Below are 57,671 nucleotides of genomic sequence, written 5' to 3'. Positions count from 1 at the left end.
CGTAGAGGCTGGGGCTGGCCACCACGTGGTCGCCGGCCTCGGCGACGTTGAGGATGGCGTACGTCTCGGCGGCCTGGCCGGAGCTCAGGAGCAGCGCGGCAAGCCCGCCTTCCAGGCTGGCGACCCGCTGTTCGACGGCGTCCTGGGTCGGGTTGCCGATCCGCGTGTAGATGGGCGCGATCTCGGCCAGCGCGAAGCGGTCGGCCGCGCTTTCAGCGCTGGGGAAGACGAACGACGTCGTCTGGTAGATCGGCAGCGACCGCGCGCCGGTGGCGTTGTCAGGCACCTGGCCGGCGTGGATCTGGCGGGTTTCGAATGACCATGCGTTGGACATGCAGGCTCCTCTGCTTAGGGGCATGTGCTGGTCCCGGCACAGGCCCGCGCTTGCCGCGCGGCGGGCGCCGCGTAGCCAGGTCTTCACCCGGGGCACCCCGCCGCGGTGGAGGGTTGCCGGCCAGCGAGCCGGGGCTTTCATCGCTGGCACTCATGACCTGCGATCAGTGTAGGAATGGCCCTGTTACGCGCACAGCTTTGTGACGAACTTCGTCAAAGTATGGACTTTTCGCAAGGTTAGGCGACCCTAAGCTGAGAGGCCCGTCACAAAGTGCCAAGATGAGGGCATGCGCATGGATCACGTCTCTTACGCCTGTGAACACGATGGCCTCGCGGCCACCACCGAACGTATCTCCTCTGCCCTCGGCGTCGAAGCCGTAAAGGGCGGGGTGCACCCCCGGTTTGGAACCCGGAACATGATTATTCCGCTGGCCGGCCACAAGTACCTGGAAGTTGTTGAGGTCCTGGACCACCCGGCGTCGGACAAGGCACCGTTCGGCCAGGCCGTCCGCGCCCGGTCCGCGGCGGGCGGCGGCTGGATGGGGTGGTGCGTCGAAGTTGACGACCTCGCCCCCTTCGAGGAGCGCCTTGGCCGCTCCGCCGTCAACGGCAACCGCAAGTTCCCCGACGGCCGGGAGCTGGTCTGGAAGCAGATCGGCATCCTGGGCCTGATCGCGGATCCGCAGGTGCCGTACATGCTGAAGTGGGAGGGTGATCCGGGGCTGCACCCGTCCAACGCCTATGACAGCAACGTGAAGATGTCCAGCCTCACGATCGCGGGCTCTGCCGAGCGCGTGACCGAGTGGCTCGGCGAGCCCGTCGAACGGCCGCTTGAGGACGTCGCCGTGAACTGGGTGGCCCCGCACGGTACGCCGGGCATCCTCTCCGTCACGTTCGAAACCGCAGCGGGCGCCGTCACCATCTGACGCGCTTTCTGCCCTCCACTTCGGCCGCCATCAGCGGGTGCCAACGACGTCACCCGCCGATGGCGGCCGAATCATTTTTAACGGCCCAGGCACTAACCCGGCCGGCCCATCCGGGCCGCCCACCGCGGGCCCGGACTAGCCCAGGCCGACGGCTTTGCCGAACAGGCTGAACCCCACGAACGCGACGATGTCCAGCAGCGCGTGCGCGATCACCAGCGGCATCACCCGCCGGGTCCTGGTGTAGACCCAGGCGAAGACCACGCCCATGACTGCGTTTCCAATGAAGGGCCCGAACCCCTGGTACAGGTGGTAGCTGCCGCGGAGCATTGAGGACACAAAGATCGCCAGGGGCATGGACCAGCCGAACTTGCCGAACCGGTCCAGCAGGTAGCCCACCACAATGACCTCCTCCACGATCGCATGGCGCACCGCAGACAAAACCAGCACGGGCACCGTCCACCAGTAAGCGTCCAGTCCGCTGGGGATGATGGCGGTGGTAATGCCCAGGGCCCGCCCGGCAGCGTAGAGGCCCAGCGACGGAATGCCGATCAGGGCGGCCAGCCCGAGACCCTGCAGCAGGTCCTTGCCTGGCCGGGCGAAGTTGAACCCCAGCTTCCGGAACGCGGAGCCGGAGTCATGGCCGGACCCGGACTTCGCCTGGCGCTGGTCGGTCAGGAAGAAGATCACCAGCAGGACCGGCACCAGGGCGAAGACGATGTCCAGCAGCTGGTAGGTCAGGTCGAAATACTCGCGGGTGCTTTGCGACCTGTTCAGCGTGGACGTCCCCTGCGCCAGCGGTGCCCGGGTCATTTTGTCCAGCAGCTGCACCACCGAGTAGACGGCGGACTGCCCCAGCGACAAGCCAAGGACAATCCATACTTCAAACCGCAGCCGACGGCGGGAGGGAACCAACATGTTCCTATCTTGCCTGCACCTGCTGGTACTTTCCTGTCAGGCTTCCCGGTTCCTGCAACCGTCTGGCCAGTCGGTTCCTGTCCGGCTGCGGGCTCACCCTATGCTGGGGAACTATGAGCGCTCCCGGGAAAATCATCATGATCCGGCACGGCCAGTCGGCGGCCAACGCGGACACCTCCATCTACAACAGGGTGCCCGACTACCGGATTCCGCTGACGGAGCTGGGGCTGGAGCAGGCGAAGGCCGCCGGGGAACGCATCCGCCGCGAGCTGGACGGCCGGCAGGTGAGCGTCTACGTGTCACCGTACCTGCGCGCCTACCAGACCCTCGAGGCGCTGAATCTTGGCTCCCTGACGGAGCGGGTGATCGAGGAGCCGCGGCTGCGCGAGCAAGACTGGGCCAACTTCCAGATTTCCGGCGACATCGAGGATCAGAAAGAACTCCGCAACGCCTACGGCCACTTCTTCTACCGTTTCCGTGAAGGCGAGTCCGGCTCCGACGTCTACGACCGGATCTCCTCCTTCATGGAAACGCTGTACCGGCACTGGTCCAAGCCGGACTACTCCCCCAACGCACTGCTGGTGACGCACGGCCTGACCATGCGCCTGTTCTGCATGCGCTGGTTCCACTGGTCGGTGGAGTACTTCGAGTCGCTCAACAACCCGGAAAACGCCGAGATCCGGATGCTGGTGCAAAACGGCGCAGGCAAGTACGAACTCGACACCCCCTTCACCCAGTGGGTGGACCGCCGGGTGGACGAAACCGTGCTGGACGCCCCGCCCGTGATCTTCTAGGCACCGCCGCCTGTGCGCCTGGTGTTAGGCGCCGGCCACGATCACTTCGGTGCCGCGCGCCTCGAACGCGGCCTTGTCCGCCGCGGAAATACCGGAGTCGGTGATGAGCCGGGTGAAGTTGTAGCCGTCCATGGTGGCGAACGCCCGGCGGCCCACCTTGGAGGAATCCGCGATCACGTAGGAGACGCTGGCGCGGCTGGCCAGCAGGGCGTTGACCGTTGCCTCGGCCTCGCCGGTGTTGGTGGGCCCCACCTCGGCGTCGACGCCGTTAACCCCGATAAAGGCGATGTCCAGCACCACCTTCTGCATGATGATGTCCGTGTACGGGCCCACGAGCTCATAGGACCGGGTGTTGAGGATGCCACCGGTCACCATCACCTTGATGTTGGGCCGGACGGCAAGCTGCGAGGCAATGTTGATGGCGTTGGTGACCACCGTGAGGGTGGGCTGGTTCGACGGCGAGTTGAGGTCCTCGCGGGTGGCCAGGATCTGCGCCAGGGCCGTGCTGGTGGTGCCGCCGCACAGCCCGATCACCATGCCCGGGGCGATGAGCGCCGAGGCGGCGAGGGCGATCTCCTGCTTGGCCACGGCGTGGTCGTCCCGGTTGTACCTGCCGGGAAGATCGTAGGCCAGGGCGCCGGTGGTGGCGCCCCCGCGGGTGCGCGTCAGCAGCCGGCGCTTGGCCAGGCTGTCCAGGTCACGCCGGGCGGTTGCCGGTGATACGCCGAGCCGGGTGACGATCTCCTCGACTTCCACCTGGCCGGCCTCGGCAAGCAGATCAAGGATGGCCGTCAGTCGGTCGGTGCGGGTCATGCAGGGCCTTTCAAGATCCAAAAACGTCACGAAAAATGACGCTTTTTGATTGTATCAGACCCCTAATGATCATTTTGCGTCACTGTCCACCGCGGACTACACGGGTTATGGCCCCGCCCGACACTACCGTGCGCGCACCCCTGCACGCCAAACCGCGTGGGTGAGCGGCATGCCCGGCCGGTAGGCCAGGTGGGTGGCGGAGGGGGCATTGAGGACGTGCAGGTCTGCCCGGTGCCCGACGGCGATGGAGCCCACCGCCCGCTCGCCGTCGGCGTCGTTTCCGGACTCGCGCTGCAGCGCCAAAGCACCGCCGTACGTTGCCGCCCGGACGGCCTCATGGACACTCAGGCCCATCTGGAGCACGGCTGTGGTGACGCAGAACGCCATGGAACTCGTGTAGGACGTGCCGGGGTTGCAATTGGACGCGAGCGCCACGGGCACGCCGGCGTCCAGGAGCTGCCGGCCGGGGGCCAGCGGCTGGCGGGTGGAGAGGTCGCAGGCCGGCAGGCAGGTGGCCACTGTTCCCCGCCGGCCCGTTCCTGATGCGGCATCCCAGCCGGACCAGCCGGCGGCGAGGCCGGCGATGTCCTGCTCCGAAAGATAGTTGACGTGGTCGACGCTCGCCGCGCCGAACTCCACCGCGAGGCGGACGCCGGCGCCGTGCCCCAACTGGTTGCCGTGCACCCGCAGCCCCAGTCCGGCGTCGTGGCAGGCCTGCAGCACCGCGCGGGACTGCTCCTCCGAAAAGGCTCCCTTTTCGCAAAATACGTCGGCCCACCGGACATAGGGGCGGACCGCGTCCAGCATCGGACCGCAGGCAAGTTTGGTGTACTCATCGGGATCGACGCCGGCCGGCACCAGGTGCGCGCCCAGGTACGTGACCTCGTCCGCCACTGTTGAGGCGATCCGTGCGCTCCTCGCCTCCTGCTCAACGTCCAGGCCGTAGCCGGTCTTCGTCTCCAGGTACGTCGTGCCCTGCGATACGGCTTCGGCAACGCGGCCCTGGGCCAGCCGCGTGAGGTCGTAGTCGCTGGTGTTCCGGGTGGCCCCGGTAGTGACAGCAATGCCGCCTGCACTGTACTCCTCCCCCGCCATCCGCGCCTCGAACTCCGCCGTCCGGTCGCCGGCGAAAATGAGGTGTGTGTGGGAGTCCACCCAGCCGGGCAGCACGGCGCGGCCGCCCGCATCCACTGAGTCGTCGGCCGCCGGGGCGGCGGACGCCTGGCCGATCCACGAGATCCGCTCCCCCTCGACCACCACAGCCGCGTCCTTGAGGACACGGTGCTCCGCGTCCTGGGTCATCAGTTCGGCAATGTTGGTGATCAGGGTGCTCATGGATCCATTCTTCAGCGCCGGATGGACCAGCGCGTCGCAGCCAGCGCATCCGCTGTCCGGGATTCCGGACCGGCATCCCGCCCGGTGCTGGTTTCCCGCCCGGCACTGGCACCTGGACCTGCCAGGATCTGGGCCGCGGCCAGTTCCGCGATGCCGGACGACGTCTGGAAGCCATAGCCGCCCTGGCCGGCAAGCCAGTAGAACCCGCGGGCTTCGGCGTCAAACCCTACTACCGGGACGCCGTCGGCGGCCTCGGTACGCAGGCCGGTCCAGGCCGTCCGCACGGAACCGATCCCCAGCGTCGTCAGCGTATTGAGCCGCGAGATGAGCCGCTCGACGTCCCCGGGGCGGGGACGTGCGTCCTCCGCCGGGCTGGCAACATGTTCCGACGGCGAGATCAGCACGTCGCTGCCTTCCCGGCGGAAGTAGAAGGAATCGTCGGCGGCAGCCACCATCGGGCTGCCCTCCGGCAGAGAATGGTCGACGCCGACAATCGCCGCCGTGCGCCGGTACGGCTGCAGGCCAATCTTCTCGACGCCGCTCAGCACCGCCAGCTCATCGGCCCAGGCACCTGCCGCGTTGACCAGAACGCCGGCCGAGAAGCCCTCCTGCCCGGCGCCGATCTCCCAGCCTGATCCCAGCCGCTGGGCGGAATGGACGCGGGCGCCGGTGATGACGTCCACACCGGCGGACTCGGCGCGCGCCCGGTGCCTTTCGAGCAGCACCGGGGCGTCGCACCCGAAGGACCCCGTGTCCAGGCCCGCGGCGGAGAAGGACTCCGGTTTCAGGGCCGGGCAGAGGCCAAGCGCTTCGTCGTGGCCGATCCGGCGCATCTCGCCGCTGGACTCGGCCCGGACCGTCTCCTCGTCCCCGATCAGCATAAAGCTCCGCGGGGACAGCACGGGGTGGGGCCGCCCGGCATCGTCCGCCGCGATCAGCTCCAGGGTGCGGACGGTGAGTTCCTGCACCACCGGCGGGCCGTAACTGGGAATCAGCTGCCGGGCCGAGCGCGAGGACGTATGGTACGCCAGCTGCTGCTCCGCCTCCACGAGGGCAACCGTGCACTTGCCGGCCAGCGCAGAGGCAAGGGACAGTCCGGCGATCCCGCCGCCCACAATGACCACGTCATAGGTTGATGCCATGGGCTCAATCTTTACAGATGGCCCGAACCTGCGCAGCCACCGCGCCTACTCGGTCACTGCGCCTGCGCCGCCACCGCGTCCCGGCTCTTAACGAAAGCCTGGACGCAGGTTTCCACATCGTCGGCACTGTGCGCTGCGGACAGTTGGACGCGGATGCGGGCGGCACCGCGCGGCACCACGGGGAAGCTGAACGCGGTGACGTAAACCCCGTGCTGGAGCATCTGGTCGGCCACCTTCGCGGCCAGCACGGCATCGCCGAACATGACCGGCACAATGGCGTGCTCGCCGTCGAGCAGTTCGAAGCCTTCCTCCGTCATCCGGCGGCGGAACAGCTCCGCGTTCCGGAACAGGCCGGCCCGCAGCTCCCCGGAGGTCTGCACGAGCTCCAGGGCCTTGATGGTGGCCGCCACGATGGCCGGTGCGAGGGAGTTGGAGAACAGGTAGGGACGGGCCTTCTGCCGGAGCATCGCCACCACTTCGCCGCGGCCGGACACGTAGCCGCCCGAGGCGCCCCCCAGCGCCTTCCCGAAGGTTCCGGTGAAGATGTCCACACGGTGGGCGACGCCGGCGTGCTCAGGGGTCCCGGCTCCGGTGGCTCCCATGAACCCGACCGCGTGGGAGTCGTCCACCATCACCAGGGCGTCATGCTTCTCGGCGAGATCGCAGATGGCCTCCAGCGGAGCAAGGTACCCGTCCATGGAGAACACGCCGTCGGTGACGACGATCTTCCGCCGGGCATCCTTCGCCTCGACGAGCTTGGCCTCCAGGTCTGCCATATCCTGGTTGGCGTAACGGAACCGCTGTGCCTTGCAGAGCCGGATGCCGTCGATGATGGACGCGTGGTTCAGGGCGTCGGAGATGATGGCGTCCTCGGGGCCGAAGAGCGATTCGAAAACACCGCCGTTGGCGTCGAAGCAGCTGGAGAACAGGATGGTGTCCTCCGTGCCCAGGAACTTTGAAACCCTGGCTTCGAGTTCGAGGTGGAGGTCCTGGGTGCCGCAGATGAACCGGACGCTGGCCATGCCGAAGCCGCGCTCATCCATGGCGGACTTGGCCGCGGCGATGATCTCGGGGTGGTCGGCCAGGCCCAGGTAGTTGTTGGCGCAGAAGTTCAGGACGGGCGAGCCGTCCTCGCCGATCTGTCCGGCCGTGATGTGGCTGGCTTGGGCGGAGTCGATGTGCCGCTCCGTCTTGTAGAGGCCGGCGGTGCGGATGTCGTCCAGCTCGGCGCGAAGCTGGTCTTTGATTGCTGAGTACATGGCGGGTTCTCCTCGGCTGGGAAAGTTGTCAGAAACTGTGAATGGAGGGGCCGGATTTTCTGGCCGTAGTGCAGGTCAGACGTCCGACCAGTCGAGCACCACCTTGCCGCCGACACCGGCCTTCGCGATTTCGAAGCCCTTCTCCCACTGGGTGGCCGGCAGCACGTCGGTGACCACGGCGGAGATGCTGGCGTGCACCGCCGGGTTGGAGGACAGCATGGCGCTCATGGCGTACCAGGTCTCAAACATCTCGCGGCCGTAGATGCCCTTCAGCGTCAGCATGTGCGTGACCACCTTGCCCCAGTCGATGTCGATGGACTGGCTGGGAAGGCCCAGCATGGCGATGCGTCCGCCGTGGTTCATGTTGTCGATCATCTCCGGCAGCGCCGTGGGATGGCCGGACATTTCCAGCCCGATATCGAAGCCCTCGCGCATGCCAAGCTCCCGCTGCGCTTCGCGGACCCGCGTCTTGGAGACGTCGATGGCGAGGTCCACGCCGAGCTGCCGGGCAAGTTCCAGCCGCGGGGCCGAGACGTCGGTGATGGCGATCTTGCGGGCCCCTGCGTGGCGGGCAACGGCGATGGCCATGAGGCCGATCGGTCCGGCGCCGGTGATCAGCACGTCCTCACCCACCAGCGGGAAACTTAGTGCGGTGTGCACGGCGTTGCCGAAGGGGTCGAAGATGGCGCCGAGCTCAGGCGTGACGGAAGGGTCCTGGTGCACCCAGACGTTCGTCTCCGGGATGACCACGTATTCGGCGAACGCGCCGTCCCGCTGCACACCCACGCTCACCGTGTGGATGCACATCTGGCGACGGCCGGCCCGGCAGTTGCGGCAGATGCCGCAGACAATGTGCCCTTCGCCGGAAACGCGGTCTCCGACCTTGACGTCGCGCACGTCCTCACCTGTTTCCACCACCTCGCCGTAGAACTCGTGCCCGGCGATCAGCGGGGCTTCGATGATGCCCTGCGCCCAGGCGTCCCAGGACTGGATGTGCAGGTCCGTGCCGCAGATGCCCGTGGTCATCACACGGATCTTGACGTCCCCGGGGCCCGCCTCCGGCTCGGGACGGTCAACGAGTTCGAATCCGGCGTGGGCGCCGGCCTTGTAGAGGGCCTTCATTGGCTTCCTAACTTTTGGGCATGAGCGGCACTGTCATGCGGCGGAATCTCCCTTCATTAGAGCCACTTCAACGCATTAGCACAAGGGGAAATTTCTCAATCGACGATTAAGGAATCGCTAAGGAATAGGATGGACCCCATGGAGATCCACCAGCTCGAAATGCTGCGGGAGCTTGGCGCGCTGGGAAGTGTCAAGGCCGTCGCCGATACCCTGCTCGTCACACCTTCGGCCGTCTCCCAGCAGCTTGCCCAGCTGCAGAAAAGCGTGGAGGTGCCGCTGACGCGCAAGGAGGGCCGGAACCTGGTCCTCACGGAAGCCGGCCAGGTGCTCGCGGACGCGGGTGCCGCCGTCGTGAGCGCCATGGCCGACGCGCGGATGGCGATCGGCGCGTACCACAGTTCCACCGTGGCGCCGGTGACTGTGTGTGGCTTTCACAGCGCCGGCCAGGCGCTCTTTGCGCCGCTGGCGCGTCTTCTGGACGGGCCGGACAAGCCGAAGGTGCTGCTCTCCGACGAGGACGTGGCGCAGCAGGATTTCCCCGCGCTGACGGCGCGTTACGACCTGGTCCTGGCGCACCGGATGGACCACAGCCCCAAGTGGCCGGAGGAAAGGGTGGCGGTGATTCCGCTGGCGCATGAGCCGCTGGACGTTGCGCTGCCGGCCGGGCACCGGCTGGCCGGCCAGGCGGCACTGACGGCGTCCGACGTCGTCGGCGAACCCTGGGTGACCAGCCGCGCCGGCTACTCCCCCGCGGACGTGCTGTCCGCCGTCGCCGCCGTGTCCAGCCGGGAGCTGAACATCGTGCACCGGATCAACGACTACTCCACGGTGGCTGCGCTGGTGGCCTCGGGCAGTGTGATCGGCCTGCTGCCGCGGCACACGGCCCGGCCCGTGCTGAACCCGGACATTGTGCTGCGGCCGCTGCGCGGGATCAGCACGCGGCGGCGCATCGACATCCTGGCGCGCCCGGAAAACCTCAAGCGTGCGTCCGTCCGGGTGGTGTGCGAGGCGCTGCAGGACATCATGGCCCGCCTCAGCCACGGTTAAAACGCAACTGGGTCGCAGCACAGGGCGTTCTGAGCGCTCAGAAGCCCCGCAACTGCGACCCAGTTGGGTTAAAACCCGCTAGACGGTGACGCCGAGCTTCTCCAGGATCAGCTCCTTGACGCGGCCGGCGTCGGCCTGGCCGCGGGTGGCCTTCATGACGCCGCCGACGATCGCGCCGATGGCCTGCAGCTTGCCGGCGCGGATCTTCTCCGCGACGTCGGGCTGCGCGGCCAGGGCTGCGTCGATGGCTTCCAGGAGCGGGCCGTCGTCGGAGACGACGGCCAGGCCGCGCTTCTCAACGACCTCGGCCGGGGTGCCTTCGCCGGCGAGGACGCCGTCCAGCACCGCGGAGGCCATCTTGTTGTTGATCTTGCCCGCTTCCACCATCTTGCTCAGCTCAACGATGGTGGCCGGCTCGACGCCCAACTGGCCGGGATCGACGTCGGCGTTCTTGGCGCGGCCCACGATCTCACCCATCCACCACTTGCGGGCCACGGAAGCCGTGGCGCCGGCGGCGATGGTTTCCTCGATCTCGTCCAGCACGCCGGCGTTGACGACGTCGCGGAACTCTAGGTCCGAGTAGCCCCAGTCCTGCTTGAGCCGCTTGCGGCGTTCGGCCGGCGGCTCGGGCAGCGTCGCGCGGAGCTCTTCCACCCATTCCCGGGAAGGAACAACGGGAACCAGGTCCGGCTCCGGGAAGTAGCGGTAGTCGTCGGCGTCGGACTTGGCCCGGCCCGACGTCGTCGTGCGTGTGTCCTCGTGCCAGTGGCGGGTTTCCTGGATCACCGGCTCGCCGGAATCCAGGACGGCGGCGTGGCGCTGGATCTCGTAACGGACGGCATGCTCGACGGCGCGCAGCGAGTTCACGTTCTTCGTCTCGGAGCGGATGCCGAAACGTTCGCGGCCGTGGGGGCGCAGCGAGACGTTGGCGTCGCAGCGGACGTTGCCGCGCTCCATCTTGGCGTCCGAAACGCCGAGGTTCTTGACGATTTCACGCACGGCGGCGACGTACGCCTTGGCGAGCTCGGGGGCGCGGGAACCGGCTCCCTCGATCGGCTTGGTGACGATCTCCACGAGCGGAACGCCGGCACGGTTGTAGTCCACCAGCGAGTATTCCGCACCCTGGATGCGTCCGGCGGAGCCGCCCAGGTGGGTCAGCTTGCCGGCGTCCTCCTCCATATGCGCGCGCTCGATCTCGACCCGGAACACGGTGCCGTCCTCGAGTTCGATGTCCAGGTAGCCGTCATACGCGATCGGCTCGTCGTACTGGGACGTCTGGAAGTTCTTCGGGGTGTCCGGGTAGAAGTAGTTCTTCCGGGCGAAGCGGCAGGATTCGGCGATTTTGCAGTTCAGTGCCAGACCGATCTTGATGGAGGACTCCACCGCAGCCTTGTTCACCACGGGCAGGACGCCGGGCATGCCCAGATCCACCTCGTTGACGTTGGTGTTGGGCTCATCGCCGAACACGTTGGGCGCGGAGGAGAACATCTTGGTCTTCGTGTTGAGTTCAACGTGGACCTCGAACCCCAGGACGGGATCGTACTTCTCCATGGCTTCTTCGAAGCTCAGGGTCGCGTCAGCGGTCATTATTTTGCCTCCTGGGTTTCGACCAGCTCAACCAACTGCGGTGCCTTGTCCAGCAACGGGCCGCCCCATTTGGCTTCCAGCAGGGATTCCAGGACAGCGCCCACCCGGTAGAGGCGGGCGTCCTCGCGGGCCGGCGCCAGCAGCTGGATGCCGACGGGCAGCCCGTCCTCGTCGGCCAGGCCGCCGGGCAGGGACAGGCCGGGAACGCCGGCCATGTTGGCGGGAATGGTGGCGACGTCGTTCAGGTACATGGCCAGCGGGTCATCGAGCTTCTCGCCCAGCTTGAACGCCGTGGTGGGCGCCGTGGGGGAAATCAGGACGTCGGCCTTGGCGAAGGCGGCCTCGAAGTCACGCTGGATCAGGGTGCGCACCTTCTGGGCGGAGCCGTAGTAGGCGTCGTAGTAGCCGGCCGACAGGGCGTACGTGCCCAGGATGATGCGGCGCTTGACCTCGTCACCGAAGCCGGCGGCGCGGGTGGCGCCCATGACGCGCTCGATGGTCAGCGGCGGCTCCTCGGGGAGCACGCGCAGGCCGTACCGGACGCCGTCGAACTTGGCCAGGTTGGAGGAGGCCTCGGACGGCATGATCAGGTAGTAGGCGCCCAGCGCGTACTGGAAGTTGGGGCAGGACACCTCAACGATCTCCGCGCCCGCCTCCCTGAGCAGCTCCAGCGACTCGTTGAAGCGGTTCTCGACGCCGGCCTGGTAGCCCTCGCCGTGGAGCTCCTTGATGATGCCGATCTTCATGCCGTCCACGTTGCCGAGGCGCGCCGCAGCCACGAGGTCGCCCAGCGGGTCCGTCAGGGAGGTGGAGTCGTGCGGGTCGTGGCCGCCGATGACCTGCTGCAGCAGGGCCGAGTCCAGGACGGTGCGCGAAACCGGGCCGATCTGGTCCAGCGAGGACGCCATGGCGATGGCGCCGTAGCGGGAGACCCCGCCGTACGTGGGCTTGACGCCAACGGTGCCGGTGACGGCGCCGGGCTGGCGGATGGATCCGCCGGTGTCCGTGCCCAGCGCCAGCGGCGCCTCAAAGGCTGCGACGGCGGCTGCCGACCCGCCGCCCGAACCGCCGGGGATGCGGTCCAGGTCCCACGGGTTGCGGGTGGGGCCGAAGGCCGAGTGCTCGGTGGAGGAGCCCATGGCGAACTCGTCCAGGTTGGTCTTGCCCAGGATCGGCATCTTCGCGGCGCGCAGCTTCTTGACGACGGTGGCGTCGTACGGGCTGTGCCAGCCTTCGAGGATCTTGGAGCCTGCCGTGGTGGGCTGGCCGATGGTGACGATCAGGTCCTTGACGGCGATCGGAACGCCGGCGAGCTCGTGCAGCTCCTCGGCGGCCTGCCCGCCGGCGGCGCGGATGGCGTCCACCTCGGCGGCGACGGCGAGTGCTTCCTCGGTGTTGACGTGCAGGAACGCGTTGACGCCGCGTTCTCCCCCGTCGACGGCGGCGATGCGGTCCAGATGCGCCTGCGTGACCTCGACGGCAGTGACCTCGCCGGCTGCGAGCTTCGCGGCCAGCTGGGCCGCCGAAAGACGGATGAGTTCCGTGCTGTTAATTTCAGTCATGTTCTAGTCCTCGTCCAGGATTGCCGGGACCTTGAAACGGTCTGCGTCCGAGTCCGGAGCGCCGGAGAGTGCCTGCTCCGCGGTGAACGTGTGGCCCACCTCGTCCTCGCGGAACACGTTGCTCAGCGGAATCGGGTGCGAAGTAGCCGGAACGCCGTCACCTGCGGCCTCACTCACGGACTTAACCGCGTCCACGATGACGGCCAGTTCGCCGGCCATCCTGTCCAGCTCTTCAGCACTCATCTCAATGTGCGCGAGCCGCGCTAGGTGCGCGACGTCGTCGCGGTTGATCGCAGCCATGGATCTCCCTGCAAGTTCGGAATGGGTTTCCGAACTAGTCTACTGTCACGTTGCCCTGCCGACTTCCGCCCCGACAACGCCAAATGGCAGTTCGCGGCGGTGTTTTGCATAAACACTGCCGCGAACTGCCATCTCGCCGTCCGGGGGCCGGCTGGTTTGTTAGTGGATGCCGATGGCGCCGGTCAGGATTCCTACTCCCAGCATGACCAGGGCCACCACTGCGCTGCGCCACAGGACCTTCTTGTGGTGGTCGCCCAGGTCCACCTTGGCCAGGGAGACCAGCAGCAGGATGGCCGGAACCAGCGGGCTCTGCATGTGGAACGGCTGGCCGGTGATGGAGGCGCGGGCCATCTCGGCGCCGCTGATGCCGTAGTGGGCAGCGGTCTCGCTCAGGACGGGCAGCACACCGAAGTAGAAGGCGTCGTTGCTCATGAAGAACGTCATGGGAATGCTGAGCAGGCCGGTGATGACGGCCATGAACGGCCCCATGCTGGACGGGATGATCTGCACCAGCCAGGCGGACATGGCCTCAACCATGCCGGTTCCCTTCAGGACGCCGGTGAGCACCGCAGCGGCCATCACCATGCTCACGACGGCGACGATCGACGGCGCGTGGGCAATGAGCTGTGCGCCCTGGTCCTTGACGTGCGGGAAGTTCACCAGCAGGGCGATGGCGGAGCCCACCATGAAGACGTACGGCAGGGGCACGAGGTCGGCGACGAGCATGCCCATGACGGCGACGGTCAGGGCCAGGTTGAACCACTGCAGCTTGGGGCGCAGGGTCTTGCGGTTGGGGTCCAGGGCGGTGTCCGCCATGGCGGTGTCAGTGTCATCGACCAGGATCTCGGTGCGTTCCAGGACGGCTACGGACGAACCTTCAGGGGAACCGCCGACGGCGGGGCCTCCCGTTGCGGGGACAGGTGCGGAACCACGGCCCGAACCACCGCGGCCGGTGCGGCCGCCGACGGCGGGGGCGCCGCCGTCGAACCCTTCAGCCGTTTCCGGCGTTCCCCAGATCTCCGGCTGGGTGGCGCGGAGGCGGTTGCGTTCCTGCAGGCCGAGGATCCAGGCGAAGACCAGTACGACGGCGAGGCCGGCGATCAGCGAGGGGACCATCGGAACGAAGACGTCGTTGACGTCGATCTTCAGGGCGCTGGCGGCGCGGGCCGTGGGTCCGCCCCAGGGAACGATGTTCATGGTGCCGTTGGCGAGGCCGGCGACGCAGGTGAGGACCACCGGGCTCATCTTCAGGCGGAGGTAGATCGGCAGCATGGCGGCCGTGGTGAGGATGAAGGTGGTGGAGCCGTCGCCGTCGAGGGACACGGCAGCAGCCAGCAGCGCGGTGCCCAGGACCACCTTGGCGGGGTCATTGCCGAGCTTGCGCAGGATGAACCGGACCAGCGGATCGAACAGCCCGACGTCGATCATCAGGCCGAAGTAGATGATGGCGAACATCAGCAGCGCTGCGGTGGAGGTCATGGACTTCATTGAGTCCATGACCATGTCGCCGATGCCGAGGCCGGCGCCTGCGAAAAGACCGAAAACGGTGGGGACGATGATCAGCGCCAGCACCGGCGTCAACTTCTTCGTCATGATCAGCACCATGAAAACCGCGATCATGGCGAATCCAAGTAATACCAGCACAGCCGGCTCCTTCTAAGTGAACAGCACCACCCCGGTGTGATGCGTACTACAGAGGTTAGAGTGGCCCCGGTCACGGCAGTGCCTTTGGCTCAATTGATTGGCATACTGCTTATTGGGAGCATTTTGCGCATTTTGCTCAAACGCCCTGCTGCCAGCCTGAAACCCGTCCTGCAGCCCGTTCGACCTACGTCAGGAGCGCCATGATGAGCCCCGCCGGCAGGCTTCCGCTCAGGTTCTCCACCCAGACCTTGCTGCTGCAGCTGGGCGTGGTTCTGCTCGTTGTGCTCCTCAGCGGCGCGGTGCATGCGTGGCTGACATTCGAACGGCTGGGCCGCGAGGCGGAGAACCAGGCTCTGACCCTGGCCCGGACTGTGGCCTCGGACCCCTCGGTACGCGCCAACGTGCAGGCCATCAGCCGGCAGGCCGGCACTCCCCCGCCCGCGGAGCTGAAGGCCGGCCCGCTGATGGCGGTGGCAGAAGGTGCCCGCGCCCGTACCGGTGCCCTGTTCGTGGTGATCACCGACGAAACGGGGCTGCGGCTGGCCCATCCCGACGCCGACCGGCTGGGTGAGCGGGTCAGCACCGACCCGTCCGAGGCGCTTGCCGGCCGCGAGGTGACCACCCGCAACACCGGCACGCTGGGCCCGTCGGCCGGGGCTAAGGTCCCGGTTTTCGCGCCGGGCGCGGCCTCTGGTGCGGGTTCGGGCCCGGGTCCGGGTCCCCGCCCGGATTCCCGGACCGTCGTCGGCGAGGTGAGCGTGGGTTACTCCACGGAGTCAATCGGGCAGAGCCTGGCCCGGGACATCGTGCCGATCGTGCTGACCGCGGCCGGCTCGCTGGCCGCCGGCGTGCTGGCTTCGTTCCTGCTCCGGCGCCGGCTGCAGCGGCTCACGCTCGGGCTCGAACCCGAGGAGATCGGCGCGCTGGTGCATGACCAGGTGGCGGTCCTGGAAGGGGTGGACGAGGGGGTCGTGGGCCTCTCCGCCGACGGCCGGATCAGCGTGTTCAATGCCGCCGCCCAGCGCCTCCTCGGCCAGCCCGACCTCGCCGGCCAGGTGTGGCAGGACGCCCCGGTACCGGCCCGGCTCAAGGCCCTGACCCTGCCCGATGCCCGCGAGGGCGAGGCGGTGGAACTGGTGGCCGGCGAACAGGTCCTCGTGGCCAGCGCCCGGAAGGCGCTGCACCGCCGCGAGGACCTGGGCTGGGTGGTCATGCTGCGCGACCGCACCGAACTCCAGCACCTGACCCGTCAGCTCGACGCCGTGGGGACTATGTCCACCGCCCTGCGCGCGCAGCGGCATGAGTTCGCCAACCAGCTGCACACCATCGCCGGGTTCATGAGCATCGGCCAGCACCAGCAGGCGCGCGACTACCTTGAGCGGCTCGCCGCCACTGGCCCGCTGAAATTCCCGGTGGACCAGGCCGAACTGCTGCAGGACCCCTATCTGCAGGCGTTCATCGGTGCGAAGGGCGTGGAGGCCGACGAGCGCGGGGTATCGTTGCGGATCGGGCCGGAAACGCTGGTGCGCGGCCAGGTGACGGAGCCGCAGGACGTCACCACGGTACTCGGAAACCTCATCGACAACGCCGTCAACGCCGCAGTGGCCGGCGCCGCCGCCGACCGCTGGGTGGAGCTTGAGCTGCTGGATGAGCCGGGCGACGGCGGCGGTACCCTGCACGTCGTCGTCGCCGATTCCGGGGACGGGCTGCCGGACGGCGGCAATCCGGAGGCGGTATTCGCGGAGGGATTCACGACGGCGGCCGGCAATGGTCTCCGGGGGCCGGTCCGGGCCGGGGGCGGCCAGGGCCTGGGCCTGGCCCTGGCGCGCCAGCTGGCACGGCGGCGCGGAGGCGACGTCACGGTGCTGGAGCTGGGGAACGTCGGCGGCCCGGGCGCCGTCTTCATGGCCACACTGCCGGGCACCACGACGGCAACAACCCCGGCGCGGAAAGACTGATGGAGACCGGACAAGACTGATGCAGACCGGACGGAAGGACGAGGATGTCTGAGGATTTCAGGGTGCTGATCGTGGATGACGACTTCCACGTCGCCAAGCTCCACGCGGCCTATGTGGATTCCGTGGCAGGGTTCCTGGCGCTGCCGCCGGCGGGTTCGGCGTCGCTGGCGCTGCAGTCCATCCACAGCCTGCGCCCGGACCTGGTGCTGCTGGACGTGTACCTGCCGGACGCGTCGGGGCTGGATCTTCTGCATCAGCTGGACGTGGACACGATGATCCTCAGTGCGGCATCGGACGCCGCGTCGCTACGGACGGCTTTCCGGCGCGGCGCGCTCGGGTACCTGCTCAAGCCATTCACGGCCGAGTCGCTGTCCCAGCAGCTGCGCTCCTATGCCAGGTACCGGCGGATCCTCGGCCAGCCGGGCGCCGTGGACCAGGAAACCGTGGAGCGGGCGAAGCGGGCGCTCATTCCGGGCGACGTCTCTCCGTCGGCGAAGCCGAGGTCCGCGACGGAGGCGGCGGTGCTGGAGTCGCTGATTCCCGGCGAGCAGTATTCGGCGGCCGACGTCGCAGGACGGGTTGGCGTGTCCCGGGCCACCGCGCAGCGGTACCTGTCCTCGCTGGCCGACGACGGCGCCGTCGAGATCCAGCTCCGCTACGGCACTACCGGCCGGCCCGAGCACCGCTACGGCCTCCCGGCGTCGTAAGCGCGAACTGGCAGCTGATGCCCTCAAAATGCGGATTTGAGGGCATCTGCTGCCAGTTCGCGCGTGGTGGGGAGGCTAGCTGGCGCTCTTCTGGGCAACGAGCTCGATCTCCACGAGCATTTCCGGGTCCAGGAACGGCAGCACGTGGACCAGCGACAGCGTCGGGCGGATCTCGCCGAAGACTTCGCCGTGCGCACGGCCGGCGTCCTCCCACTTGCTGATGTCCGTCAGGTACAGCTTCGACTGCACGACGTCGGCGAGCGCAAATCCGGCGTCCGCCAGGACGGTCTCCAGCTTCTGCAGGATGAACTGGGTCTGCTCGTAGAAGTCGCTTCCGACAATGCCGTTCTCGCCGCTGGCAGAGGTGGCCGAGATGTAGAGCGTGTTGTCCACCTGGACAGCGCGGGAATAGCCGAGCTTCTGTTCCCAGACCGAGCCGGTGCCAAACGTCTTGCGCATGCTGCTGCGCCTTTCACTAGGGGTTTTAAGTCGGCTCCACTCTAGGCGGGCTGGACGTCCAGCCTGAAAACCAGCAGCTTTATGTCGGTGCCGGGCACATACCAGTCGCGCTCGGGCGCCCGCCGGAAACCTGTCTTCCGGTACAGCCCGTGGGCGCTCTCCCAGTCCCCGCCGGTGGTCAGTGCCACGGCACGGATCCCGTCCAGCGATCTGGCGTGCGCAATGATCGCTTCGACCATGGCACGGCCGGCGCCGCTGCGCTGCACGGCCGGATCCACCACCAGCATGCGGAACTCAAGTTCGTCGTCCAGCGCGATATCGGCATACTTCTCACCGGCCAGCGCCAGAGTCACCGAGCCGACGATCGTGCCGGCGCGCTCCGCCACCCAGATGGTGGCCCGGTCGGCACGGGTGGCCACGTCCTGGATCTGCTTCATGTACGGATGGTCCGCGGTCTGGAAGTAGCCGGCCGCCAGATAGGCGTCCCGGGTAATGCGGGCGATGGCCGCAAAGTCGGCGGGGACGGCGGGACGGACGGTGATCTGCGGCTGCACCCGTCAATGGTAGTGCCGGCTAACCGATGCGCCCTGCGAAACAGCTGTTTCCGTGACTGATCTATCACGTTCCCGACAGTGTTTCCGGCCGCGGTCCGGCGAAGTTCCAGCGACCTTGCCGAAGGGTCCTGGAGAGGCTTCCGGTGTTACGCAGCGAGGCTCCGGAAGGCTTCGAATAACCCGACATTGCGCCTTTCTTGCGGCGGATTTCCGGGAGTTTCGGCATGCGACCCGCACGCTGGCGGCACGCATCAGGGACGTGTTTAGTGGTGTCCACCCACCCGCACCGCCAACCGAGGAGGATCCCCATGCCGCCGCACTTAAACCATCCGAAACGTCCCACCCGCCGTCAACTGCTGGCCTGGGCCGTTGCGCTTCCCGCCATTGCCGCCCTGACAGCCTGCAGCGTCCAGGCCACTGCAGCCGGGGAAACAGACTCTGATGCGCTGAAGGCGCCGCTAGCTTCCGAAGTCCCGGCCGGCACAGAATTGGTGGTGGGCGATCCGACCACGCAGGTGGCGCTGGAGCTGTCCGGCGAGATCGACAACTTCACTTTCCCCATCAAGTTCGCCAATCTGTCCGGCGGCCCCCAGACCACGGAGGCGTTCCGGGCCAAGGCCCTCGACGTCGGCTCGGTGGCGGACATCCCGCCGATCCACGCAACATGGACTGGCCTGGACGTGAAGATCGTCGCCAGCCACTACCGGGCCGACGCGGTCCGGTTCCCCGTCTACGAACTTGGCATCGCGCCGAAGGCGGGAATCAGCAGCCTGGCCGACCTTCGGGGAAAGAAAATCGCCTACAGCCCGGGCCAGGCGCAGGGCGCCCTGGTCCTGCGGATTCTGGAAAAGGCGGGGCTCAAGCAAACCGACGTGAAGCTCGTGGAGCTGCCCAGCACCGGAGACGTCTATCCCACCGCGCTGGCGGCAAAACAGGTTGACGCCGCGCCTTTGGGCGGGGTCAACATCAAGCGTTACCTGGCCAAGTACGGCGGCGAAGGTGCCACCACCATCAGGCACGGCCTCCGCGACGATCCCGGCCACCTGTACGCTCCCGTCCAGGTGCTGCAGGACCCGGCTAAGGCGGCCGCCCTTCGCGAATACGTGCAGCGCTGGGGTGCCGCGCAGCGCTGGATCGAGGACCACCCCAAGGAGTGGCGCGACGGATACTACGTCCGCAACCAGAATCTGAGCGCCGAGGACGGCGACTACCTCATCAAGGCCGCCGGGCGGAAGGACATCCCCACCTCGTGGACGGAAGCCATCGCCCGGCACCAGCAGACCATCGATCTGCTGGCGCGGGAACAGCAAAAACCGCAGTTTGACGCCCACAAGCTCTACGACACACGGTTTGAATCCATCGGCGGCACCGCCTTCGCAGGTGCGGGCGCCTCGCCGGCAGCGTCGGCCGCCACTCCATCTACGGCGGCCACCGGAGCCAAGCCGTGACCGCTACCGTGCTGGTGCGGAAACTGGCCGCAGGCGCTGCACGAACCACCCACGCCTCCGGTCAGCCGGGCCGAGGACCCGGCGGCGGGGAGGAATTTGGCCCGTCCAGGGCTGCCGACCGCCGCCCGCTGACCAGGCGGCTGGGCCCTGGACCGCGGCGCCGGTTCGCCGCCCTCGCCGGCCCCGCACTGCTTCTGGCCGCCTGGTGCCTCGCCTCCGGCACGGGCCTGCTTGACCCGCGCATCCTCTCCGAACCCTGGACCGTCGTCGCCACCGCCGGCGAGCAGCTTGCCTCCGGGAAACTGCAGGAGCACCTGGGCATCTCGGCGCAGCGTGCGGCCCTGGGGCTGTTCTTCGGGATCGTCCTCGGCGTCGTCCTGGCCCTGGCTGCCGGGCTCAGCCGCGTCGGGGAGGCTCTGGTGGACGGGCCCGTGCAGATCAAGAGGGCCATCCCCTCCCTGGCGCTCCTGCCCCTGCTTGTCCTGTGGTTCGGGATCGACGAGACCATGAAGGTCCTCACCATCACCCTCGGTGTTTTCGTTCCGATCTACCTGCAGACCCATGCCGGACTCCGCAGCATCGAAACCAAATATGTAGAGCTGGCCCAGACAGTGCGGCTGAGCCGCCTGGCCTTCATCAGGAAAGTGGTGTTGCCGGGGGCCCTGCCCGGGTTCTTCCTGGGCCTGCGCTTCGCGGTCACCGGCGCCTGGGTCTCCCTCGTCGTCGTCGAACAGATCAACTCAACCAGCGGCATCGGCTACATGATGGAGCTCGCCCGCACGTACGGCCAAACCAACATCATTGTCCTCGGCCTCGCCGTCTACGGGATCCTCGGGCTCCTCTCGGACGGCGCCGTCCAACTCCTGCAACGAAAGGCACTGTCATGGCAACTAACGATGGCCGGCTGACCCCAAACGCCGAAACGGCAACGGTCAGCGTGCGCGGCCTCGTCCGCGGCTACGGACCGAAGGGCGTCCTGAACGGTGTGGACCTGGACATCGCCCCCGGCGAGTTTGTGGCGCTCCTGGGCCCGAGCGGCTGCGGCAAGAGCACCCTGCTCCGGGCCCTGGCAGGGCTGGACCATGAGGTGAGCGGAACCGGAACCGTCACCGTTCCCGCCAAGGTCTCCGTTGTCTTCCAGGACTCCAGGCTGCTCCCCTGGGACTCAGTGCTGGGAAACGTCACCCTCGGCCTGCAGGATCACGACGCCGAGGAACGCGGCCGCCGTGCGCTCGCCGAAGTGGGACTCGCCGGACGCGAACGGGCCTGGCCCCATCAGCTCTCCGGCGGGGAACAGCAGCGCGTTGCACTGGCCAGATCCCTGGTCCGCGACCCCGAACTGCTGCTGGCGGACGAGCCCTTCGGGGCGCTGGATGCACTGACCCGCCTCAAGATGCACAGCCTGCTCGCGGACCTGGTGGCTGCCCACCAGCCTGCCGTGCTGCTGGTCACCCACGACGTGGATGAGGCTATCGCGCTGGCGGACCGCATCGTGGTGCTGGACCACGGCAAGGTGGCGCTGGAACGCAAGGTTATCTCGGGAACCAACCGCGCTCCGGACGACGCCGGCTTTGCGGGCCTGCACGCCGACCTGCTGGGAGCCCTGGGCGTAAACCGCCACCGCGTAGAAGCCGCCGCCTAGAAACCGCTGCCTGGAAACCACAGCCCGGCAGCCCACGCCACGGCACCCCGACACCCCAGACACTTCGAAAAGGACCGCACCATGAGCACCCCAGACCGCACGCTGCACCTGAACGCCTTCCTCATGAGCACCGGACACCATGAGGCATCCTGGCGGCTGCCGGAAAGCAACCCCCTGGCAGGGACCGATGTCCGTCACTTCCAGCACCTCGCCGCCATCGCCGAACGCGGAAAGTTCGATTCCGTGTTCTTCGCCGACTCCCCCGTCATCTTCGGCGATGTGGGCCGGCGGCCCGCCGGACGGCTGGAGCCCACCGTGCTCCTGACGGCCCTGGCCGCCGTCACGGAGAAGATCGGCCTGATCGCCACGGCCTCCACAACGTACAACGATCCCTACAACCTGGCGCGGCGTTTCGCCTCGGTCGACGTGGTCAGCGGCGGCCGCGCCGGCTGGAATGTGGTGACGACGGCGGGCCCTGACGCCGCCCGCAACTTCGGCATCGATGACCAGCCGTCCCATGCAGCACGCTACGAGCGGGCGGCTGAGTTCCTCGATGTGGCCGGCAAGCTGTGGGACAGCTGGGACGATGACGCCGTGGTCGCGGACAAAGAGTCCGGGGTCTGGGCCGATCCCGGCCGGGTCAGGCCCATCAACCATGCCGGCAAGCACTTCAGTGTGCAGGGGCCGCTGAACGTACCGCGCTCCCCGCAGGGCTATCCGCTGCTGGTTCAGGCGGGCTCGTCCGAGGACGGCAAGGACCTCGCGGCCAGGTATGCCGAGGCGGTGTTCACCGCCCAGCAGACCCTTGAGGATGCGCAGGACTTCTACTCTGACCTGAAGAGCCGTGCCGCCGCAGCGGGGCGGGATCCGGAGGGGATCAAAATCCTCCCGGGCATCGTGCCGGTGATCGGATCCACTGAAGCCGAGGCCCGGAGCCTGGACCAGCAACTCGAGGACCTCATCAAGCCGGAATACGCGAGGGCCCAGCTGGCAAAGGCTCTGCGAGTGGATCCTGACGATCTTGCCCTGGACCGCCAGCTCCCGGCAGATCTTCCCAACGAGGATGAGATCGAGGGCTCGAAGAGCCGGTACACGCTCATTGTCCAACTTGCCCGCCGGGAGAACCTGACCGTCCGGCAGCTGATCGCCCGGCTCGGCGGCGGGCGCGGGCACCGGACCTTCACGGGGACGCCGGAACAGGTGGCGGATGCCATTGAGCTGTGGTTCCGGAACGGGGCCGCGGACGGCTTCAACATCATGCCGGCGGTGCTTCCGTCCGGGCTGGAGACGTTCGTCGACCACGTGGTCCCGGTGCTCCGGGCAAGGGGCCTGTTCCGCGCTGAGTACACGGGGAACACGCTGCGCGAGCACTACGGGCTGGAGCGGCCCCTGAACCGGTACTCCGGCGCGCTCGCCGTAGCGGGAGTGGCAGGCGCATAACCGCAGCGCTTTGTTTTCGGTATGGACCTGCAGGGTTGGCGGGACCATAATGCCTGCACCGCACCATCCGATGGAGTGCACAACCCATTGAAGTGCACCACCCGGAGGACTTCGCAGCGCATCGGAACGAAGGGAAATCCCATGAACGAGGAAGCTCCGCGACTCGCTGTCGTTCAGCCCGGTCAGGGACGGGAAGCACCGCTTGGCGGCATCGGCGTCGTGTTCAAGCTCTTTGGTGAGGACACAGATCAAAAACTCTCGATCGTGGAACACCCGTTTCCGGTCCGTGCGCTGGTGCCGCCGCATATCCACACCCGTGAGGATGAATACTCCATCGTGATTGAGGGGGAAATAGGATTCCGGTCCGGTGACCGCGAGGCGGTCCTGGGTGCGGGCGGGTACATCACCAAGCCACGGAATGAACTACACACCATGTGGAACGCGGGCAAGGTGCCTGCCCGGATGATAGAGGTGATAAGCCCGGCCGGGTTTGAGCACTTCTTCTGGGGGCTTGCCAACCACATCGAAGCCGGGCTCCCGGACCCCGAGACGATCGAGAAACTCGCGGCCCACTTCGGCCTGCGCTTCGCTGAGGCGCCCTGGCTGCCGGACATTATTGCGCGCTACAACCTGACTCCGCCGCGCATGTGAACCACAAGCCCGGGCCGTAACTGGCCCGGGCCCCGGCGGAGCACCCGGTTAGAGCGGGAACTTGCCGGACATCTCCAGCGTGCCCGCGCAGGTCCAGGCTGACAGCCGTTCCTCGGCGGAGGGCCCGCCGTCGAGCGGGCTGGTGAGCCGCGGCCGCCGCACCCAGCAGCCGGCTTCTTCGGCCACCAGCGCACCCGCGGCGAAGTCGTGCTCGTTCAGGCCCCGCTCACCGAAGGCATCGACAGTTCCGTCGGCGACCATGCACAGGTCCAGGGCAGCTGAGCCGAGCCGCCGCACGTCCGCAAAGCCGTCCACGAAGCCGCCCAGCGCCGCGAACTGTTCCGCGCGCACCTCCGGGTCATAACTGAAGCCGGTGGACAGGATCTGGCCGGTGCGGCCGGGAACCGGACCGGTGAGCTGCACCCGCTTCCCGTCCTGTTCCAGCCACGCGCCCTGGCCCTTGGAGGCGTAGTACACGCGGCCCAACGCGGGTGCGTGCACGACGCCGGCCAGCCATGCGCCGTCGGCATCGGCAACAGCCACGGAGGTGGCGTAGTAGACGATGTTGCGGATGAAGTTGGTGGTGCCGTCAAGCGGATCGATGGACCACCGCAGCCCGGTCGGCTTCTCGGGACGTGTGGTTCCGTGCTCCTCGCCGGTAATCGCGTCACCCGGGCGCGCGGTGCGGATGGCCGTGCGCACGGCTTCCTCCGCGGCTACATCGAAGGCCGTGACCCAGTCGCCGGCTTCGCCCTTGTTGCTGACCGTCCCTGTGTCCAGGGCGCCGTTGCTGCGCCCGGCAAGGACCCCGGCGCCGGCGGCCGCGGCGGCCCTGGCCACGTCGAGGAGCCCGGTCACGTCCACGGGGTCAGTTGAAACTTGCGTCATTCGGAATCCTCCTGGTCGCCGGGATCGGCGGTTGCCTCGGGGTCGTCAGGTTGGTCTTCCCCGGCAGGCGCCGGGCCGGTGGCCAGCAGTTCCCGGAAACCGTCCTCGTCCAGGACAGGCACGCCCAGCTGCTCGGCCTTGTCCCGCTTGGTGCCGGCGTTGTCACCGGCCACCAGATAGCTGGTCTTCTTCGACACCGACCCTGCCGCCTTGCCGCCGCGGACCAGGATGGCCTCCTTGGCCTCGTCGCGGCTGAAGCCTTCCAGGGTTCCGGTGACCACCACGGTCAGCCCCTCGAGGGTGCGCGGAGTGGACTCGTCCCGCTCATCCTTCATCCGGACCCCGGCGGCCGCCCAGCGGTCGACGATGTCGACATGCCAGTCCTCGGCAAACCATTCCTTGAGAGCTGCGGCAATGGTGGGGCCGACCCCGTCCACGCCCGCGAGCTCCTCCTCGGAGGCCTGCCGGATGGCGTCCATGGTGCCGAAGTGGTTGGCCAGGGCGCGCGAGGCCCGGGGACCGACGTGCCGGATGGACAGCGCCACCAGGACGCGCCACAGCGGCTGGGTCTTGGCCTTTTCCAGTTCGATGAAGAGCTTCCCGGTGGTGGCCGTCGGTTTTGAGGGCGTCTTGGCCGTGCCCTTGCTGTAGAAATACGGCACGAGCTCGAACTCGCCGGTGGCAACACCCTTGGACCGCTTCTCGCGCCGGATCCTGACAGGTTCCAGGTCCTCCGGCGTCAGGTCGAAAAGGGCCGCTTCGCTGACCAGCGGCGGGACCTCAGGTTCCGTCGGTTGGGTCAGCGCGATGGCGGCCTCCCAGCCGAGCGCCTCAATGTCGAACGCTCCCCGGCTGGCCACATGGAACACCCGCTCACGCAGCTGCGAGGGGCATGACCTGGCATTGGGGCAGCGGATGTCCACGTCCCCCTCCTTGCCGGGAGCAAGGGGCGTGCCGCAGGACGGGCATTCCGTGGGCATCACAAAATCCCGCACCGGCGGATCCTGCTGGTCCCGGAGTGCCAGCACCGGGCCGACGATCTCCGGAATCACGTCGCCGGCCTTGCGCAGGACCACGATGTCGCCGATCTTGACGCCCTTGGCCTTGACGACGTCCTGGTTGTGCAGGGTGGCCATTCCCACGGTGGAGCCCGCGACCTTGACCGGCTCCATGATCCCGAACGGCGTGACCCGGCCGGTGCGGCCGACGTTGACGGCGATGTCCAGCAGCTTGGTGTGCACTTCCTCGGGCGGGTACTTGTACGCGACGGCCCACCGCGGAACGCGCGTGGTGTAGCCCAGGGCGCGCTGGGTGGCGAAGTCGTCGATCTTCACCACGATGCCGTCGATCTCGTGGAGCAGGCTGTGCCGCTTGTCCCCGTATTTCCCGATGAATGCCAGCACCTCGGCCGGGCTGCCGAGGACCTCGAAGTACGGGCTGACCGGCAGTCCCCACTCCGCCAGGAGCCGGTAGGTCTCCGACTGGCTGGCAGCCTGAAGGCCCTCGCGGGCTCCGATCCCGTGCACGAACATCTGCAGCGGGCGCTTGGCGGTTTCGGCCGGGTCCTTCTGGCGGAGCGAGCCGGCCGCGGCATTACGCGGGTTGGCCAGCGGAGCCTTGCCCGCCTCAATCAGGGCCTCGTTGAATTCAGCGAACGCTTTGGACGGGATGAACACTTCGCCGCGGATTTCCACCTCGGCGGGAAAACCGGTGCCGCTAAGCTGCTGCGGGATCTCCTTGATGGTGAGCACATTGTGCGTGATGTCCTCGCCGGTAGTGCCATCGCCGCGGGTTGCGGCCCGGACCAGCCTGCCGTCCCGGTAGAGCAGGTTGACGGCGAGGCCGTCGATTTTCAGCTCGGTCAGCCAGGCGGCATCCGGATTACCGGACTTGGCAACCCCCGCCTCCGCCTTGGCGATCCAGGCCTGCAGTTCCTCGATGGAGAACACATCCTCCAGGCTGTACATCCGCTGGAGGTGTTCGACGGCGGCAAACGCCGCGGACGCTTCCCCGCCAACCTCCTGGGTGGGCGAATCATTGGAGACGAGTTCCGGATGCAGCGCCTCGAGTTCCTCCAGCCGGCGGAAGAGCGTGTCGAACTCGGCATCGGAGACGAGGGGCTCGTCCTCCTGGTAGTACGCGAAGCGGTACTTCCGGACGAGGTCCGCCAGGTTCTCGTACTCATCCCGTACCGACCCGGAGGGAATGGCTTCCGGCTCAAGCTGGTCAGTTCCGGTGGCTGCGCTGTCTGTGCTCGATATCTGCTCTGTGGGGCCTGATGGTGTGCTCACAGACCTATCTTGCCTTACGGCCCGGACATTTTGCCGAGCCGGCAGGCCTCCCGTGCCGGTAAAAGCCCTACCAGTGACCGGGGCGGTTGCGGCTCCACAGTGCGAAGGCCAGCCCGCCCAGACCCACCAGCAGGACGCCTCCCATGACGGCGAACAGGCCGAAGATGCCGATGCCGGAGCCCTTGTCCGCGACTACGACGGCGGCGGCCTGGCTGGCCTGGACAGGGGTGGGGATCGGTTTGGTCCAGCTGGACTCGGACGCCGGGGTGGAGGACGACGGACCGGGGGTGGCGGAGGCAGAGGTGACGGGAACCACCGCGGGTGTCGCCACCTGCACCGCAGCGGGTGCCATTCCGCTATCCGCCGTCGGCGTGGCCACAGGTGTAAGGCTCGGGGCCGGCCGCGCCGGTGCCGGGGCAACGCGCGGCGCCGCCGGCGCCACGGGCTGGACAGGGGCCGGAGCGGGGGCCGGCGCAGGTGCCTTCCGCGCCGGCGGTGCCGGAGCAGGCGTCGGCGCGGGAGCCGCCGTCGCTGTCGGAGCCGGTGAACCGGACGACGGCGGGGCGATGGGTGCCGGCGACTCGGTGCACTGTTGCCCGGGCAGGCAGGCCGCCTGCGCCGCTCCGGCGGCGCCGGCCGCAAGCGTGAAAGCCAGCACGGCAGCAGCAGTTCCGGGCAGCAGCGCGTCCCGCAGACGGGTGATTCGGATCATGGGAGTACCTTTGCAGCCGCGCAGGATGCTCCCGCGCCGAGTTTTGTCCCGGGTATCTTCCTACAGTCCCGCGCGGCGCGCCAAATTAGCTACTACTTGACTACTGCCGGTTTTCCGGCGGCAGCGCGATCTGGAGCTTGCGAACCTTGCCCCTGCCCACGATGTAGCCGCGTCCCGGAATGAAGTCGGTGCCGACCCGTCCGAGCGAGGTATTGAGGAGGCTGTCGCCGTCGATATCGCCCGGATTAATCAGCAGTCCCCGCCTGCCCGACTTGAACGGCTGCGCCAGCGACCAGGCCGATGACCAGGTGGAAGTCTCGGATTCCCCCACCACCCACTGGTCGGCCTTGATGGACGCCGCCACCAGCCTTTCGATGCCGGACTCGGCCAGGGTGTCGGTGAACTCTGTGAGTCCCTCGATGAAGATGGCCACCTTGCCCGGGTTGGCCGAAGCGTGGTCCGTGAGTGCTTCCACCGCCTCCTCGACGTCGTCGGCACCCACCAGCGATCGGTCCCAGACCGGCAGGGACGCCACGGCGGACTTCCTGGCGGCGAGGTAAACCAGTTCCGCGTCGGGGTTGGACCGGCGCAGCGCATAGGCCATGGTCACCAGTGCCACGGTCCGGCCGGCGCCCGGCGGGCCGGCGAGCAGCAGCGGGCCCTTGGCCATGAGCGTGGCGGGCTGCAGTGTTTCGTCGTCGACACCGATGACGGGAAGGTCCCGCAGCCCGGCCGGCAGGATGTCCAGGTCGATCTGCTCGGGCAGCCGCTCGATCCGGGGAGCCCGTTCCATGCCCTGGCGGAGCATGGCCTCGCTGAGTTTGTGGACTTCGCGGGCCTGCAGGGCCAGGTTGGAGTTGCCGCCCAGGACGGCGAGCTGCACCTCAAGGCCGCCCAGCAGCCCGCGCCCAGGAGGCGAGGCCTTGCCCAGGACGTCCTTGGGCACGTCCATGGTCAGGTAGTCGTCCTCGGCGGACAGCCGCAGCACCAGCCGCCGCTGGATGGAGGCAAGCAACGACGCCGGGACGGAGTTGGGACGGTCACCGGTGACAACCAGGTGGATGCCCAGGGGACGGCCGTCCGTGGCCAGTTGCAGGAAGAGGTCCCAGAGGCCGGAGAGCTTGCTGTACTCATAGGCCTCGCGGAAAGCCGACATGCCGTCGACCAGCACGAAGATGCGCTTTTCATCCGGCAGGCCGGCGAGCCTGCGGTATTCCCCGATGGTGGAGGCGCGGACCTCGGCGAAACGGCTCGCCCGGTCCTCGGCGAGGTCGCGGAGCCAGCGCAGGAGCCTGCCTACACGCTCCACGTCGTCGCCGTCGATGATTCCGCCCACGTGCGGAAGCTCCTCGAGCATTTTCAGCCCGGCGGAGCCGCAGTCGATCCCGTAGACGTGGACGGGGCCGCCGCGGGGTGTGACGGCAGCGGCGATGGCTATGCCCCGCAGTGCAGCGGACTTCCCCGACCCGCCGGTGCCGTAGATGGCCATGTTGCCGTCTTTGTCCGGTTCGTAGAAGACGGTGGGCTGGTCCTGGCGGGAGGGGTTGTCCGCTACGCCCAGCAGGAGCCGTTCGTCGGTGCGCGGGTTGGGCAGCAGGGAGAAATCGTAGGTTGTGGCCAGCTGGTTCAGCCACGGCTTCCGCGGCGGTCCGATGGCCAGCAGGTTCGCGGCGGCGATGACGTTGGCGGTCATCCTGGCGATGTCGTTGGGCCCGGCGGGTTCGTCCTGCACGGCGGTGTCGGCGGCCGGTGTTTCCCACGCGGGACCGGACCCGAAGGCCATCTCCACGATGTCGATCTGCGGGCGCTGCGGGCGTTCGGTGGTCCAGCCGCCGGCGTAACCGGTCTGGAAACCCTGGATGCGGCCCGGACCGGTTTTCGCCGCGCCGCGGCCCGGGATGGAGGGGTCGAAGTATGCGGCATCCGGCACGCCAAGGATGTCCGTGGCATCGTCCTCATCCGCCATGCGCAGGGCCACCCGAAGGTTGGTGTTGGCGCGCAGGCTTTCCTTGATGACTCCGGCGGGCCGCTGGGTGGCGAGGATCAGGTGCAGGCCCAGGGACCGGCCGCGGGCGGCGACGTCAACCACGCCGTCCACGAACTCAGGCACCTCGGTGGCCAGGGCAGCGAATTCATCCACCACGATCACCAGGTAGGGCGGGGCCTCGGGATCGGCCTCACGCTGGAGGGCGAGCAGGTCCTTGGCCTTTTTCCTGTTCAGCAGGTGTTCCCGGTAGTGGAGCTCGGCGCGAAGGGACGTCAGGGCGCGGCGCACCAGGTGCGGCGAGAGGTCGGTGACCAGGCCCACGGTGTGTGGCAGGTTTACGCAGTCGGCAAACGCGGCGCCGCCTTTGTAGTCCACGAACAGGAAGCTGACACGGTCCGGGCTGTAGGCGGTGGCCATGCCCATCACCCAGGACTGCAGGAACTCGGACTTGCCGGCGCCGGTGGTGCCGCCCACCAGTGCGTGCGGGCCCTCGTTCTTGAGGTCCAGGTGCAGGGGCTCCACGCCCTTGGACCCCACGAGGGCACGCAGCGAGCCGTTGTCCTTGCGGTTGGCGACGGCGCTGGAGCGGACGGAGTTGTTCTCCTGCCAGCGTTCGGCCACGGACTGCGGGTTGTCCAGGAAATCCTTGCCCACCAGCGCCGCATAGGACACGGCGCGCGGCAGGTTCGAGTCGTCCTCCACCGGCTTTCCGGCGTCGACCACGGGCGAGAGCATGCGGGCCAGCTGGCCTGCAAGTTCGGCGTCGAGGCTCTCGCAGCTCACGGGGTAGGTGTGGCGTCCCAGCCGGACCTGGCCGGTGGTGGTGCCGTGCTCGCCGTCCACCGCCATGAAGTCACGGCAGGCGGCCGGCAGGGATTCAACGCCGGCAGCCACCCACAGCACGTGGACGCCGGTATCGGGTCCGCGCTCCACGAGCCGGGTCAGCCGGCCGCGGTCCACCGGCGCGTCGTCTTCGACAATCACCAGCACCGACGGCAGCACCGGCGGTGGAACGTCCGAGGTGTCCTCCTGGACGCCGGGCCGGTGTCCGGGACCCTGTGAGCGCATCGCAGCCTCACGGAATTCCACAAGGTCCTCGATCCGGGCCAGCAGGCTGGTGCCGCCTGCCGAGCCGGCCGCAAGGTGGTCGCCGCCGAGCGGGCTGTGGCTCGAGCCGACGTGCGGCAGCCATTGCAACCAGTTCCAGCGTTCCCGCGACCGGGCCGAGGTGATGGCAGCCACGGCTACTTCCGCCGGGGAGTGCAGGCCCGCGAGCTGCAGCACCACGCCACGTGCCACGTCGTCGACAAGTCCGCGCGGTCCGGCGAGGCCGAAAGAGCCGGCTGACCGCAGCTGGGACACCACCGGCACACCCTCGATCAGCCGGAACTGGTCCAGGCAGTCCTCGATCTCGCGCCGGTACTCCGTCTCGGTCTCCGCGGTGTTCGGCTCCTCGAAAGGAATCCGGGACGGCACGGTGCCGAGCCCGAACCGGAGCGCCAGGAACCCGGAGTGTTCGGGCCGGTGGGTCCAGAGCAGGGGGCCAAGCTTGTAGATGGAGTCAACGGTGTCACTGACCGACGGCGCTTCCTGGAGCCGGACGGCCCGCTCCACGCGCTGGAGCTCGGTGGTGTCCTGCCGGAAGGCTGCCATGGCCTCCCTGAACTGCTTCAGCTGCTCCTTGCGCTCGCGCTTGTTTTGCAGCTTCTGGTCCACGTAGTGGCCAACGATGAACAGGGGCATCATCAGCATGAACAGCATGGACAGCAGGCTTTGCGTCACTGCAAACAGCACCGCGCCCATCATCAGCGGGGCGATCAGCATGATGTAGGGGAAGGGGTGGTGGTCCTGCCGTTTGGGCCCGGCCGGGGGCACCCGTTTGCCTGGAGCGAACCGGGGCACCACCCGCGGGGAGCGGTTGAAGTCCACCAGGGGCGACGTCGGGGCTGCCGCGCCGCTGCGCGCCAGCGGCACAACCGTCAGCCCGGTGTCGCCCAGCGTGACGGTGTCGGAGGAATTCAGCGTGGCGCGGGCGACGGGCAGCCCGTCCATCTGGAGGCCGTTGGCGGAGTTCGTGTCGACGATCTCGATGCTCTCCCCCACCGTGATGCGGGCGTGCCGCTTCGACGTCAGGGGGTCCGTGAGCCGGACGTCCACGTTCCGGTCCCGCCCGATGTAGCTGGTGCCGGAGGGCAGGGAAAACTCCCGTCCAACGTCGGGCCCGGAGACTATGCGGAGCGTTGCCGCGGCGGGGCCGGCGTCGTCCGGGTTGCCGAACTGGCTGCTGACCTGGGTGAGCGAAACAACGGACCCGGGCCGCAGGCCGGATTCAAGGAGGTTGTCCGCCCGGTCGAGGACGATGCCGCGCATGCCGCCGGCCACGAATGCCTCGTCGATGCGGAGGGACAGGTTCGGCGGAACGGGCTCCTGCCGCCGGGCGGGGTCGGCCGTCCACAGCTCGGTGGCGATGTCAGCGACGGTGGCGCGGCCGTCCACGGTGACGGCCAGGTCCTTGGCCTCGGCGGGGTCCCGGCGCAGGGTCAGCCGGATCCTCATGCTTCGCCGTCCCCGCGCATCTTATCCAGCAGGTGGAGGTCGCCGGCGGTGACCAGGTGGGAAGTGACCGCATGCTCCACGAGGCGTGCCCGGCGGTTGGTGGCAAGCTTGCCGCCGCCGCCCCGAAGTCCGGCGACTCCTGCCCGGTCCAGCTTGTCGCACACGTTGTCCAGCTTCCGGTTGAACCTGGTGATGGCCCAGCCCAGGGTCCGGGCAGCCTCAGCGGAGGACGGAATGGCGCTGAATCCCGTGCCTTCCCGCCGGAGCATGGGCTCGGCGAGCGCCACGATGAGGGCCTTCTGGGAGTCCGTGAAGACCACCGGGCCGATGGTGGTGTCGCCGCCGCTGGTTTCGCTGCTGGTCTCCTGCCGGAACTGCGGCGTTTTCAGGTGGACGGCGAATTCGTAGGTGGTGGGTCCGGCCGTGAAGATGACGCTGGTGTGGCTGAAGACGAGCGGCAGCCGGGCGCCGGGCGACAGCCAGGCCTGCATGCCGCCGGATCCGTCGGCCACCGTCGCGGAGAGCCGGCTGCCCACGTTGCTGAGCCACCAGATGCCGTCATACCTGGCAATCTGCAGGAAGCGCCGGTGCAGGTAAGGGTTGTCGTCCACCTCCAGGTCGCCCTCGCGGCCGATGCTGAAGATGTCCTCATCGGTCGGCTCGTACCACTCGCCGCAGAAATCTATGGCCAGGTCTCCCATGTTTTCCTGTCTTGTTGTCGGGTCTGTTGATGCCGGGCGGCTAGTTGGGCTGCCGGATGGTCACGGTGGCTGTGGCTAGGGCTGGAGGCACGCGATGGAATCCTCGCCCGCCGGTGAGGCGGATCCGTCGCTGCGGACCATGATCACCTGGACGCAGGTGGGCTCCGCCGGATTCGCCGTGACGTCCACCCGGGTTGCCGACGTCGACAGGTAGCTTCCGCCGCCTTTGACCGTTTTGATCCGCCACTTGTAGGTGTCCCCGGGCTTCGGCTGCGGGTTGGTCCAGGTGAAGCGGACCTTTCCCTGCGTGCCGGCGCTGCCGGCCAGCTTGGCGACGTCGGGCACGGACCCGTCGTCGACGGCGTCGGCTGGCGGCTTGCTGACCGTTTCGGTGGGCCGGGCCCCGGGCTGCGGCGCGGCCGATGCCACCACAATGCCCACGATGACCGCCAGCACCAGCAGTGTTCCGCCGGAGATGGCGAGCCACAGGTTGCGCTTTCCGTGCTCTGCCGGCGGGTCTCCAACCTGGTCCGCGGGCTCGGGCTGGTTGCTGCGCAGGACAGTAGCGTCGGCCCAGTCGTCCGTTGCAGGCTGCGGCGCAGGTGCGGCAGCGGCCGCCGGAAAGGCCGACGGCGGGACGTCCGGTGCCCGCTGTGGCGTAGGCGCAGGCGCAAAGCCCGGCCCTGCGCCTCCCCCGTCCAGGGGCTTGGTGCGGGCCGGGAACGTGGGGGCGCTTCCGGTCCGGTCCGGGTCGATGGAGGCGACGTTGCGGACGCGCGTCTCCTCCACGCCGTCGTCCAGGTGCACGTCCTCCGGCAGGCGTTCCTCGAGCACCTCGAACGGCGTGACGGACAGGTTGAGCTCAGCCTGGATCCGCTGCAGCGCCAGGGCGAAGGCGTGGGCCGACGAATAGCGTGAGGCGGGCGACTTGGCCATCGCGGTTGCCAGGGCCAGTTCAAGGGATTCCGGCACGTCGGCACGGCCCAGCCGGGGTGCGGGCATGCTGGTGATGCGTGAAATGAGCTCGCGCTGGGAGTTGTCGGCGCCCGGCAGCACGAACGGCGACCGTCCGGCAAGCAGTGTGTACAGCGTGGCGCCGAGGGCCCATACGTCCACCAGAACGCCGTCGACGGCGCCGTCCCTGAACTGTTCCGGCGGAGACCAGGGGATGGACATCCCGGCGTCCTCGTCGACGTCGCCGGCCAGCGTGCCGGAGATGCCGAAGTCGGTGAGCGCCGGGCGGTTGTAGTCGGTGACCAGGATGTTGGCGGGCTTGATGTCCCGGTGGGCGATGCCGGCCCGGTGCGCCGTTTCGACGGCGGAGGCCACCTGGATGCCGACGGCCAGGACCTCGTCCACGCTGAAGCGCTGCCGGCGGTACCGGACGTCCAGGCTGGGCCGGGAGCAGTACTCCATGGCGAGGTAGGAATGCCCGTCCCCGGTCACCTCGGCTTCAAAGATGGTGACGATGAAGGGGTGCGAGGACAGCTGGGCCATCAGGTTCGCCTCGGACTCAAACCGGCGGCGGGCGCCTTCGGTCTTAAGGCCGGACAGCAGCACCTTCACGGCCACCTTGCGGCGCGGCCGGTCCTGCTCGTAGAGGTAGACGTCGGAGAAGCCGCCCGATCCGAGCAGACTCACGTAGTTGAAACCGGGGATGCGGGGCGGAGGCGCCGCCGGCCGCCTGGAACTCACAGGATCTCCTCAAAGCGCAAGGAAACGTCATCGCCGAGTTCTGCGATGTCGCCGTCCAGGACAATGGCCATTTCATTCTGGGCCAGGCGCCGCGGCGGCTGCCCCTCGCGGACCAGCACGGTGCCGTTGGTTGCTTTCAGGTCGCACAGCATCACATGCCAGCCCTCCAGGCGGACCTCCACGTGCGACCGCGAAATGTCGCCGCCGGGGCTGGCCACCTGGACCAGCCGCGGCATGGTGCCGCCCTGGACCCGGGACACGGCCGGCTGCCGTCCTATCACGAGCGACTGTTCGAGGTCGATCAGCTCCCCCGTGGACACCCGAAGCCGGCCCAGCCGGGGGCGCGACACCTGGATGGCGACGTCCGGCAGCTGCGCCCCGCAGGTGAAGCACTGTCCGCTGGTGGGAGGGTTCGCGTGGCCGGCGGGGCACACGCGGGCGAGCACCCGGGGGCCGTTGCCTGCCACAGCTGCCCGGCCGGGTTCCTGTCCCGCCTGCTGGGCTCCGGGGGTGGGGAGATCGCTCTTGAGGATGGTCTGACCGTCGTGGTCCCCTTCCGCCGCCTCGCCGTGCCCGGGGACGGGGATGAACGACGGCGGGACCTGGGGACCGGGGAACGGTGGCAGGGCGTCGGGCGCCGGGAGCGACGGCGGCACCGCCGGCACTGAGAACGACGGCGGCACCTCCGCTGCTGGGAACACGGGCGGCACCTCCGGTGCCCGGGCACGGTCGCTGCCGGTCGCCCAAGGCACGGAGTCGATCAGGCCTGACAGTGCCGGGGCTGACAGTGTAGGGGCTGTCAGTGCAGGGGCTGACGGGGCCGCCGGAGCTGGTGTTTCACGGGCAATGGCTGGCCGGCTGGCCTCCCGGGATTCGACCTCCCGGGGTTCGACCGCCTGGCCTGCAGTTTCCTGGACCGGAGACTCCTGAGCAGCTGTTACCCCACTCGCCGGATCCGAAACTGCCATCTTCCCGGCCACCGGAGCACCGCCGTCGTCCTCCTGGCCGGTCCGCACGGCGGCATCCTCAATGCTGCGCACGACGGTCCTGTCCCAAAGGTGGTCGTACGAGCCGGTGAGTTCGGTGGCCGGGCTGTCTTCCGGCGGCAAGTCATCCTGACCCGGTGTTTTCGGGGGCAGTGATTCCGGGGGCAGTGATTCCAGCGGCAGCGCTTCCTCGGGCAGTGCTTCCTGAGGCTGTGTCCCGGCAGCAGCAGCCCCGGTGAATCCTGTGACGGTTTCCTGCAGCCCCGCAACAGTCTCCGCCGACACTTCCTCCGGCTCCGGCGCCAAGGAAATCTCGTCACCGGGCACCACCATGGTCTCGGCCGACGCCTCCCCAGACGCTGCGGCAGCAGACGTTGCGGCAGTTTCCAGACGGTCTGACGGGGTACCGCCGGGTCCGGTGACGCTGATGCGCAGCGACTGCAGGAGCACTGCCCCTTCCATCAGGGGCAATCCAGTGGCAGGCACGGCGGCGGCGGGCATTTCAGCGGCGCGCGTGTCGGCGAGGGAGCCCGGCTCCGACGACCCGGACCGCGGTGGCGCAGCTGCGGGCACGGCCACGCTGAACCACTCGGGTGCGTCCAGCCATCGCTCGGTCCAGGTAGTGACGTTCCGGCCGTCGAGGTTTACCGGACCCGACGGGAGTTGGACGGTCAGATCGATGTCCCCGCGCAGGAATACCCGCAGCGAGTCGCTGAACCCGATGATCCCGAACCACGGACTGGCGGACAGCGGCGCGCCGAACCCTCCCGTCATGGCATGGAGGACTTCGGCTGCGTCCGGGCCTTTCGCCAGCAAATCCCACACCGTGCTGACCAGCGGCGCCGGAGTGTCAGGGTCCAGGATCACCGCAGTCCCTGACCGGATGAGGCCTAGCCATCCGCCCGGGACATAGCTAGCTGCAGCCATTGACAGCGTCCTCGCTTCCGGCACGCGGCAGCGTGTCCTCCTCTTCCGCGTCGGCGGCTATCCGGGGCGCCGTCGTCGACACACCGGCATCGTTGAGCACGTTCCTGGCATCGACGACGATCACCGTGATGTTGTCCCGGCCGCCGCGCCTCAACGCAGCCTGGATCAGCGCATCCACTGCCTCCTGCGGGTCCTCGACTGTGCTGAGGAGTTCAAGCATCTGACCGTCCGTCAGTTCCCCGTTGAGGCCGTCCGAGCACACCATCACCCGGTCGCCTTCCTCAATCGGCAGGAGCCAGTAGTCGGCCTCGGTCTCGTCGCCCGCGCCCAGCGCCCGCGTCACAACGTGCCGGCGCGGATGAACCGCGGCCTCCTCGGCGGTGATCTCGCCGCTCTCGACGAGCTCCTGAACCTCGGAGTGGTCAACGCTGACTTGGGCGAGGCGGCCCTGGCTCAGCCGGTACGTCCGGGAATCCCCGATGTTCATGACGAGCCAGTAGGGAACTCCCATCTGCTCCACCACCACCACACCGCTGAGCGTGGTGCCGGCACGCGAGCCGGTGGCGTCGCGGATCGATGCATCGGCGCTGGCCAGGTACTGCTGCACCACCCCCGCGGTGGCTGTCCGCTCCCCGGTGGCAAGTTGCGGCAGCTGTGCCAGCGCCCGCACGCACATGCCACTAGCCACCTCGCCGGCTTCATGGCCGCCCATGCCGTCAGCGACAGCGAATACGGGGTCCGAGGCGATGTACGAGTCTTCATTGAGCTCGCGGCGAAGGCCCCGGTCCGTTCCGTAGCCGTAGCTCAGCTTGAGGCCGGGCTCGTCGCCAGCCTCTGGAGTTCCGGCCGCCTGCTGTGAATTCATGCGTGTCCTACGTTGAAGGTGCGGTCCCCGAAATGAACCGTGGTTCCGGGGCTGACAAATGCGGGCACACCCGGCTGCAGCGCCGTGCGCATGCCGTCGGGTGTGGTGACGGCGCTGCCGTTGGTCGAGTGGCGGTCGGTGACCCAGACGCCGGCGCCGTCCGTGAGCAGGTGGAGGTGCGTCTTGGAAATGGTCCTTCCCGGGTCCGGGACCGGCAGCAGCTGCGCCTGCGATTCCCCGGCGGCCGGGGCGGGGTTGCGCCCGATGAGGACTGTCCGCTCCAGGCGGAAGTCGCGGCCGTCGTCGAGCGTTATCCTCAACACCGCCTCAGGGGTGTCCTGGCGGACCCCGGCACGCACCTGGGTGCGGTCCATGGCATCGTCCGGGTGAACAGCCGCGTCCGGGTGAGCAGCGTCCGGGGCGGCAGACGGGCCCGCGGCTGCAGGCGGAACCGGCTCAACCTGGGCTTGGGCAGCAACCGGGGCCTGGACCACCGGGGTTCGGGAGGCAACCGGCGAGGCCACCTGCTGCACCGGTGGCAGGTCCAGGGGCGCGAAGCTGTACGGTCCTTCGATGCCGCCGGTGGCGACCGGGTTGCGGCCATTGGCGACATCGAACACGAGGGTTTTGGCCGCACGGTCGTGCCACCCGCGGAGCCTGCCGTTTGCGTCCCACGCGCTGGATACCACAACGACGACGGCCCACGCCGTTCCGAGGAGCAGCAACGGTCCGAGGATCAGCAGGGCGGCGTCGAACCACTTGAAGACCGCCACCAGGACTGCGGCAAGGACGGCCAGCACCATGCCGGCGCCGGTCACGATGCCCCGCAGGAACACAGCACCGGTGCCCGGCGCGTAGCCATCCTTGTCAGCGCTGCGGATGCCCATGAGCTGGTTGCCGATGGTGTTCCCTGTGCGGCCCTCGACGCTTGCGACGGCGAACGCGTACACAAGGGTAAGTCCGGCTCCGATGCCCCCGAGGAGTGCCAGCAGGCTTGTGTCGTAGATGATGAGCCCGGCGCTGCGCGTGCTGGTGATGCCGGCGAACCCGAAGGACAGCAGAACCGTCAGGATGGCCACCGGTGCAAGCCAGTCGAGGACGGCTGCGCCGAGACGCTTGCCCGGCGCCGCCGGAAGCAGCGCAAGAGTGCCTGACATGTCCGATCCTTCCCCCAGCCCTACCGGGATGCTACCGGGAATCGGAGCGGCTTGCCTCCCGCCGCGGCCGGGCGGAACTCCGCCACTAGGCGGATTTCCCCGGCCAGGCGGAACTGCGCGGCCGGGCGGAAGTCCCCGATCGAGCGGGGCTCCCCGGCTGACCATGGCTCCCCTGTTGGGCAGCGGGGTTCCGCACGCACCGCAGAAGCTCGCTCCGGCGCGGACCGGCTGCCCGCAGCGCAGGCACGGCCCTGGTCCCTCGCCAGCCACAGGCCCGCCGCCGGCTACAGGCCCGTCTCCGGTCACGGACGAACCCTTCACCGCCGGAACCCCCGTGCGGCCAGGGCGGCCCGGGCCTCGGCCAGCAGCGACCGCGGCGAGAACCGCGCCTGCTGGCGCCGCCAGAAGCCGACCGTTCCGGTCATCTCCTTGAGCGAGCCGTCCACGACGTCCCAGTACTCCCGCACCTCATCCTCGCTGGGCTGGCCCGCCCCGAAGATGGAGGCATCAGCCCGGTGCGCCAGCAGAGTTGTGGTGGCGCCGGTGGCGGGGAAGGCTTCAGCGACCACGGCCGCCGTTTCCCGCCTGGTTGCACGGGTGTCCACGGCGGCACCCATGTCCGTGGCCAGGCTGAGGACCTCGTTCCAGCCGCCGCCGACGCGCTGGGCAGGGTCGCCGCCGGCGAAACGGGCCTTCCGGCGCCGGGACTTGAGCAGGGCGATGAGCAGCAGCGGCAGGGCGAGGATGCCGACCGGAACCATCGCGATACCGATGGCCGTGAGAATGGGGCCCCAAAGCAGCCAGGGGTTGTTCTTCTTCTCGTCGGCGTCGAGCGCGTCGGGAGAGGAATCCGGCGGCAGATCGGCAGGTTCCTGCGGCGGTGGCGGCGGCTGCAGGACCTGGGGCTTCGGCTTGGACTTGTTTTCCGGGTCGGGCGGGATGGGAATGTTGTCCTTGGGCGGCGTGGGGTCGAAGGCCACCCAGCCCACCCGGTCGAACGCCACCTCCACCCAGGCGTGGACGTCCTTGCCCAGGATCTTGATTTCGCCGGCACCGTTCTCCGGGCTCTTCGGGTCCGGGTAGAAACCCATGACCACGCGCGAGGGGATGCCCAGATGGCGGAGCATCAGGGACATCGCCACGGCATACTGCTCATCGTCGCCCAGCATCTGCTTGGCGGTCAGGAGGTCGCGGATGCGCGCCGCTCCGTGGCCGGAGACACTGGGGAGCTGCCCGTCGGCGATGAGCCCGTTGCTGAAGGCGCCCTTCTTCTGGAAGTGGGCCTCGATCTGCCGGACCTGGTCCACGGCGGTCGGGGCGTCCTCGGCCAGGTCATTGGCCTGGGCACCCACCACCGGCGGCACGTCGGTGGCGTCCGGCAGGCTGACCTTCGCGAAGCCGTACTGCGTCAGCTGCCCGTGCTCGAGCTTCACCGGGTCCGAAACCTGGACGGTGTAGGAATCGCCCCGGGCCAGGCCCTGGGTGGTCACCGCAGTGTCGGTACCGGAGTTGAAGTACAGCCCCGAGGCAGCGGCGGATGACCCCGGGCCGAAGCTGAGTCCGGTGGTCCGCCGGCCGCCCGGGACGAAGTAGCCCTGGTAGCCATCAATGGTGATGTCCAGGCTGTAGTCGTCCGTCGGCACCGCGTCCGTGGAGTCGGCGAGCGTGTTGATCGATTTCGCATCGCCCACCTTGCTGAAGCTGCCGGAGCCGTTAGGATCCATCGTGTAGTTGGTGCCGTTGAAGGAATCGAGTGCCCCGAGCCGGACACGCGCGTCCTTGGGCAGCCCCTTAACGGTGAACAGGGCCTCGTCCTTCTTGTCCTTGACGAAGTTGCGGAAGCTCGCCAGCGGCGTGACGTATGCCTTGGGGTCAAAGGGCGGTACGACGACGTTGCGGAGGACGCGCCGCTCGTCACCGGCGTCGATGAGCGGCGCTACCGCCGCGGTGATTCCCACCGTCGCCGCCAGGACGGCGGCTCCGGCCGCCAGGCGGCGCATGCGCGCCTTCCCGGCCGTGCCGGCGTCGTGCTGGGGACGGTTCACCGAAACCTTGTGGGTGTCGCGCCGGCGCAGGGCGTCCCGCCGGAAGGTGGCCCAGGCGATGCCCGCCACCGTCAGCGCGATACCCCTTTCCACCGTCAGGAACCCGGCATTGGTGCTGAAGGCGATGCCCGTGACGAACAGTACAAGGACCGGCAGCAGCGGCCAGTAAGGGCTCCGGACCCGCCAGGTCAGGACACCTGCGGCAACCGCCGTGATGAGTGAGCTCAGGAAGGGGACGATCAGCACGCCACCCGCGGTGCCAACCGGAACTCCGACGGTCAGCATGTCCTTCCACGAGAAAACGACGCCCAGCAGCAGCGTCCGCAGCGATTCCAGGCCGGGCAGGAACCCGGCCACTGCGGCGTCGGGCACGGCCAGGGCCGTCCCAAATACCAGGTAACCGCCGAAGGCCAGGGCCGTGGTGATCAGCAGCCCCAGCCGGAAATGGGCGTTGCCGGCAGCGATGGCCAGGCCCAGGATGATCCCGCCAAAGCCGGCAACCAGGTAATGGGGGTCGCCGCCGAAGCTGAGGCCGAACCCCAGGACACCCAGCCCGAGCAGAATGGCGAGCGCACCGCCGTCGAGCACAAAATGCCACAGCGGCCGGCCGTCGGCGAAGGCGGACCCGGCAGCAGGCCGGGCTGGACGGCGAGGGGTGTCCGAACGGTCTTTCCGGTCCGGACGGCGGGCGCTGTCTGGACGGCGGGGGCGGAGACCGGTGGCCTCACTCATGCTGCGGCCTTTCGCAGGACGGAGGGAAGGTCGGAAAGGTCCCCGACCGTGAGCACGGTGAGGTCCCCGATGTTGGCGCGGGCAGGGGCAGCGCCAATATCGACGAGCACGGCGAGGCTCCGCACGCCGGGTGGCACCGAGGCGGCGGCCGAGCGCAGCTGCGTGGGTGTCACGTGGCTGCCCACGACGAAGAAAACCACCGAGGCGTTGGGCACCGTGTCGGCAAGCGTGCGGGCGAGGTCGACGGCGGTCTTCCGCAGCGGCGTGCCAACGATCCGGGTCATGTCGTCCAGCATGTTGCGGCCCGTCTCGCACCGCAGCGGACCGGACTGGGTCAGGACGTCCAGTTCGCGCTGTTCGCGGATGGCCTGCCGGCCGATGGATGCCGCTGCCGAGATGGCCAGCTCGAATTCGTCTTCCGACACGTATTCGTCCGTGTTGATGGACAGCGAAATGGCCAGGTGTGCGCGGCGGGTTTCCTCGAACTGGCGGACCATGAGCTTGTTGGTCCGGGCGGTGGTTTTCCAGTGGATATGCCGCCGGTCATCACCCGCGACGTAGTCGCGCAGCGCGTGGAAGGAAACATCCGCGCTGGACAGCTCCGTGGTGGGCATCCCCTCCAGGTCGCGGATGAACCCGGCGGCGGAACCGGCCAGCGCCACCGTCCGGGGGTGCACGTAGAGGTCCTCAGGTTCCGTCCAGAGCACCTGCCGGCGGAGCAGATGCAGCGGATCGGCCCGGACCGAGCGGACGGGACCGACGACGATAACGGCACGCCGCGCCGTCGGGATGGTGAAAAGGTCCTCATGCACCTGCTGCGGCTTCATCCGCGGGAGGTGGAAGACGGCGGTGGCTGCCCCGACGGGCAGTTCAAGGTCAGCGGGCAGGAGCGGCCGGGCCGACGTGTTGGACACGGCGATGCTTCCGACAGCGCTGTCCCCCACCGCCACCCTGGTGCGGGCGAGGTCGAGCACGACCCCATAGGAGGACCGGCCCAGGATGAAGCCGACGGCAATGACGAAGAGCACCAGCGCCGCAGTGGCTGCCGCCTTGGCTTCCTGCCAGCCGTAGGCGTTTCCGGCCGCCCACAGGAGAATCGCTGCGGCCAGCACGGACCAGCCCAGAACGCTGACCACGGACAGGACGGGGCGCACACGGCGCCCCCACACGCCGTCGGCTATCCGCCAGGCCGGGCCGAGCGCCAGGCGCGCGGTGCTGCCGGCATCCGACCACACCGTGGACTGACGGCTTCCGAACCGCACCTTGGACCATTGCACCCTCGGCAGCGGCACTTTGGGCAACCGCACGCTGGACGCCTGCACCCTGGGTAACCGAACCTTAAGTTGCCGCACTTTAGACAGCCGCACCTAGACGGTGGCGCGCTGCTGCGGCGCCGCGACATCGGCCAGGACGCGTCCCAGAACGGCTTCGGCCGTTGCCCCGGAGAACTCGGCTTCGGGGTCCATGACAAAGCGGTGGGTCCAGACGACGGCGGCGAGGTCCTTGATGTCGTCAGGCAGCACGAAGTTGCGCCCCTGGCTCGCGGCCCAGACCTTTGCCGCCCGGACCATGGCGAGGGCACCACGCACCGACACACCCAGGCGGGTCTCGGGCGCGTTGCGGGTTTCCTCGCAGAGCCGGGAAATGTACTCAAGCACCGCGGTGTCGACGTGCGTCGTGGCAGCGAGGTCCGCCATGTCAGCCACGGCCTGTGTGGTGATGACGGGCTGCAGGTCCCGGGACCGGTCCTTGAGGTTGGTTCCGCCCAGGAGCTGGACGGTGGAGGCGTGGTCCGGGTACCCGATGGAGGTCTTGATCAGGAAGCGGTCCAACTGGGCCTCGGGCAGCCGGTAGGTGCCGGCCTGCTCGATCGGGTTCTGGGTGGCCAGCACCATGAACGGGCGGCCGGCTTCGTAGCTGGTGCCGTCCACGGTGACGCGGGACTCCTCCATGACTTCCAGCAGTGCCGACTGCGTCTTGGGCGAGGCCCTGTTGATTTCGTCGGCGAGGACGATGTTGCTGAAGATCGGTCCCTTGTGGAATTCGAACCGCTGGGTCTTCTGGTCGTAGATGGTCACGCCCGTGACGTCGGAGGGCAGCAGGTCAGGGGTGAACTGGATGCGGCTGTTGGACCCCTGGACGGTGGCCGCGAGGGCCCGGGCCAGGGAGGTCTTGCCCGTGCCCGGGGCGTCTTCGAAGAGGACATGGCCCTCGGCCAGCATCGCGGTGAAGGTCAGGCGGATGACGTGGGCCTTGCCCAGGACAGCCTGGCCCACGTTGGCGACGAGCTTCTCGAACGTCCCTTCAAACCAGGCGGCCTGCTCGGTTGTCATCGTCATGGCTTGTTCCTCTTCTGTTTCATTCCGGGCATGTTCGTTGTCAGCGTAGGGTGTGTCGGATGGTTCAGCACTGGCCGACGCCCGGGCCGCGGATGTCCACCGTGACGCCCTTGACGTACCAGCCGGAGTGCGGGCCGCCGTTCATCTTGTACCAGCGGCTTCCGTTGTTGTAGATGTCGGACCAGCAGGGGGTGGCTATCCAGCCGTCCGACCAGGAGACCCAGTTGGCATCGCTGCCGCCGCAGCTGCGGGTCGCGGCGTTGTACCGGTCCGGGACACCGGGCTTGCCGGGGCAGCTGTTGTTGTCGCTGCGCTTGACCCTGACCTCTGTCAGCGGCGGGGCGGGATCGTTGCCGGAGGTGGCTGATGCCCTTCCGAAGTCTCCCGCGACAACGGTGACGGCCCTGACCCGAAGCGTGCGCGTGTTGTTCCAGCCGCCGCCCGAAGCGTCGAACCTGGTGACCTTGCCAACGTTGGTCCAGGCGCCGCCGTCGAGACTGACCTCGTAGTGGTTCAACGGACGGCCGTTGGTGCCGGTGGAGTTCCAGGTCCAGTGGACTTGGGGGTCGCCCACGGCGGACTTGCCGCCATTGACGTTGGGAGCGTTCGGCGGTGCGTACGGGTTGCCCGAGCCGATGGCCTTCCCGTCGCCGGACACGTTGTTCTTGGTGGAGGCGGCGATGATGTTGACCGTTACGTCCCGGCCGTTGGGCTGGCCGGTGATGGTTCCGCCGCCGGCGTTGATGGGCCCTGACCCGTAGGCGGTGGACCACCGGTAGGTGATCTCCGACGCCTGCGAGCCGTTGCGTTGCGTCTGGGTAAGCGGCGTGAACGTAACATCCAGTTGTCCGTCCTTCCCGGTCGCGCGCACGCTGCCGCCGCTCACGGTGCCCGGTTTGCCTGCTGCCCGGACCGGTGCGGACTGGGCGCTGGTTCCGGACGTGCCTGCCTTGTTGGTGGCGGAAACAGTGAAGGCATAGTCGGCCTCGGAGTTGTCCACCGTGACGTTCAGCGAGGTTCCGGAAGCCACCTTCTGGCTCTTCACCACCGCTCCGCCCCGCAGGGTGGTCAGCGTGTACGCGGAGACCGCATCGCCGTTGTTGTCCGGCGCCGTCCAGCTGACGTTCACCTGGGACTGGGAACCTACGGAACCGGCGCCGGCAGCGGTGGGGGCAGCCGGCGTCACCGGCACTCCGGCCGGGACCTCCGCAGCGGAGTACGGGCTCCACTCCGAGGGATCCTTCGCATCGTTCCGGGCGAGGACGCGCACCTTGTAGGCCACGCCGTTGGTGAGGCCCTTCCACACGTAGCTGGTCGCGGTCAGGTTTTGGATCTGCGGGTTTTGGCCTGCGGGTGCGGGCGAGATTTCAAGGTCGTAGGACTTGATCGGGGAACCCTTGCTGGCAGGTGCCTTCCAGGCAACAGAGAGCTGCTTGTCGCCGAACTTCAGCGACGGTGCCAGCGGGGTGTCCGGCTTGACATCGGGCCGGACCTCGGCCGAGGCCGGTGACCGGTCGGATTCGCCAAAGTCATTCGTTGCCGTCACCTGGAAGTGGTACCGCGTGTTGTTGACCAGGTTGTTCAGGGTGCACGAGTTGGCCGGGCAGTCCTGCTTGTAGCCGCCTTCGCCGTACACCGTGTACTTGGTGATGGGTGAACCCCGGTCCGCCGGCGCCGTCCAGTTCAGCAGCGCTGTCCGGTCGCCGACGCTCTGCGCCTGCGGCGTGGTGGGAGCCAGTGGCTTGTCCTTGACCGTGAGCCGGATCCGGGCCGTGGCGTACCTGGAGGCGTCATCGGTCTTGTCGCCCACCGTGTAGGACACGATGAGGGTTCCGGAGAATCCGGCCGCGGGTGTGACGGTGACCGAGTCCCCGCTGATGGCGGCGGTGCCCTGCCCGGTTTCCGTGGCGACGCCGATGATCTTCAGCGGCGCGTCCTGGAACGGGTTGGCGTCGTTCGCCAGCACCTTGACGGTCACGGGCTTGCCCGCCGCGGCGTTTTCCTCGATGTCGTCGTTGGCTACCGGCAGCGGGCGGTTTGTCGCCGTCACGGCCAGCCGGAACGTGGCAGTGGATTCAAGGCCGCGCGGGTCCTTCGCCTTCACCTGCACCGCTCCCCCGTCGCCGGGCCGCATGCTGCCCTTCGCCGAGACTTTGAGCGAAGCGCCGTCGATGGCCACGTTGAAGCCCTGGGGTACCGCGCCGGCGATCTCGTACTTCATGTTCGCGGCGTCGTCACCATCCGGGTCTGTGGTCAGCTTCGCGAGATCTGCCGAGGCGGAGTCACCCAGCGGAACATCCACCGAGCCGCCGAGCAGCACGGGCGGGTTGTTCCGGTTGGGGTCGGGAAGCACCTTGGTGCGGATGCTCAGCGTGGACTTGAGTCCGGCGGCGTCGTCAGGGCCTGAGCCGTCCGTCACCTCGAAGGTGATGGACCCGGGGCCCACGTAGTCCCTGTCCGCCGTGTACCTGAGGGCGGTGCCGTTGCCGGCCACCGGGTTGCTGCCATCCGCACCGATGAGTTTGATCCGGTCGGCCTGGGTCAGCCGGGGCGAACGGCCGTCCCGCACTTTGACCCACTCGGCGAGGTCGGCGGTCACGGACTGGCCCGCGACCACCTCGAGGACCTGGTCCTTGGCAAGGGTGGGAACCTGCTGGCCCAGGCCGGGCACCCAAATGATCGCCGTCGACTTTTGGCCGTCGACGTCCTCAACCGTGTAGGGCACCAGCTGGGGCTGCTCGGTCAGTTCCACGATCATGGTGCCGTCCGCCCCCGGCCGCGCGGTCCCGGCGCTGCTGCTGATTTTGAGGTTCTCGCCCACGCCGTCAGGGTCCTCGTCATTCTTGAGGACGGGGACGTCGACGGCGGTCTTGCCGAGCGTCTGCGCGGAGGTCACCCGGTCATCCCGGGCGATCGGTGCCTGCAGCGGGACGTTGCTGTCCACCACCATCCTGATGGCTGCCTGCGCGGAGGCTCCGCGTTCGTCGGCCACCGTGTAGCGGATGTTGACGGTGCCCTCGGTGGCCGGTGCCTGCAGCAGGATGCGGCCGCTTTGCTTGCTGACCGTGGCCTTCAGCGTGGCATCGGCTTCGATGCCGTCGGCGAGGATCCGGATCAGGTCCCCGTCCGGGTCGGTGTCGTTGCCTGCTGCGTCGACGGCGATCTGCCGCCCGGGCCGGACTTTTACCTGGTCGTCCACGGGAGTGGGCTTCTGGTTGGTGTCGCTGCGGGGTGCGATCCCCACAGTGACGGTGCCGGTGTTCACGGCGCCCTGGCGGTCCACCACCTTGTAGCGGAACGTGTCGGTTCCGGCGCCGTTTCCGGCCGCGACGAAGTCGATGAAGTTGCTGCCCGCCGTCGCGGTGCCCATGCCGGGCGTGCTGTCGATGCCGGTCAGCTGGACGGAGTCGCCGTCGGGGTCTATGCCGTCCAGCGGCACCGGGATGCGAACTGTGCCGGCGGCCACCACCCGGGCCGTCAGGTTCCTTGGCTGCGGCCGGGAGTTCTCGGCGCCTTCCAGCGGCAGGATGTGGATGGTCACGGCGGCGGCACTCTTCTGGCCTTGCGGGTCCACCGCGTTGTAGATGGCGCGCACGGTTTTGGGCTGGCTGCCGGCGATAAACCTGAGGGTGTTTTCCGAGACGAAGCTCTTTCCGTCCTCCGCCGGGACGGCCTGCGGCAGGACCGGGTCAACGGTCAGCTTTTCGCCCTGCGGGTGGGTGTCGTTGTCCAGGACGGGAATGGTCACGACGTCGTTGACGCGGACGTTGACTTCGTCGGGCCTGGGCTGCGGCGCCTCCACCACGGCCGGGGCGGGAACAGGCACCACCGAGACGCTTCCGGTGGCGGACGACTTGCCATTGGACATCGTGTACCGGAACAGGAAGGGGTCCTTGGTGCCGGCGATGTCGGTGATCCGCAGGACGCTGTGGTCGATCACGCTAACCGACGCCGTGGCGTTCTCCGGTACCGCGACCGACTGCAGGACCAGGACGCCCCCGGACGGGTCGGAGTCGTTCGCCAGCGGGTCCAGCAGGACGCTGCCGCCCACCGGCAGAAGCGCCACGTCGTGGACGGCGACGGGATTTCCGGTGTCCTTGCCGGATTCCACATCCACGCGGATGAGTCCCTGGCTGCTTTGCGGTCCGTTGCTGGCAAGGTACGTCAGGTACACCGGCCCCGGGGTGCGGCTGCGGAAGGTGAAGGTGCCGCCGTCGGTGACCGGGCCCAGTTCTGCGGCTCCGCTGGCTTCCACCTGGGCGAGGCGCAAAGCGCCGCCGTTGGGATCGACGTCGTTCTTCAAGGGTGCGATGACCAGGTCCTGGCCCACCACGGCCGTGACGTGGTCGGCGTTGACCACGGGAGCGAGCGCTCCCGGCGGCTGGACGTTGACCACCACCTTGCCCGTGGTGGTGGCGCGGCCGTCCCAGACGGTCACGGTGACGCTTTTCTTGCCGGCCGAGGCGCCTGAGTCCTGGTAGGTGAGCAGGCCGTCGCGGCGGACCTTGACCTGGTCCTGGTCGTTGTCGGCGGTCGCTGACATCAGGACGAGGTCGTCGCCGTCGGGATCGGCCCAGTCGGTGAGGATGTTCTGGCTGACGGTCTTGCCCTGTTCCACCAGCAGCGTGGTGGGGTCGCCGCGCTTGAAGGCCGGGGGCCGGTTCTCGTCCGGTCCGACGACGCTCAGGCTCACCTTGCCGCCGGCGGACAGGCCGCGGCCGTCCGCCGCGGTGTAGTCGAAGGTCTCGGTCCCCGGCGCGGCGTCGGCCGGCACCGTGACCTGGAAAGCGGACCCGCCGTAGATACTTTCGATGCTGCCGGCCTGGGGACCTTCCGCACCCAGCGAGGCGGTCAGCACGTCGCCGTCGGGGTCGGAATCGTTGTCGAGGACGCTCAGGACCGTGGTGCGCCCCGGCCGGACGCCGACGACGTCGGGCTTCGTTTCGGGGGGACGGTTCGGTTTGGTGCGGTCCGGCAGGACGTTGATGGTGTTGTCGTCGGCGGACTCCTCATTGGGGTCGTCAGCCTGGTTCTTGGGCGGGACAACGTCGTCCCAGTTGTTGACCAGCTGCATGTTCTGGTTGACCAGCCATACGTTCCCCGAGTTCACGTCGTTGAGGACCACGACGTCCCGGTTGACCCGGAACACGTAGCTGGGCGATGCGCTGGCCTTGGGCACGGCCACGTTCTTGTTGTCGGCGTCGTTCGCGCAGTCCCGGACGTACTTGTTCGCACCCGACCATGCCGCGTGGACGCAGCCGCCCAACTGCACGGGCGCTGCCGGCGCGCCCTGGCCGCCGAAGGTGACGGTCTTCGCGGCGGAGCCGTTCAGCGGCTGCTTGAGGAGTGCCTTGCTGGTAGCCACGGCCACGGAGTCCGACGCCGGACCCGACTGCTGCAGCTTCGCCTCCCGCGCGTCGGCCAGCGGCACTTCGCGCCCGCCGGGCAGGAACAGTTTTCCGGCGGCTGCGTCCAGGACCACGGGCTGGTCCCCCACGACGGAGAGCTGGAGGTCCCCTGCGCCCTTCAGTCCGTCCCACGTGCTGGATTCGGTGCCGGCGGTTGCTCCCGCGGCGTCCACGGTGGTCACCGTCACCTGCCCCGTCTTCGGGTCCGCGGAATAAATACGGTCGTCCGGGCCGACGGCGGACACGAGGCCCGGAGAGCCCTTCACCGCGGGCTCGCTGGACTCCTCGTCGAAGGCGTTCACGGTTGACGGGGACATCGCCCATGTCTTGCCGTCGGCGGGGTCGGTGACCGAGATGACGTCGGCGCCGAAACTCACCTGCGCCGTGCCGGGAAGCTTCTTGTCGCCGCCGAGCCTCATGTTGGCGGCGGACACCTGGTTCAGCGTGGAGCCGGATTCGTCGTCAACGAACACCTTGCCGGCGTTCTGCAGGACATCGAATGTGGTGCTGGCCGGGGTCACGGCACCGTCAAGGACCCGCGAGGGGTAGTTGAGCCGGCCGACGGCGTTGCGGGCCTTGCTGACCACCCAGACGCCGCCGTCGTTAAGGTCAACCTCGGTTGTCTTGAACCCCGGGTAGATCACGGCACCGGCCACCAGCGCTGCAGCGGCAGCGGAAAAGACGGTTCCGGTGACGATCTTGTTGCGGCGGTTCCTCAGCCCCAGCTTGCCGAACAAAGTTGACACAGCGTTATTATTCCCCCGAAATCACAGCCGCCTGAGCGCGGCTTACTGGCCCCTGATGTTCATCACGGGCCGGTGACATTCCGCCACTCCCCCATAGAGACGCCGGAACAATTCTGAGTCTCGACTATTACATGGGTGCTGGCGGCTTGTCCAAGAACAGCCCTGTGGCCGTCCGTTACCCCGCCAGCCTACCCGCGCCGTCCCGCCCGGGCGATGGGGAGGACTGCCCACGCTGCGGGTACGGGTTCAGGAGCGCTTAGTCCAGGACCAGGCCCTTGCCCCGTCCCCGGGCCAGGGTGACGGGCTGGATTTCCCCGAATCCGCGGACGTTCTCCACGTCCTGGGGAATGAGCACGAACCGCTCGTCCTGGTCCAGCGCCGCCGCCGTCATCGAGTCCACCAGCACGGTACCCGGATCGGCCAGCGTGGTGAGGCGCGCGGCAAGGTTGACGGTGGGCCCGTAGATGTCGCCCAGGCGGGAGAGGATCCGCCCCCAGACCACGGCAACGCGTGCCTCGGGCAGGATCTCGTCCCGGGTGAAGGCCTCGGCCAGGGCGAGTGAGATTTCGGCGCCCGCTGCCGGCGTCTCGGCGATGTAGAGAACTTCGTCGCCCACCGTCTTCACGAGGCGGCCACCGCCCACCGAGATGATCTCGGCGCATTTGTTCTCGAACCGCTGCACCAGCTTGGCGAGGGTTTTCTCGTTCATCCGGCGGGAAAGGCTTGTGTAGGACACCAGGTCGGCGAAGCCCACGGCCCGCGCCAGGGGAAGCGGCGCGTCGTCCTCATCGCCCTCGCGGCCTTCCTCGCTGGCCTGCAGGCCGGCTTCAGCCCGGACGGCCAGCCGCTGCACGCCGGCGTTGAGCTGCCGCCGCCAGGAGTAGACCAGCATCGCCTCGAGGGGGTCCACCAGCGCGGGCAACTCATGGACGAGGCGCTTGCGGGCCTGGGCGTCCGTGAGCCCCTGTTCGTGGACCATGTCCTCCACCAGGGCCTCGATCTGCCACACCACCATGCGGTCCGTCATCTGCCCAATGGCACGGGTCACCGAGATGGCGGCCTCCTCCGTGAGCATTCCGGCCCGGACCATGCCCACAGCCGTGGACAGGGCAGCCTGGTCACGCTCCGTGAAGGCGACGTCGTCGTCACCCCAGTTGGGGAAGCCCAGTGCACGCCACAGTTTGCGGGCCGAAAGCAGCGACAGGCCCACACCGCCCGCCACCTCGCGGCGGCGCAGCTTGCGTTCGCCGCCCAGAAGCCGTGATTCGAGGGTTTTTGCCGCGATTCGTTCCGCGGACAGGGTGCCGGTGGCAGGATTTTGGACGACGGCGTCCGTCACCTCCCGGTGGCCGGTCTCCTGCGTGCCGGAATGGTCTGTGCCAGTCCCGTGCGTGCCGGTCCCATGCGTGCCGGTCTCCTGTGTGCCAGTCTCCTGGCCGCCGCGCTGATCCTCATCGTTCATCTCTTCCACCTTCTCTCACATCCCGCGGAAACCGGGCGTCGGGCTCATCCGGCGCCAGACCAAATCCAAAGGATTCGTCGTCCGGAAGCTCATCAAGGGCATCCAGCAAGAACCTGTGGAAGGTGGCAACTTCTGGCACATCCTTCAGCACGGTGCCGAAATGGTGCCCGGCATCCAAGGATATATTCCCCGAACGCAACATCCGCTGGAGCATCGACTGGCTGATTGTGACATTACGCACTGAGGCCAGGAAAACCTGCCGGTCCCTGCGGCGGAGCATGCCGTGGCGTGCCAGGATCCGCTGGCTGGTCAGGAAGTACCGGGTGGACTGCCACCGCAGCAGCCGCGGCAGGCAGTAGCCCAAGAGGATCCACAGGCCGGCAAGCACGCAGCCGGCAACCGCCCAGAACGTCCATTCCCCGGTGATGGCCGGTGCCAGCGCGGACAGGCCGCCGCGGATGATCCACGCGCAGGCAAATGCAGCAAGGGCGGGCACCACAATGAAAACCACCGCCGGGAGGAACAGCACCCTGGGCTGCGGGCGGGTCACCACAATGACCTGCTCGCCCGGGAGGAGCTCTTTACGCATAACCGCTTTCGCCGGACCCCTGCTTGTCAGAGCTGCGCGCCTCAGAACCGTGCTTCTCAGACCCGCGCCTTCCAGCCCCGCGTTTGGCAGAGCCGTGCTGGTCAGAATCCTGCGGGGACCACGGCCGCAGGTGGATGACGTCGCCCGCGGTCACCACGTGCTCGTGGGCAGAGGCATCCACCACCAGCAGCGAGCCCGAGTCATCAAGCCGGGACGCGTGGCCGATGATCTCGTGGTCGCCGGGAAGCTGTGCGCGGACCTGCTGGCCGAGGGTGACCATCGCCGTTTCGACGCGCTTGTGCAGCGAATGGCCGCCGGCCAGGCCGGCGGTGGCATCGCCGTCGGCATTGCAGAAGCTGCGGTACAGCGTGCAAAAACGGGAGAGGTAGCTCTTCAGCAGCGCGGTGCGGTCCACTGTTCCGGCGCCCTGCAGCTGGACGGACGTGGCTGTGGGCACCGGCAGCTCGTCCTCGGTGAGGGTGACGTTCAGCCCCGTGCCGAGGATGACGGGCGGCACCGAGCCGTCACCCAGGGGGCCGAGCTGGGCGAGGATGCCGGCGATTTTTCCGCCGCGCACCAGGACATCGTTCGGCCACTTCAGCTCCGCAGGTATTCCTGCCGTCTCATCCAGCGCATCGCGCAGCGCGATGGCGGCCAGGAGGGACAGCCATGAGTAGGTCTGGGTGGGCAGGGGGCGGCCGTCAGCGTTGACGGGCCGCAGCACCAGCGAGACCAGGACCGAACTGCGGGCGGGCGCTTCCCAGGCCCGGTCGAGGCGGCCGCGGGCGGCCGTCTGGTGCTCCGCCGTCAGGACTGCCAGGTCGGGCCAGGCCTTGGGATCCTCGGTCACGGCCCGCAAGAGGTCGGCATTGGTGGATCCGGTGGAGTCCACGACCGTCAGCTGCGCGATGCCGGTGGCGGCGAGGAAGTTGGCGTCGGTCAGGGCTTCCCGGTCCAGGGCCGGCCGCTCGGGCAGGCCGTTCGCTCCGGTCAGGTTCTCCTGCTGTCCACGGCTATCGTCAGGGCGTGCGGCATCCATAGTTGAATCCTAGCGACTCGGCGGGCCGACCGGCCGGGAAAGCGGGCGGTCAGAGGCAGCTCACAGGAAGATGTCAGGGACGAGGTCCGCTTCGGCGGCCCCCAGGCTGTAGGGACGGAAATCCGTGACGCCGGCGGCGGCCAGGACCTGCTCGTCCGTGTAGAAGTTGCCGGTGTTGCAGGAGCCGGTGCCGGTGCCGCCCGCCGGGTTCGCAGCCCCGGTCAGGACGGCGTGGGCTGCGTCGGCCATGATCTCGGGACCGCGGGCAGCCCTGGCCATCGATTCGCCCCCGGCCATGTTCCGGATGGCCGCCGTATCGATCAGCGTCCGCGGCCATAGCGAGTTGACGCAGATGCGGTCGTCCCTGAGTTCCTCCGCCAGGCCCAGCGTGGTCAGGCTCATGCCGTACTTGGCCATGGTGTACGCCAGGTGCCGGCCCGCCCACTTCGGGTCAAGGTTGAGGGGCGGCGAGAGCGTGAGGATGTGGCCGCCGGATGATTTCCGCAGCGCGGGCAGTGCCAGCTTGGACAGCAGGAAGGTGCCGCGGACGTTGATGTCCTGCATGAGGTCGTAGCGTTTCATGTCCACGGCGTCCGTCGGCGAGAGGTCGATCGCCGAGGCGTTGTTGATGACGACGTCGATTCCCCCAAAGCGGCCGACGGCGGCATCCACGGCGCGCGCGACGTCGTCGTCGTTCCGGACGTCCCCCACCAGCGGCAGGGCACTGCCGCCCGCGGCCTCGAGTTCTTCGGCGGCGCTGTAGACCGTGCCCTCGAGCTTTGCGTGCGGCTCACCCGTTTTGGCGAGCAGCACCACGTTGGCGCCGTCGTGCGCTGCCCGCCGGGCGATCGCCAGGCCGATGCCGCGGCTGCCGCCGGACATCAGTATGGTCCGGCCCCGCAGGCTGCCGGTGGCCCGGTAGGGTGTGGCGGGAACAGGGTAAGCGTTGCTGCTCGATGTCATAGGGACACTCTAGCCGCGGTTTGTTACTCTCGAGTAACATCGGTGCTTCCGTCGGCGCCACGGACGAAAATTGTAGGAACCCTACAGCGGTCCCGGGAATTTGCGTCACTAGACTAGCCATCAGGGCTTTGGATTTGTACGGATGCTACTTAACCCGCGAACCGGGGCCCTGCATTTCGCTACTACAGCCCCTGCACGCTGCCGCAGCAGAACAGCTACAGCACAACAGCTACAGAGCCGGAGACACTTCATGAGCCACGATCTGACCACGACGGCGGGAAAGATTGCCGATTTCCGCGACCGCCAGGCCCGTGCTGAGCAGCCTTCCGGCCCTGAAGCCATCGAGAAGCAGCATGCGCGCGGCAAGAACACCGCCCGCGAGCGCATCGACCTGCTCGTGGACGAAGGCTCCTTCGTGGAGTTCGACGCGCTGGCAGTCCACCGCTCCACCGCCTTCGGCATGGAGAAGAAGAAGCCGCTCGGAGACGGCGTCGTGTCGGGTTACGGAACCGTGGACGGCCGGCTTGTGGCCCTCTACAGCCAGGACTTCAGCGTCTACGGCGGCTCCCTGAGCCAGGTCAACGGCGAAAAGATCGTGAAGGTCCAGGAATTCGCCCTCCGCAACGGCTGCCCGGTGGTGGGAATCAACGACGGCGGCGGAGCCCGGATCCAGGAAGGTGTTGCCTCCCTTGCCATGTTCGCGGACATCTTCCGCAACAACGTCCACGCCTCCGGTGTTGTACCCCAGATCTCCCTCATCATGGGCCCGTGCGCCGGCGGCGCTGCCTACTCCCCCGCGCTGACCGACTACGTGGTCATGGTGGACAAGACCTCCCACATGTTCATCACCGGACCGGACGTCATCAAGACCGTCACCGGCGAGGACGTGGACATGGAGACCCTCGGCGGCGCCCGGCAGCACAACGCCACCACCGGCACCTCCACCTACCTCGCCTCCGACGAGGCTGACGCCATCGAGTTCGTCCGGGAACTGCTGGACTTCCTGCCCTCCAACAACCTCTCCGAGGCGCCGGTGCAGGAGCACCAGCAGGAGCTGGAGCTCGACGAGGACGACCTCAGCCTCGACGCGCTGATCCCGGATTCCGCGAACCAGCCCTATGACATGCGCAAGGTCATCGAACAGATCGTCGATGACGCCCACTTCCTGGAAATGCAGGCGCTGTACGCTCCGAACGTGATCATCGGCTACGGCCGCGTTGAAGGCCACACGGTGGGGATCGTGGCCAACCAGCCGCTGCAGTTCGCCGGCACGCTGGACATTTCGGCCTCCGAGAAGGCGGCCCGCTTCGTCCGCCATTGCGACGCCTTCAACATTCCGATCATCACCCTCGTGGACGTTCCGGGATTCCTCCCGGGCAAGGACCAGGAGTTCCAGGGCATCATCCGCCGCGGCGCCAAGCTCCTCTACGCCTACGCCGAAGCCACTGTGCCCAAGCTGACCGTGATCACCCGGAAGGCCTACGGCGGTGCCTACATCGTGATGGGCTCCAAGAAGCTCGGGGCTGACCTGAACCTCGCGTGGCCCACCGCCCAGATCGGCGTGATGGGCGCCCAGGGCGCAGTCAACATCCTTTACCGTCGCGACCTTGCCGCCGTCGCCGAGGCCGGGGGCGACGTCGAGGCCAAGCGCGCCGACGTGATTCGGCAGTACGAGGAAGAGCTGCTCAACCCGTACCAGGCCGCAGAGCTGGGCTACGTTGACGCCGTCATCGCCCCGTCGGACACAAGGCTGCAGATCATCAAGGGGCTGCGGGCGCTGCGCGACAAGCGTGCGAGCCTGCCCACGAAGAAGCACGGGAACATCCCGCTGTGACCGCCCAGAATCCGGCGGCCGAGCCGGCCGAAACCCTGTTCTCCGTCACCAAGGGCGAACCGACGCCCGAGGAGCTGGCGGCGCTTACCGCCGTCGTACTTTCACTGGGTTCCGGCGCAGCGGCCCGCCCCGAGAAGCCGAGCATCCGGCAGTGGATGCGGCGGCAGCAGCTGCGGATGGAGCCGACGCCGGGTCCGGGCGCCTGGAAGCGGAGCCGGGGCTGAAAAATTCAGTAAGTCTTTCATAACTGGAACCGCCCCGTTAGTCTCGTGGGGTGACTACTGAATCTGCCGCCCCAGCGCGCCCCCGGACCGCCATCGACGCCGTCGCCGACGCCCATACCGACACGCTCCTCGCCCTGGATCCGAGCCTGGCCACCACGCTCGGCATCCCGGGGCACGACACCGAGTTCCAGGACTTCTCCCCCGCCGGACTCGGCAGGTTCGCCACGGCGGAACGAAAGACCTTGGCGGCCCTCGAGGGGCTGGAACCCGTTGACGACGTCGACGCCGTGACCCTCGATGCCCTGCGCGAACGCCTTGGCCTCCAGCTGGAGATCCACGACTCGGGCTGGAATCTCGCCGACCTGAACAACATCGATTCCCCGGCGCAGAACATCCGGTCGATCTTCGACCTCATGCCCACGGACACCGAGGAGCACTGGGCCAACATCGCCGGCCGGACGCACAGCGTGCCGGCGGCCATCAGCGGCTATATCGAGTCCTTGCGGACGGCCAGGGACGCCGGCAAGGTCTCGGCCCGGCGCCAGGTCTCGATCGTGATCGAGCAGACCACCAAGTACGCCGCGGCGGACGGCTTCTTCGCCAAGCTCGCGTCGGATGCCAAAACAGCGGATGGCCCGCTGCCTGCGGAACTTCAAGAGAGGCTCGACGCCGGAGCTGCCGCCGCCCGGGCGGCGTACACCGAACTGGCCGCGTTCCTGCAGGCGGAGCTGCTGCCCATTGCCCCGGAGAAGGACGCCGTGGGCCGGGAGCGCTACGCCCTCGCTTCGCGGGTGTTCCTTGGCGCCGCCGTCGACCTCGAGGAAACCTACGCCTGGGGTGTTGAGGAACTTGGGCGGATCATTGCCGCGCAGGAACAGGTAGCCGGGGAAATCAAGCCCGGCGCTTCCATCGCGGAGGCGAAGGAAATCCTCAACAGCGATCCCGCGCGCCGGCTCAAGGGAACGGATGCGCTGACGGCGTGGATGCAGGAGCTGTCCGACCGTGCGGTATCGGACCTGGCCGGCATCCACTTCGACATTCCCGACGTCATGAAGACGCTGGAATGCCGGATCGCGCCCACCGACGAGGGCGGCATCTACTACACGGGGCCGTCGGACGACTTCAGCAGGCCCGGGCGCATGTGGTGGTCCGTGCCCGCTGGCGAGGACGCCTTCACTACCTGGGCCGAGACCACCACCGTGTTCCACGAGGGCGTGCCCGGCCACCACCTGCAGGTGGCCACTGCCGTCTACCGGCGCGAACTGCTTAACAGCTGGCGCCGGAATGTCTGCTGGACCTCGGGACACGGCGAGGGCTGGGCCCTGTACGCCGAGAAGCTGATGGAGGAACTCGGCTACCTCAAGGATCCGGGCGACCACATGGGCATGCTGGACATGCAGCGCATGCGCGCGGCACGGGTGGTGTTCGACATCGGTGTCCACCTGGAACTGGATATTCCCGCGCGCTGGGGAACGGGCACCTGGACGCCGGAGAAGGGCTTCGATTTCCTCAAGGCCAACCTGGACATCAGCGAGGGCAACCTTCAGTTCGAGTTCGCACGCTACCTCGGCTGGCCGGGCCAGGCCCCCTCTTACAAAGTGGGCCAGCGGCTGTGGGAGCAGATCCGCGGGGAGCTCGAAGCCCGGCCGGATTTCGACCTCAAGGCCTTCCACACCAAGGCGCTCAACATCGGCTCCGTAGGGCTCGACACCCTCAAGCGCGCCATGCTCGACTAAGCGTTCCGAGTTTTTGTCCAGATATCGCGAGTTGGAGGGCGCCGAAGTCGTGATATCGCAGGTTGTCAAGCTGTGTGGAGTCACTGGGCTGGTTGTTTGGTTGTTTCGGGTAGGTTGATTCCGGCGTGGCTGGGTGGGGCTGGTGTGGTGG

43 protein-coding genes and 1 riboswitch (1 of these 44 running past the window's edge) are annotated in these 57,671 nt (G+C 68.1%); of the genes, 13 read left to right on the top strand and 30 right to left on the bottom strand.

Going from position 1 to position 57,671, the window contains the following annotated elements:
* A protein-coding gene (locus tag ACFRAU_RS21125) for a bifunctional o-acetylhomoserine/o-acetylserine sulfhydrylase (protein WP_377994135.1) crosses the window boundary here: on the bottom strand, nucleotides 1-334 show its start. The gene continues 983 nt to the left of window position 1, outside the view; only the first 334 of its 1,317 coding nucleotides appear in the window; its start codon is at nucleotides 332-334; the stop codon falls past the left edge of the window.
* Between the two features lie 41 nt (nucleotides 335-375).
* A riboswitch (SAM riboswitch) is annotated at nucleotides 376-492 on the bottom strand.
* 128 nt (nucleotides 493-620) lie between these two features.
* Here ACFRAU_RS21125 and ACFRAU_RS21120 point away from each other — a divergent pair.
* Complete coding sequence (locus ACFRAU_RS21120) at nucleotides 621-1,259, top strand: VOC family protein (protein WP_003802054.1); 639 nt, start codon at nucleotides 621-623, stop codon at nucleotides 1,257-1,259.
* Between the two features lie 135 nt (nucleotides 1,260-1,394).
* Here the strand turns inward: ACFRAU_RS21120 and ACFRAU_RS21115 are convergent, their stop codons facing one another.
* Nucleotides 1,395-2,174, bottom strand: coding sequence for a CPBP family intramembrane glutamic endopeptidase (locus ACFRAU_RS21115; RefSeq protein ID WP_378001346.1), 780 nt, complete (start codon nucleotides 2,172-2,174; stop codon nucleotides 1,395-1,397).
* A gap of 113 nt (nucleotides 2,175-2,287) precedes the next feature.
* Here ACFRAU_RS21115 and ACFRAU_RS21110 point away from each other — a divergent pair, with 113 nt between their 5' ends.
* Nucleotides 2,288-2,968 (top strand): histidine phosphatase family protein, encoded by a 681-nt coding sequence (locus ACFRAU_RS21110; RefSeq protein WP_378001345.1) that lies wholly within the window; start codon nucleotides 2,288-2,290, stop codon nucleotides 2,966-2,968.
* A gap of 24 nt (nucleotides 2,969-2,992) precedes the next feature.
* Here ACFRAU_RS21110 and ACFRAU_RS21105 read toward each other — a convergent pair whose 3' ends face one another.
* The 5 genes from ACFRAU_RS21105 to tdh form a co-directional block, all read right to left on the bottom strand.
* On the bottom strand, nucleotides 2,993-3,781 hold the full coding sequence (locus tag ACFRAU_RS21105) for a DeoR/GlpR family DNA-binding transcription regulator (RefSeq protein WP_377994132.1): 789 nt from the start codon (nucleotides 3,779-3,781) through the stop codon (nucleotides 2,993-2,995).
* 123 nt (nucleotides 3,782-3,904) lie between these two features.
* The gene (gene hutI / locus ACFRAU_RS21100) at nucleotides 3,905-5,116 is read right to left on the bottom strand and encodes an imidazolonepropionase (protein WP_378001344.1); all 1,212 of its coding nucleotides are present in this window, start codon (nucleotides 5,114-5,116) and stop codon (nucleotides 3,905-3,907) included.
* 11 nt (nucleotides 5,117-5,127) lie between these two features.
* Entirely contained in the window at nucleotides 5,128-6,258 is a 1,131-nt protein-coding gene (locus ACFRAU_RS21095; RefSeq protein ID WP_378001343.1) for an NAD(P)/FAD-dependent oxidoreductase, read from the bottom strand.
* Nucleotides 6,259-6,311: 53 nt separating this feature from the next.
* A complete protein-coding gene (locus ACFRAU_RS21090) occupies nucleotides 6,312-7,517 on the bottom strand; it encodes a glycine C-acetyltransferase (RefSeq protein ID WP_378001342.1) in 1,206 nt (401 codons plus the stop codon).
* Nucleotides 7,518-7,592: 75 nt separating this feature from the next.
* Complete coding sequence (tdh, locus tag ACFRAU_RS21085) at nucleotides 7,593-8,639, bottom strand: L-threonine 3-dehydrogenase (protein WP_378001341.1); 1,047 nt, start codon at nucleotides 8,637-8,639, stop codon at nucleotides 7,593-7,595.
* 138 nt (nucleotides 8,640-8,777) lie between these two features.
* On the opposite strand from tdh, the gene ACFRAU_RS21080 reads away from it, so the two are divergent.
* A complete protein-coding gene (locus ACFRAU_RS21080) occupies nucleotides 8,778-9,686 on the top strand; it encodes a LysR family transcriptional regulator (RefSeq protein WP_377994127.1) in 909 nt (302 codons plus the stop codon).
* Between the two features lie 78 nt (nucleotides 9,687-9,764).
* Here ACFRAU_RS21080 and gatB read toward each other — a convergent pair whose 3' ends face one another.
* The 4 genes from gatB to ACFRAU_RS21060 all read right to left on the bottom strand — a co-directional run bounded on the left by gatB (nucleotide 9,765) and on the right by ACFRAU_RS21060 (nucleotide 14,779).
* On the bottom strand, nucleotides 9,765-11,273 hold the full coding sequence (gene gatB / locus ACFRAU_RS21075; protein WP_378001340.1) for an Asp-tRNA(Asn)/Glu-tRNA(Gln) amidotransferase subunit GatB: 1,509 nt from the start codon (nucleotides 11,271-11,273) through the stop codon (nucleotides 9,765-9,767).
* Nucleotides 11,273-12,835: an Asp-tRNA(Asn)/Glu-tRNA(Gln) amidotransferase subunit GatA gene (gene gatA, locus ACFRAU_RS21070; RefSeq protein ID WP_378001339.1), complete on the bottom strand. Its 1,563-nt coding sequence runs from the start codon at nucleotides 12,833-12,835 to the stop codon at nucleotides 11,273-11,275. The genes gatB and gatA overlap by 1 nt, the downstream gene beginning before the upstream one ends.
* 3 nt (nucleotides 12,836-12,838) lie before the next feature.
* Nucleotides 12,839-13,135 (bottom strand): Asp-tRNA(Asn)/Glu-tRNA(Gln) amidotransferase subunit GatC, encoded by a 297-nt coding sequence (gene gatC, locus ACFRAU_RS21065; RefSeq protein ID WP_003802035.1) that lies wholly within the window; start codon nucleotides 13,133-13,135, stop codon nucleotides 12,839-12,841.
* A gap of 159 nt (nucleotides 13,136-13,294) precedes the next feature.
* Complete coding sequence (locus tag ACFRAU_RS21060) at nucleotides 13,295-14,779, bottom strand: CitMHS family transporter (RefSeq protein ID WP_377994123.1); 1,485 nt, start codon at nucleotides 14,777-14,779, stop codon at nucleotides 13,295-13,297.
* Between the two features lie 200 nt (nucleotides 14,780-14,979).
* On the opposite strand from ACFRAU_RS21060, the gene ACFRAU_RS21055 reads away from it, so the two are divergent.
* Nucleotides 14,980-16,737, top strand: coding sequence for an ATP-binding protein (locus ACFRAU_RS21055; protein WP_378001338.1), 1,758 nt, complete (start codon nucleotides 14,980-14,982; stop codon nucleotides 16,735-16,737).
* A 44-nt stretch (nucleotides 16,738-16,781) separates the two neighbouring features.
* The gene (locus ACFRAU_RS21050; RefSeq protein ID WP_377994121.1) at nucleotides 16,782-17,444 is read left to right on the top strand and encodes a response regulator; all 663 of its coding nucleotides are present in this window, start codon (nucleotides 16,782-16,784) and stop codon (nucleotides 17,442-17,444) included.
* Between the two features lie 75 nt (nucleotides 17,445-17,519).
* Here ACFRAU_RS21050 and ACFRAU_RS21045 read toward each other — a convergent pair whose 3' ends face one another.
* Entirely contained in the window at nucleotides 17,520-17,903 is a 384-nt protein-coding gene (locus tag ACFRAU_RS21045; RefSeq protein WP_214850445.1) for a RidA family protein, read from the bottom strand.
* Between the two features lie 41 nt (nucleotides 17,904-17,944).
* Complete coding sequence (locus ACFRAU_RS21040; protein WP_378001337.1) at nucleotides 17,945-18,457, bottom strand: GNAT family N-acetyltransferase; 513 nt, start codon at nucleotides 18,455-18,457, stop codon at nucleotides 17,945-17,947.
* 308 nt (nucleotides 18,458-18,765) lie between these two features.
* Here ACFRAU_RS21040 and ACFRAU_RS21035 point away from each other — a divergent pair, with 308 nt between their 5' ends.
* From ACFRAU_RS21035 to ACFRAU_RS21015, 5 genes are all read left to right on the top strand, one after another.
* On the top strand, nucleotides 18,766-19,905 hold the full coding sequence (locus ACFRAU_RS21035) for an ABC transporter substrate-binding protein (protein WP_378001336.1): 1,140 nt from the start codon (nucleotides 18,766-18,768) through the stop codon (nucleotides 19,903-19,905).
* Nucleotides 19,902-20,813, top strand: a complete 912-nt coding sequence (locus tag ACFRAU_RS21030; RefSeq protein WP_378001335.1) for an ABC transporter permease — start codon at nucleotides 19,902-19,904, stop codon at nucleotides 20,811-20,813. Before ACFRAU_RS21035 ends, ACFRAU_RS21030 begins: the two co-directional genes overlap by 4 nt.
* Nucleotides 20,789-21,547 carry an ABC transporter ATP-binding protein gene (locus tag ACFRAU_RS21025; protein WP_377994116.1) on the top strand — a complete coding sequence of 253 codons (759 nt, stop codon included), beginning with the start codon at nucleotides 20,789-20,791 and terminating at the stop codon, nucleotides 21,545-21,547. Before ACFRAU_RS21030 ends, ACFRAU_RS21025 begins: the two co-directional genes overlap by 25 nt.
* An 81-nt stretch (nucleotides 21,548-21,628) precedes the next feature.
* Nucleotides 21,629-22,987 (top strand): LLM class flavin-dependent oxidoreductase, encoded by a 1,359-nt coding sequence (locus tag ACFRAU_RS21020; protein WP_378001334.1) that lies wholly within the window; start codon nucleotides 21,629-21,631, stop codon nucleotides 22,985-22,987.
* 141 nt (nucleotides 22,988-23,128) lie between these two features.
* Entirely contained in the window at nucleotides 23,129-23,638 is a 510-nt protein-coding gene (locus tag ACFRAU_RS21015) for a cupin domain-containing protein (protein ID WP_378001333.1), read from the top strand.
* A 48-nt stretch (nucleotides 23,639-23,686) separates the two neighbouring features.
* On the opposite strand, the gene ACFRAU_RS21010 is transcribed toward ACFRAU_RS21015, so the two are convergent.
* The 17 genes from ACFRAU_RS21010 to ACFRAU_RS20930 form a co-directional block, all read right to left on the bottom strand.
* Complete coding sequence (locus tag ACFRAU_RS21010) at nucleotides 23,687-24,526, bottom strand: inositol monophosphatase family protein (RefSeq protein ID WP_377994113.1); 840 nt, start codon at nucleotides 24,524-24,526, stop codon at nucleotides 23,687-23,689.
* A complete protein-coding gene (ligA, locus tag ACFRAU_RS21005; protein WP_378001359.1) occupies nucleotides 24,523-26,787 on the bottom strand; it encodes an NAD-dependent DNA ligase LigA in 2,265 nt (754 codons plus the stop codon). Before ligA ends, ACFRAU_RS21010 begins: the two co-directional genes overlap by 4 nt.
* 97 nt (nucleotides 26,788-26,884) lie before the next feature.
* Nucleotides 26,885-27,529 carry a hypothetical protein gene (locus tag ACFRAU_RS21000; protein WP_378001332.1) on the bottom strand — a complete coding sequence of 215 codons (645 nt, stop codon included), beginning with the start codon at nucleotides 27,527-27,529 and terminating at the stop codon, nucleotides 26,885-26,887.
* Nucleotides 27,530-27,629: 100 nt separating this feature from the next.
* A complete protein-coding gene (locus ACFRAU_RS20995) occupies nucleotides 27,630-32,072 on the bottom strand; it encodes an FtsK/SpoIIIE domain-containing protein (protein ID WP_378001331.1) in 4,443 nt (1,480 codons plus the stop codon).
* A complete protein-coding gene (locus ACFRAU_RS20990) occupies nucleotides 32,069-32,773 on the bottom strand; it encodes a hypothetical protein (protein WP_377994110.1) in 705 nt (234 codons plus the stop codon). The genes ACFRAU_RS20995 and ACFRAU_RS20990 overlap by 4 nt, the downstream gene beginning before the upstream one ends.
* 75 nt (nucleotides 32,774-32,848) lie before the next feature.
* Nucleotides 32,849-34,468: a serine/threonine-protein kinase gene (locus ACFRAU_RS20985; RefSeq protein ID WP_378001330.1), complete on the bottom strand. Its 1,620-nt coding sequence runs from the start codon at nucleotides 34,466-34,468 to the stop codon at nucleotides 32,849-32,851.
* Nucleotides 34,465-36,381 (bottom strand): hypothetical protein, encoded by a 1,917-nt coding sequence (locus ACFRAU_RS20980; protein WP_378001329.1) that lies wholly within the window; start codon nucleotides 36,379-36,381, stop codon nucleotides 34,465-34,467. Before ACFRAU_RS20980 ends, ACFRAU_RS20985 begins: the two co-directional genes overlap by 4 nt.
* Complete coding sequence (locus ACFRAU_RS20975; protein WP_378001328.1) at nucleotides 36,368-37,246, bottom strand: PP2C family protein-serine/threonine phosphatase; 879 nt, start codon at nucleotides 37,244-37,246, stop codon at nucleotides 36,368-36,370. Before ACFRAU_RS20975 ends, ACFRAU_RS20980 begins: the two co-directional genes overlap by 14 nt.
* A complete protein-coding gene (locus ACFRAU_RS20970) occupies nucleotides 37,243-38,673 on the bottom strand; it encodes an RDD family protein (protein WP_378001358.1) in 1,431 nt (476 codons plus the stop codon). The genes ACFRAU_RS20975 and ACFRAU_RS20970 overlap by 4 nt, the downstream gene beginning before the upstream one ends.
* Before the next feature lie 47 nt (nucleotides 38,674-38,720).
* Nucleotides 38,721-41,180, bottom strand: a complete 2,460-nt coding sequence (locus tag ACFRAU_RS20965) for a transglutaminase domain-containing protein (RefSeq protein ID WP_378001327.1) — start codon at nucleotides 41,178-41,180, stop codon at nucleotides 38,721-38,723.
* Nucleotides 41,177-42,481 carry a DUF58 domain-containing protein gene (locus ACFRAU_RS20960; protein WP_378001357.1) on the bottom strand — a complete coding sequence of 435 codons (1,305 nt, stop codon included), beginning with the start codon at nucleotides 42,479-42,481 and terminating at the stop codon, nucleotides 41,177-41,179. The genes ACFRAU_RS20965 and ACFRAU_RS20960 overlap by 4 nt, the downstream gene beginning before the upstream one ends.
* A 66-nt stretch (nucleotides 42,482-42,547) precedes the next feature.
* The gene (locus ACFRAU_RS20955; protein ID WP_377994104.1) at nucleotides 42,548-43,519 is read right to left on the bottom strand and encodes an AAA family ATPase; all 972 of its coding nucleotides are present in this window, start codon (nucleotides 43,517-43,519) and stop codon (nucleotides 42,548-42,550) included.
* A 64-nt stretch (nucleotides 43,520-43,583) separates the two neighbouring features.
* Nucleotides 43,584-49,673, bottom strand: coding sequence for an Ig-like domain-containing protein (locus ACFRAU_RS20950; protein WP_378001326.1), 6,090 nt, complete (start codon nucleotides 49,671-49,673; stop codon nucleotides 43,584-43,586).
* A 256-nt stretch (nucleotides 49,674-49,929) separates the two neighbouring features.
* The gene (locus ACFRAU_RS20945) at nucleotides 49,930-51,135 is read right to left on the bottom strand and encodes an adenylate/guanylate cyclase domain-containing protein (protein ID WP_378001325.1); all 1,206 of its coding nucleotides are present in this window, start codon (nucleotides 51,133-51,135) and stop codon (nucleotides 49,930-49,932) included.
* On the bottom strand, nucleotides 51,125-51,724 hold the full coding sequence (locus ACFRAU_RS20940) for a PH domain-containing protein (protein WP_378001324.1): 600 nt from the start codon (nucleotides 51,722-51,724) through the stop codon (nucleotides 51,125-51,127). The genes ACFRAU_RS20945 and ACFRAU_RS20940 overlap by 11 nt, the downstream gene beginning before the upstream one ends.
* Entirely contained in the window at nucleotides 51,717-52,763 is a 1,047-nt protein-coding gene (locus ACFRAU_RS20935) for a biotin--[acetyl-CoA-carboxylase] ligase (RefSeq protein ID WP_378001323.1), read from the bottom strand. The genes ACFRAU_RS20940 and ACFRAU_RS20935 overlap by 8 nt, the downstream gene beginning before the upstream one ends.
* A gap of 60 nt (nucleotides 52,764-52,823) precedes the next feature.
* Complete coding sequence (locus ACFRAU_RS20930; protein WP_378001322.1) at nucleotides 52,824-53,726, bottom strand: SDR family oxidoreductase; 903 nt, start codon at nucleotides 53,724-53,726, stop codon at nucleotides 52,824-52,826.
* Nucleotides 53,727-53,976: 250 nt separating this feature from the next.
* On the opposite strand from ACFRAU_RS20930, the gene ACFRAU_RS20925 reads away from it, so the two are divergent.
* From ACFRAU_RS20925 to ACFRAU_RS20915, 3 genes are read left to right on the top strand one after another with little or no spacing between them, the layout of a single operon-like run.
* Nucleotides 53,977-55,560 carry an acyl-CoA carboxylase subunit beta gene (locus ACFRAU_RS20925; RefSeq protein WP_377994098.1) on the top strand — a complete coding sequence of 528 codons (1,584 nt, stop codon included), beginning with the start codon at nucleotides 53,977-53,979 and terminating at the stop codon, nucleotides 55,558-55,560.
* A complete protein-coding gene (locus ACFRAU_RS20920) occupies nucleotides 55,557-55,784 on the top strand; it encodes an acyl-CoA carboxylase subunit epsilon (RefSeq protein ID WP_377994097.1) in 228 nt (75 codons plus the stop codon). The genes ACFRAU_RS20925 and ACFRAU_RS20920 overlap by 4 nt, the downstream gene beginning before the upstream one ends.
* 50 nt (nucleotides 55,785-55,834) lie before the next feature.
* On the top strand, nucleotides 55,835-57,520 hold the full coding sequence (locus ACFRAU_RS20915) for a DUF885 domain-containing protein (protein ID WP_378001321.1): 1,686 nt from the start codon (nucleotides 55,835-55,837) through the stop codon (nucleotides 57,518-57,520).
* The last annotated feature ends 151 nt before the right edge of the window (nucleotides 57,521-57,671 follow it).

It is taken from the genome of Arthrobacter sp. NPDC056691 (genome assembly GCF_042791415.1).
GTDB lineage: Bacteria > Actinomycetota > Actinomycetes > Actinomycetales > Micrococcaceae > Arthrobacter.
The sequence above is the reverse complement of the archived record's forward strand: the minus strand, read 5'-3'. Positions and strand labels throughout refer to the sequence as shown.

What these genes read in the sequence shown, in the direction of transcription:
- ACFRAU_RS21120 (WP_003802054.1), top strand. Translation starts at nt 621, where the DNA reads ATGCGCATGGATCACGTCTCTTACGCCTGTGAACACGATGGCCTCGCG.
- ACFRAU_RS21115 (WP_378001346.1), bottom strand. Translation starts at nt 2,174, where the DNA reads ATGTTGGTTCCCTCCCGCCGTCGGCTGCGGTTTGAAGTATGGATTGTC.
- ACFRAU_RS21110 (WP_378001345.1), top strand. Translation starts at nt 2,288, where the DNA reads ATGAGCGCTCCCGGGAAAATCATCATGATCCGGCACGGCCAGTCGGCG.
- ACFRAU_RS21105 (WP_377994132.1), bottom strand. Translation starts at nt 3,781, where the DNA reads ATGACCCGCACCGACCGACTGACGGCCATCCTTGATCTGCTTGCCGAG.
- hutI (WP_378001344.1), bottom strand. Translation starts at nt 5,116, where the DNA reads ATGAGCACCCTGATCACCAACATTGCCGAACTGATGACCCAGGACGCG.
- ACFRAU_RS21095 (WP_378001343.1), bottom strand. Translation starts at nt 6,258, where the DNA reads ATGGCATCAACCTATGACGTGGTCATTGTGGGCGGCGGGATCGCCGGA.
- ACFRAU_RS21090 (WP_378001342.1), bottom strand. Translation starts at nt 7,517, where the DNA reads ATGTACTCAGCAATCAAAGACCAGCTTCGCGCCGAGCTGGACGACATC.
- tdh (WP_378001341.1), bottom strand. Translation starts at nt 8,639, where the DNA reads ATGAAGGCCCTCTACAAGGCCGGCGCCCACGCCGGATTCGAACTCGTT.
- ACFRAU_RS21080 (WP_377994127.1), top strand. Translation starts at nt 8,778, where the DNA reads ATGGAGATCCACCAGCTCGAAATGCTGCGGGAGCTTGGCGCGCTGGGA.
- gatB (WP_378001340.1), bottom strand. Translation starts at nt 11,273, where the DNA reads ATGACCGCTGACGCGACCCTGAGCTTCGAAGAAGCCATGGAGAAGTAC.
- gatA (WP_378001339.1), bottom strand. Translation starts at nt 12,835, where the DNA reads ATGACTGAAATTAACAGCACGGAACTCATCCGTCTTTCGGCGGCCCAG.
- gatC (WP_003802035.1), bottom strand. Translation starts at nt 13,135, where the DNA reads ATGGCTGCGATCAACCGCGACGACGTCGCGCACCTAGCGCGGCTCGCG.
- ACFRAU_RS21055 (WP_378001338.1), top strand. Translation starts at nt 14,980, where the DNA reads ATGATGAGCCCCGCCGGCAGGCTTCCGCTCAGGTTCTCCACCCAGACC.
- ACFRAU_RS21050 (WP_377994121.1), top strand. Translation starts at nt 16,782, where the DNA reads ATGTCTGAGGATTTCAGGGTGCTGATCGTGGATGACGACTTCCACGTC.
- ACFRAU_RS21045 (WP_214850445.1), bottom strand. Translation starts at nt 17,903, where the DNA reads ATGCGCAAGACGTTTGGCACCGGCTCGGTCTGGGAACAGAAGCTCGGC.
- ACFRAU_RS21035 (WP_378001336.1), top strand. Translation starts at nt 18,766, where the DNA reads ATGCCGCCGCACTTAAACCATCCGAAACGTCCCACCCGCCGTCAACTG.
- ACFRAU_RS21025 (WP_377994116.1), top strand. Translation starts at nt 20,789, where the DNA reads ATGGCAACTAACGATGGCCGGCTGACCCCAAACGCCGAAACGGCAACG.
- ACFRAU_RS21020 (WP_378001334.1), top strand. Translation starts at nt 21,629, where the DNA reads ATGAGCACCCCAGACCGCACGCTGCACCTGAACGCCTTCCTCATGAGC.
- ACFRAU_RS21015 (WP_378001333.1), top strand. Translation starts at nt 23,129, where the DNA reads ATGAACGAGGAAGCTCCGCGACTCGCTGTCGTTCAGCCCGGTCAGGGA.
- ACFRAU_RS21010 (WP_377994113.1), bottom strand. Translation starts at nt 24,526, where the DNA reads ATGACGCAAGTTTCAACTGACCCCGTGGACGTGACCGGGCTCCTCGAC.
- ACFRAU_RS21000 (WP_378001332.1), bottom strand. Translation starts at nt 27,529, where the DNA reads ATGATCCGAATCACCCGTCTGCGGGACGCGCTGCTGCCCGGAACTGCT.
- ACFRAU_RS20995 (WP_378001331.1), bottom strand. Translation starts at nt 32,072, where the DNA reads ATGAGGATCCGGCTGACCCTGCGCCGGGACCCCGCCGAGGCCAAGGAC.
- ACFRAU_RS20990 (WP_377994110.1), bottom strand. Translation starts at nt 32,773, where the DNA reads ATGGGAGACCTGGCCATAGATTTCTGCGGCGAGTGGTACGAGCCGACC.
- ACFRAU_RS20980 (WP_378001329.1), bottom strand. Translation starts at nt 36,381, where the DNA reads ATGGCTGCAGCTAGCTATGTCCCGGGCGGATGGCTAGGCCTCATCCGG.
- ACFRAU_RS20975 (WP_378001328.1), bottom strand. Translation starts at nt 37,246, where the DNA reads ATGAATTCACAGCAGGCGGCCGGAACTCCAGAGGCTGGCGACGAGCCC.
- ACFRAU_RS20965 (WP_378001327.1), bottom strand. Translation starts at nt 41,180, where the DNA reads ATGAGTGAGGCCACCGGTCTCCGCCCCCGCCGTCCAGACAGCGCCCGC.
- ACFRAU_RS20955 (WP_377994104.1), bottom strand. Translation starts at nt 43,519, where the DNA reads ATGACGATGACAACCGAGCAGGCCGCCTGGTTTGAAGGGACGTTCGAG.
- ACFRAU_RS20945 (WP_378001325.1), bottom strand. Translation starts at nt 51,135, where the DNA reads ATGAACGATGAGGATCAGCGCGGCGGCCAGGAGACTGGCACACAGGAG.
- ACFRAU_RS20940 (WP_378001324.1), bottom strand. Translation starts at nt 51,724, where the DNA reads ATGCGTAAAGAGCTCCTCCCGGGCGAGCAGGTCATTGTGGTGACCCGC.
- ACFRAU_RS20935 (WP_378001323.1), bottom strand. Translation starts at nt 52,763, where the DNA reads ATGGATGCCGCACGCCCTGACGATAGCCGTGGACAGCAGGAGAACCTG.
- ACFRAU_RS20930 (WP_378001322.1), bottom strand. Translation starts at nt 53,726, where the DNA reads ATGACATCGAGCAGCAACGCTTACCCTGTTCCCGCCACACCCTACCGG.
- ACFRAU_RS20925 (WP_377994098.1), top strand. Translation starts at nt 53,977, where the DNA reads ATGAGCCACGATCTGACCACGACGGCGGGAAAGATTGCCGATTTCCGC.